We start from the raw sequence: 56,613 nt of genomic DNA, 5'->3' as shown, positions 1-56,613 counted from the left end.
CACCGTCATCGGCTTGCCGTCGGGACGCTTGAAGATCGCCAATGTCGGAATGGTGCCGACATCGTCGGCGACGAGGTCCGCGCCGGTATAGATCGCCTGCACGCCGGCGATCTCGCGGGCGGCGGCGGTGTCGATCGACACGATCTTCGCATGGGCATGCGGCGAGCGCAGCACGTAGAGCCAGAGCGCGCCGTCCTCCGCCTTGTCGTCGATGAACTGTCCCTTCCCGGTCAGCAGCCGCTGATCCTCCAGACGCTTGACGGGCTGCCCCGCACCAAACCGCATATTGTTGGGAAGAATGTTCATTCGTCAGTCCTTGGTCAGTTCAAATGCAATTGCATGCGTTTTAGCGGATCGCAGTTCCGCTGGCCAAGCCGTGATTGTGCTGGTGCGGCATACCACACTGTCATGCCCGGGCTGGGCCCGGGCATCCACGACTTCGTTTCCGCTCGGCATGGATGGCCGGGTCGGCACGGCCATGACGGCAGTAAGGATCTTGGCATTACCCCAGGCTGCTGAGGACCTCTTCGACGACCTTGCGCTGCTCGAGCGTGAGCGGGGCCTGGGGCGGCACGGGATCGCCGACGTCGTAGCCCTGGATCGACAGGCCGGCCTTGATGCAGGCCGCGAGGTTGAAGCGGGCGAAGGCCTCGTTGACGCGCCACAGCTTCTTCTGCAGCAGCATCGCATCGTCCCAGCGGGACGCCTTGCAGAGATTGTAGAGTTCGACGCTCTGGCGCGGGATGATGCAGGCCGGCCCGGCCATCCAGCCCTTGCCGCCGATCAGCATCACCGCCGCCGGAATGTGCGAGGACGCAGCGAACACCTTGATGGCGTCGCCGCAGCGAGTGATGATCGACAACAGCCGGCCGGTGTTGGTGGACGCGTCCTTGATGTAGTTGATGCGCGGATGCTCGGCGAGGCGCGCGATGACATCGAGCGACAGGTCCGAGCGCTGGAACTGGGGATTGGTGTAGATGACGATGGGAACGTCGACCGCATCGGCAATCGCCCGGAAATACGCCTCGATGCCGGCGTCGTTGACCGGGAAGTAGGCTTCGAGCACCGCCAGGATGCCGGTTGCGCCGCGCTTCTGGTAAGCCTTGGCCTGCGCCACCGCGTCAGCGATCGCGGTCGAGGCCACGCCTGCGATCACGGGAACGCGGCCCTGCGCCGCATCGATGGTCGTCTCCACGACGGCCATGCGCTGGGCACGATCGAGATAGGCGAACTCACCGGTGGAGCCGAGCGGCGTCAGGCCGTGCACACCGGCATGGATCAGGTCGTCGCACAGACGCCCCAGCACCTCCGTACGGATCGTGCCATCCGCGCCGATCGGCGAGGCCAGGTAGGGAAAGACACCATGAAATTCAGTCATGCGGCCGGTATAGCGGCCGCGCCGCTGGTTCCGCAAGCAGGCGCCTGATCGCGGGCGGCTTCCGCTGCACGGAGCGTTTCCAAAAACGGCGTCCGCCCTGACGGAACCTGGCTCGCGCGGGCGGGTGAGCGGCGGTGCCACACTGCTGCGGCAATCGCATGTTGTCGCAAATAACTGACCTGCCAATCAGCTCCCGTTAAATCCGGCTTCAAACTTTCTCTTCACCATAGAGGAAGGTCCGGCGGCGGAGGCGACTAGAGAGCAGCGATTCAATCTGAGATTGCGCGCACCATGACGAGGAAGGACGAGCGCGATGGCTCAAACACGGCAAAAATGGCTACGAACTTCGCCATTTTCAGTCATTTTTCCGCCGGATTGACCAACCATCATGCCAAGCGGAAACAGTTAGTACGAGTGCTCCAGCGTAAATTCGCCGTAGGAATTTCGATCGGAGACGAGGGAAGCCTGCAGCGAGAACGACGATGAAGACGCTTTACGATTTACTCGGAGCTCTTCCGGACGATGACGCTGACGATATCCGGGTGGCCTTCCGCAAAGCGGTCAAAGAGAGCCACCCCGACGTCAATCCCGGCGATCCGGACGCCGCGCTGCGGTTTCGACAGATCATCCGCGCCAACGACATTCTTGGCGACAAGGAGCAGCGCACGGCCTATGACCGGCTGCTCGGCGCCGCGCAGGACGAGCATCGGCAGGATTCCAAGCTCGCCGTCGTCGCCAAGGTGCACAAAGTCGCGTCCGGCGTGATGGCGCTGGCCGGCGCGTCCGCCTTGGCGCTGACGGGCTACCTCCTATTCACCCACATGTCCTCGGCATCCGTCGCGCCGCTCGAGCCGATCGTGGTTGCGACCAACAAGGTAAAGCCGAACCAGGTTCCCGCCAGGCCGATCGATAGCCTCACTGACGCGGCGACGGCCAGCGACGCGGCCGCGAATCCCGGCAGCGACCCGGCTGCCGGCACGACGGTCGGCAACGGCAATGCGTCGAGCAGCAATGCCTCCGCTCCCGCCGAGCCGCTGCCGTTGCGGGTCAGCAAGGTGGACGTGGTCTATTCGGCCGAGCAGGAGCGTGCGCCCTGCGCGGCGGGCGCGACCGCGCCATGCACGGCAGATGCAATGCTCGCCGGCGGCACGGCGTCGAGCGAGGCCCAGGCCCGTCACGATCGCGGCATGGCCGCGTTCCAGAAGGGCGATTTCGCGGCGGCGCTGGCCGATCTCGACGCCGCGATCCAGCTCGACCCCCGTTACCACGAGGCCTATATCGACCGCGGCATCGTGTTCTATCGCATGCGCAAGTTCGACCGCGCCTTTGCCGACGTCGCGGCCGCAAAGCGCATCGAGAAGACCAACCGCGCCGTGCTCGACGCGATGGCGAAGCGTCAGCCGCTGCGGCCGCTGAAGCTCGAGCCGCCCAAATCCGACATCAAGGCGGAAACGCCGAAGGCCGAGGCGCCGAAAGTGGCGGCGGCGGCGCCGATGCCCTCGCGAATGTCGACGGCGACGCCGATCTATCCGACCACCGATCCCAGCCGCGCGCCTTGAGCGATTGACGGATTGACGAAGATTTAAGGTAACTTCGAACCTTCGTCGCGCGAATCGTTCAAGCCCATCAACTGTTAGGAAAGGTGTCGCATGGTGTCCCCATGGGACACGGGCTGCTTTCCAGATTCATCCATCCGAACCCGGCGATCCGGCGCGAGCTCGTCGATCTCCTGTACACCTCTCTGCCGCAGGTCATGTCGATCAATGCGGCCGCCATCACCGGCTCTGTCACGCTTGCGGTCCTGCACGACGATCCCGGCTACATTGCGATCTCGTTCGCGATCATCGTCAACGCCATCGGTCGCGTCGTCAGCCTGCTGCGCTACAAGCAATATGCGGGGCGCCTGTCCGATCGCGACGTGATCCTCTGGGAGAAGGTCTACGCCGCGGGCGCCGCCGCCTTCGGCCTTGCGCTTGGGGCCCTCACCTTTCGCGCGTTCCAGCTCAACGATGCTCCGGGCGCATGGATCGCCTTCGGCCTGTCGATGTCCTATTGCGTCGGCATGGTGTCCCGCGCGGCGATCCGCCCGTGGGTCGTGCTGACGACCACCGCCGTGCTGCTCGCCCCGACGCTGATCGCCGGATTGATGCGCCCCGAGCTGCCCTATCAGCTCGGCGCCGTTCTGCTGGTGCTGTTCTGGTTTTCGATCCGCGAGGCATCGCGTCATCTCAGCACCGCTTTCATCGAACGGCTCGAGGCCAAGCACGCACTGGCCCGCCAGGCCAACCATGATTTCCTGACCGGCCTGCCGAACCGCGCCGCCTTCCTGGCCGCGCTTGAACGCGCGGTCGGGACCATCGCGATCATTGCCATCGACCTCGACGGTTTCAAACCTGTCAACGACCGCCACGGGCACCACGCGGGCGACGAGCTGTTGCGGCAAGTCGCGACCCGGCTGTCGAGCTGTGTCGGCCCGGGCGGCCTCGCCGCGCGCTTCGGCGGTGACGAGTTCATGCTGCTGAGGCCGGTCGCGCGCGGCGCGAACGGACGCGACGAGGCGCTGGGGCTCGCGCGCGAGGCGGTCCGCTCGCTATCGATGCCGTTCCTGCTGTCCGACATACCCGTGGTGATCGGCGCCAGCGCCGGCCTGCTGGTGAACGACCGGCCGCTCACGGACGAGGCCATGGACGAGGTGCTGCGCGAAGTCGACAGCGCGCTCTACGCCGCCAAGCGCGCCGGGGGCGGCTGCTGCACCTGGGCCGAAGCCGCCGACGGCGCATTGCGGCAGGCGAGCTGACGCGCGCCCTTCGATCTCAAATGACGACCATCTCGCGCAGCAGTGCGTCGATCTCGGCGGCGTCGAGCTCACCTTCACGTCCGATCAGCACGAGCTGGGCCGTGAGGCCGTCCGCGGGCGGCACCGGCGATGGCGCCAACGTGCCGCGCGTCGCCACCGACTGAAACAGGATCGGCTGTCCCGGATGGTCGGTGAACAGCAGGATGCCCTTGATGCGCAGCGTGCGCGGCGCGAGCTTTCCGATCACCTGCTGAAAGCGGGCCAGCGACAGCGGGGCCTGGGAGGTCCAGGTCAGGGTTGCGAAAGGTTGCGACATCGTCGGCACCTGCTTGGGCAGCTCTCGCGGCGCTCGAATGTCGCGGCTGAACAGCAGGTCCGGCGCGACGATGCCATGGGCGATCTCGAAGATCGCCGATTGCGGCTTGGTGCGGCCCACGACGGCGCGGACCTCGTCGAGGGCGGCGCGGTCGAGCAGGTCGGCCTTGCTCAGCAGCACGAAATCGGCGGCGCGCAGCTGCGAGCGCCACAGCGCGTCGTGCTCGATCTCAGGATCGTCGCGCAGCCGCTGCGGATCGACCAGCGTGACGACGGTCTCCAGCGGCGCGACCTTGAAGATCACGGGATCCATCAGGTTGCGAATGATCTCGGCCGGATCGGAAATGCCCGAGGTCTCGATCGCAATCGCATCCGGGGCCGGATCGCGCTTGATGACCGACGACAGCGTGCGCAGCAGGTCGCCCTGCAGCGAGCAGCAGATGCAGCCGTTCTTCAGGCTGATCACCTCCTCCGTCACCGTGCCGAGCAGTTGCGCGTCGATGTCGACCGTGCCGAAGTCGTTGACGATGGCGGCGATGCGCCGCCCGTCCGGATTGGCGAGCAGATGATTGAGCAGGGTCGTCTTGCCGGCGCCGAGCGATCCGGCAACCAGCAGGACCGGGACGATCATGACAGGATCGGACGGCGCACCGCCTGTCCCGGCCTGACATCGCGAACAAGATCACCATTTGCGATGACGGCGCGGCCATGGACGAGCAGATGCCGCACGCCCTCGGACGGCCGGTTCATGTTGAGGAAGTCGGCGCGGTCGCGCAGGCTGGCGAGATCGAGCACCGCGATGTCGGCGTCGCAGCCGGCCTGCAGCCGTCCCTTCTTTCGCATCGCGGGCGTCGATGGTTCCAGAATCCGGGCCGGGATCAGCGTGCACTTGGCGAGGCCCTCCATCAGCGGCACCGCCTTGCGGTCCAGCACCCATTCGCGCAGGAATTTTGTAAACGTCGCCGACGAGCGCGGATGCGACACTGCGTCGTCCGGCAACGGCCAGGCGTCGCCGGTGTAGTCCGTGCCGTTGGACAGGATCCACGGCATCGCGTCCGACGCGATGGCGCCCCCTGGAAACAGCACGGAGACGTCGAGCAGGTCGCGGTGGCGCTGGTTGACGGCGACATCGAGGAAATGGATCAGCACCAATGCGCCGGGATCGTCCTGCTGCCGCGCGAGCAATTCGTCGCGGCTGCCGAGACGATGGCGCTCGGCGACCATCTCGATCGCGTCATAGCCGGTGCCCATGCGCTGGCAGAAGGCAGGGTCGGCGAAGAAGCCGGCGCCGACGACGGTCGAGCCGGTGCCGTAGGGATAGGCTTCCGTCGTGACCTTCAGCCCCTGCGCTTGCGCGGTCTGCACCAGCTCGGCGCAGCGCTCGACATCCTGCAGGCTGGTGCTGTTGAAATGGCAGATGTGCATGTGGGCGCCAGTCGAGCCGGCCAGCCCGATCAGCCGCGTATAGGCGTCGACCGAGCTGCGCGGATCGACATTCGACATGTAGGCAATGTGCGTATAGGTCGGCACGTTCTGCTTGGCAGCCAGGCTGCACAGCTCCGACAGCTCCTTCATGCCGGTGCCGGGCGCATACGCATTCGGGAAGGCGATGCCAAGGCCGCCCTGCTCCAGCCCCTGCCGGGTGCGCTCGACGATCTCCGCGGTCTCGGCCGCAGTCGCGACCTCCTCGACCCAGCGCTTGTCGCGCATCGCCTCGCCCATGCCGGCGATGCTGGATGCGGTCTGCTGCGTCGTCATCGTCGCGATGCGCGCGAACACCCAGCCAGAAGCGGCGCCATAGTTGAGAAGGCGGCCGATCGCCGCCTGCTCGTCATACCATCGTGCCACCGGCATGACGCCGATCTCGAGCTCGAGCGTCGTGGTGACGCCGTCGAACGCCTGCATGCGGTCCGCCGGGAGCGACTGGCCGTGCGCGTGCAGATCGATGAAGCCGGGCACGACGGCAAGGCCGGCCGCATCGATGACCTGATCCGCCGCTCCGGTGACGTCGCCGACGGCGGCAATCGCGCCATCCTTGATCGCGACGTCGGCGGTGACGTCGAGTTGCGTTTCGGGGTCGAGCACGCGGCCGCCGCGAATGATCAGATCGTAGTGAGGCATGAATCAGCTGGGCTCGCAAAGTGGAACTGCGCGCAGGCCTAACACAGATGCGCGGCGATGAGAACGCGGCGGGAGAGATCGATGCTCTCCGAGCCATGCGTGACGCACTTATCAGTTCGTCGAACTGGGGCGCCGCTCTTCCCCTTGCGCAAGGGATCGGTCAGGATTGCGAAAGACGACCTCTCGGCATCCGCCGTTCGACAGAGGAGACCCGAATGGCTTCGCCCACACGGCGCATCGCCGACTTCACCTGCGAGAAGCAGCCGGCGACCGGCTCGCGCGGGATGGTCGTCACCAACCATCCGCTCGCCTCCAGCGCCGGCGCCGAGATGCTGATACGCGACGGCAATGCGATCGATGCCGCGGTCGCTTCCCTGTTTGCGCTCACCGTGGTCGAGCCGATGATGGTCGGAATTCTCGGTGGCGGCCTATCGCACATCCGCCTCGCCGACGGCCGCCACGTCGTGCTCGACGGCCTGAGCACCGCGCCGTCGCGCGCTGACCCCGGCATGTACGATCCGGTCTCCGACGAGATCGCGCTGGCGCGCGAGACCCGTGACCGTCGCAACGTCGTCGGCGCACGCGCCGTGGCCGTCCCCGGCGCATTGAAGGGATGGTGCGAGGCGCTGGAACGCTACGGCCGGCTGCCGCTGGTCGAGGTCATGGCACCGGCAATCCGGCTCGCCGAGCATGGCTTCATCGCGAGCCCCTATCTCAACGACTGCGTGCGACTGGTCGCGAGCGATCTCGCGCGCGATCCGCGTCTCGCCGCGCTGTTCCTGCCCGGCGGCGCGCCGGTGAAGGCCGGCACGCGCGTCATCCAGAGCGACTACGCGGCATCGCTGCATCTGATCGCGGACCAGGGACCCGGGGCGCTCTACGGCGGAACGCTCGGTGCCGCGTTGGCCAGCTACATGGCGGAGAACGGCGGCTTGATCGATGCAGCGGATCTCGCCGCGTACCGCGTGACCGAGCGCGCGCCGATCCGCGGCTTCTATCGCGGCCATGAGATCATCGGCCCGCCGCCGCCGTCTTCCAGCGGCGTGCATATCGTGCAGATGCTGAACATCCTCGAAGGCTTCGACGTCGGCGGGCTCGGCTTCGGTTCGGCCGATGGCGTGCATCTGCTCGCCGAAGCGCTGAAGATCGCCTTCGCCGACCGCGCGGTCGCCACCGCCGATCCCGCTTTCGTCGACGTGCCGGTCGAGCGGCTGACGTCGAAGGTCTATGCCGCGGAGCGGCGGGCGCAGATCGACATGAGCCGGGCCCGAAGTTTCGGCCCGGGCCTTGCGCCGACGGAGTCCGCCAACACCACCCATGTCACGGTCGCCGATGCCGAGGGCAACGTCGTCGCGGCGACCCAGACCATCAACGGCCTGTTCGGCGCCTGCGTGCAGATCCCGGGCACCGGCATGACCGCCAACAACTACATGTACAATTTCGATCCGCATCCGGGCCGCGCGCTGTCGATCCAGCCGGGCAAGCGCGTCTTCACCTCGATGGCGCCGATGATGGCGCTGCGCGACGGCCGCTTGCGCTATGCGCTCGGCCTGCCCGGCGGCTTGCGCATCTTTCCCTCGGCCTTCCAGGCGCTGGTCAACCTGATCGACCACGGCATGTCGCTGCAGGAGGCGGTGGAGGCGCCGCGGCTCTGGACGCAGGGCGGCGTGCTCGAGCTGGAGCCGGCGTTTCCCGAAGCCGTCGCGGCGGAGCTTGCCGCACGCGGGCACGAGATCCGGCGCGAGCCGGTCGTGGCCGGCGGCATGAACGCGATCGCGTTCGGCGACGACGGCACGCTGACGGGAGCCGCGTGCTGGCGCGCCGACGGCACGCCGATCGCGATCTCCGGCGGGCGCGCCCGCGCCGGGCTTCGCTTCGCCATCGCGTGAGCTCTACAGGCGCTCTCGCATCATCCGCGCGATCGCCTCGCCGATCACGACGGTGGTGAAATGCGTGTTGGCGCGGCAATCGGACGGCATGATCGAGGCGTCGGCGACCCGCAGCCCGGCGATGCCCTTCACGGTACCATCCGGATTGACCACGCCATCGTCATCGTTGACGCCGCTCATGCGGCAGCTCCCCGCCGCATGCTGGATGTCGCCGGTGACCTGCCGCAGCAGCGCATCGAGCTCGACATCAGGCAGCGCAGCCGCCTGCGGCAGCGTGAGCTCCGTATCGCCGAGGCGAATCCAGTCGGCGATGTCGCGCAGCGCCGGCTGCACCGTGATCAGCGCCAGCCGCTTCACCGCGTCGCGCATCCGCGCGATGTCGCGCGGATCAGCCAGCATGTTCTCCTCGACGATCGGATCCACGCTCGGATCAGTCGAGGCGAGCTTGAGCGTGCCCCGTGAGAAGGCGTTGAACAGGCCGGCGCCGATCGCGCCGGGCACGCCGACGCCGCGATGGTTGAACGCGATCAGGATCATGTCGCGCTTGCCGCCATCGGCAATGCCGGAGGAATAAGTGACGCAGCAATTGGTGTGGCGCGTATCATGATCGGTCGGACGCAGCGCCTCACGCAACTGAACGGTGGTGCGGAACAGCGGATGATCGAAGAAGTGCCGGCCGACGGGAAGATCGCGCACGACGGCAAGCCCCATCGCCTGCAGATCCGCCGCGGGGCCGATCCCGGAGCGCAGCAGGATTGCGGGGCTGTGGATGGCGCCGGCGCACAGCACGACCTCGCGCGCCGCGACGTTTTTCACGCCTTCACCTTCGATGTGGACGCGCACGCCGGTCGCCCTGCCGTCGCTGATCAGCAGCCGATCGACCAGCGCCCGTCCGCGAATCTCGAGGTTCGAACGGCCGCGGGCCGGCTCGAGATAACCCTCATTGGTGGAAATACGGCGGCCGTTGCGGCTGTTGATCGGATAGCAGGCGACGCCTTCGCCGTCGGGCCCGTTGAGATCGTCGCACCAGGGATAGCCGCTCGCCAGCGCGGCGTCGCGCAAGCCGCGGTCGATCGGGCCCCACTTGTCAGGCGGTGCGCGGTAGACCGGAAGCGGGCCGCCGCGACCGTGCCCCTCGCGATCGCCGAATGCGAGATCGTCCTCGATCACCGCGAACAGCGGCATGATGTCCTTGGCCGACCATCCCGTGCAGCCATTGGCCGCCCATTCGTCGAACGCATCGGCCACACCGCGGATCGCGATCTGGCCGTTCATCATCGAGCTGCCGCCCAGCCCTTTGCCACGCCAGTAGAAGCGCATGTCCTGCCCGGCGACGCGGCGGGACATCAGCTGCGGCCACTGCCATTTCTCCTGGAAGGCGCGATCATGGATGATCGGAATCGGATTGGGCGTCACGATCTCCCACGGCGCGTCGTCCGCGCGCCAGTCGGCGCCGGCTTCCAGCAGCAGGACCCGCGTCTGGGAGTCTTCCGACAGGCGCGCAGCGACGGCCGCTCCCGCCGAGCCGCCGCCGACGACAATGACGTCATACATGGACTGAATTCTCGCTGTTCTCAGGCATCGCAACCATGACCACCAGCTTGCGCTGCCGGGAGCGATCCGTGAAGCCCTCGAAAGCTCAAGCCACCAGCATGCCGACGCAGAGCTGCGGCACGTCCTCGGGAACGAGACAGGAAACGACGGCGATCACCTCGCGCGCCGATTTCCAGGCGCCGCCGCCGCCGGCCGGGCCATTGGTGTAGAGCGTCTCGACCTCGTTGCCGATGCGGACCGCCTCCGCCATCGTCTCGGTCCGCCCGGCGACGCGAACGCGCACCTCGTAGGGCTCGGCGACTTGTCCGCGATCGTCGCCATGCAGCGCATTCATCCCGATCAGGTCGCAGCGCAGCTCGCTCGTCGCCACGCCGATGAGTGCGAGGCGCTCACGGACGATATCGAGCGCGAGGCGGCCACGCGCGACTGCGCCAGGGCCGGCATAGGAGATCTGCCCCTCGCCGACATAGCTATCGAGATAGCCGACCGAGGTCTTCAACAGTCCCGTCTTCGGCCGGCCGCGGCCGCCGACCACCCTGACCCGGTCCGGACCAAGCTCCTCGACGGTCACCTGCGAGAAATCCGCCACGACGTCGGGTTGGAAATATTGCTGGGGATCATGGATCTCGTACAGCAGCTGCTCCTTCACGGTCGCCGGCGTGACGCAGCCGCCGGAGCCCGCGACCTTGGTCACGATCAATTCGCCATCCTCGCGCACCTCGCCGATCGGGAATCCGAGCCGGGCGAGATCGGGAACGTCCTTGAGTCCGGGATCAGCAAAATAGCCGCCGGTGATCTGGCCGGCACATTCGAGCAGATGACCGACGACGGTGCCCTGCCCGAGCCGGTCCCAATCATCCAGGGCCCAGCCGAACTCGTGGATCAGAGGTCCGAGAAAGAGCGCCGGGTCGGCGGCGCGCCCGGTGATCACGACATCCGCGCCGGCCGCGAGCGCCTCCGCGATCGCGCCCGCCCCGACATAGGCGTTGGCCGAGACGACCCGATTGCCGAGGGCCCGGATCGTGTCGCCGGTGTCGAGCACGACATCCGCTGTCTTCAACGGCTCAAGAACATCGTCGCCGGTCACGGCCGCGATCTTCAGCCCCGCCAGTCCAAGCCGGCGCGCGATGGTGCGGGTGGCTTCGGCCGCGGCGACCGGATTGGCCGCACCCATGTTGGTGACGATACGGACGTTGTTGGCGCGGCAGATCGGCAGCACGGCCTGCATGCGCGCCGCCAGCAGCGGATCATAGCCGGCAGCCGGATCCTTCATGCGCACCTGCTGCGCCAGCGCGATCGTGCGCTCCGCCAGGCACTCGAACACGAGATAGTCCAGGCCGCCCTTCGCCGCGAGCTCCACGGCCGGCTCGATCCGGTCACCGGAATAGCCCGCTCCGGCGCCGATCCTGATGCTCCGCATCGGCCGCTCCTCCTGACATCATGCCGTTCGTCGGCTTCTGCCGACCACACTAGCGGCCGCGGTCCGAGCTTGCCAGCGTCCGCATGGAACGGTCAGGCATGCTGCTAGTCCGCGAGCGCCAGCGTCGGCGCCTCGCTGCTCGCCGTGCATGTGACGGCAACGGCGATGTGCTCGTCAGCCCAGCACCATCGCTGGCCGCCGGCGCGCTTGGCCGCATAGAGCGCGCGATCGGCCTGGTCGAGCAGAGACTCCGTGTCGGCCTGCCGATCATCGGTAACCAGAATGCCGGCGCTGGCACTGATCTGAACGCGCATTCCGGTCAAGACAAACGGTTGCGACAGCGCCGTCACCGCGGCTTGCGCCAGCACGAGCGCGGCGTCGCGTCCCACCGCAGGCAGCAGCAGCATGAATTCGTCACCGCCGAACCGCGCCGCCAGGCCGGCTTCGCCGAGGCAATCCTGCAGGCGTGCACCGACCTGGCACAGCAGCTCGTCACCGGCCTGATGGCCGAACTGGTCGTTGACGAGCTTGAAACCGTCGAGATCGACCGCGATGATGGCGACGGGGCGATCGCAACGGCCGAGTGCGGCGATGAACGCGGCGCGATTCGGCAGGCCGGTGAGGAAATCGCACAGCGCCTGCCGCGCCAAGGCCTGCTGCGCCGTGATCCGCTCGGTGAAGGCAGCCGTGAGGCGATAGGACGTGCCGCGCAGCGTGATCCAGAACAGCACCACCATGCCGGCGCCCATCCGGTACACCGGCTCGGGCTGCATCAGGCAGGCCACCACGGTCGGAATCAGCAGCACCGCCGAGGAGGTCATGACGATCCATGGGCTGACACGCGACACGATGCCGACGCAGAAGGCCATCGACAGGCCGAAGCACATCCAAATGCCGGGCCCGTCGCCGATCTGAAACGCGCGTGCCGACAACGCACCGACGGCCAGACCGAAGGCGGCAGCGCCGAGGCCGTAGAGGCGTTCCCAGCGAATGATGCCATCGTGATCGAGCCGATCGAAGCGCGCCGCGAACATCCGCAGCTTGATCACACGAAGGGCACCGATCACCAGCAGCACCACCGTGATCGCGGCGTAGCCCGGATCGCGCGCAACCCAGGCCATCACGCTGCCGATCACGACGGCGGCGGCCGAGATCGTCCCGACCAGCGGCATAGAGCTGTACAGCAGATGCGCGAGATCGCGACGAATGTCCGGGTCCAATCGATGCATCGCAATTCCAGTTCGCCAGGCGCGCGCACTCTCGTACCCACGCCTTAACGAAATCTCGCTGCACCCGCGAAGGGCTGCCATGCGCGGCGGATGCTTAAGAGAACCTCACCACGACGACGACAATGCGAATGATGGCAAGCGCACGGCGCGCAAGACCGATGCTGGCGCCGGATCAGCTCGCCCAGTTGTCTCGGAATTCGCCGAACAGCGTAATGCCGCCGCACGCATAGATCGTCTGCCCCGTGATGTAGCTCGCCTCGGCCGAGGCGAGAAAGGCGAACACGCCGGCGATCTCTTCCGGGCTCGCCACCCGCCCCATCGGAATATGAGACTCGACCGCGGCGCGCTTCACCGGGTCCCCGGTCCAGGCCGCGTTGATCGGCGTGTCGACCGCACCGGGCCCGACCGAATTGACGCGGATGCCGCGCCCGGCGAATTCGAGCGCCAAGGTCCGCGTGAGGCCCGCCATCGCGCTCTTGCTGATCGAATAAGCGAGATAGCCGGGCTTCGGAATGATCTGGTGCACGCTCGAGGTGTTGATGATGTTGCCGCCGCCGCGCGCGACGAAATACGCCAGCGCGTGACGCGCGCAGAGCACGGCGCCGTTGAGGTTGACCTCGAGAATCTTGCGATACGTGTCGACGTCGAGCGCCTCGCTGGGCGATTCCCGCTGGAAGCCGGCATTGTTGACCAGGCAGTCGAGCCTGGGCCAGCGCTTGAGCACCGTCTCGAACATCTCGGCGATCTCGGCCTCGACGCCGATGTCGGCCTTCACGGCGACATGATCGCGCGACCCGTGACCGCGCGCGGCGGAGGCCGCCTGCACCAGCGCCAGGGTTTCGTCGCCGGACGGCGACGGACCGCCGAAATTGATCGCAACATGCGCGCCCTCCTCGGCGAACCGCACCGCGATCGCGCGGCCGATGCCTTGCGTTGCGCCCGTCACCAGCGCGTAATGTCCGACGAGACGCGACGCCCGTTCGGCTGGTTGGTCAGATGGCTCCATGTCTCGACTCCTTGAAAATGATCTCGCCTCGGAACGCTGCGATGACTCGCGTTCGGATGACAAGGCTATCAGGAGTCTGGTATCGCTCCACTCCGTATCCGTCATGCGCACGCAGGCGTGAGGCGTCATGTATCTCGGCATCGATCTTGGAACATCCGCGGTCAAGACGATCATCGTCGATGCTGCGCAGCGCGTCGTTACGAGCCGCAGCCACGCCTTGACGATGAACGTGCCGCGACCGGGCTGGGCCGAGCAGGACCCCGCCGCGTGGATCGCCGCGGTGTTCGCCACGCTCGATGCGCTCAAGGTCGATCATCCCGGCGCGGTGGCGGCGGTGGAAGCCATCGGCCTGTCGGGCCAGATGCATGGCCCGGTGCTGCTCGATACCGCCATGAATCCGTTGCGGCCGTGCATTCTCTGGAACGATGGCCGGTCGGAGCGCGAATGCGTCGCGCTGGAGCAGCGCTGGCCCGCTTTGCGCAAGATCACCGGCAACAAGGCGATGCCCGGCTTCGCCGCGCCGAAGCTCATGTGGATCGAGGCGCACGAGCCGGAGATTTTCGCGGCCACACGGCTGGTTCTGCTGCCGAAGGCCTATGTCCGGCTGGTGCTGTCGGGCGAGGCGATCGAGGACATGTCCGATGCGTCCGGCTCGCTCTGGCTCGATGTCACCAGGCGCGACTGGTCGGACGAGGGCCTTGCCGCCACGCCCCTCACGCGTGCGCAGATGCCGCGCCTCGTCGAAGGCTGCGCGCCGGCAGGCCGGTTGCGCAGCGACCTCGCGGAACGCTGGGGCATGACGAAGCGCCCAACCATCGCGGGCGGCGCCGGCGACAACCCGGCCGGCGCCGTCGGCATCGGTGCTGTCAGACCGGGCGCCACGTTCATCACGCTCGGCACGTCCGGCGCCGTGATCACGGCGGTCGACACCGTCACGGCCAATCCCGAGCGGGTCGTTCACACCTTCTGTCATGCGATCCCAGCGATGTGGCTGCAGGCCGGCGCGATGCTGTCGGCGGCCTCATGCCTCGCCTGGGTCGCGCGGCTGCTCGGCGCAAGCGAGACCGAGCTGCTTGCGCCGCTGGGCAAGCGGCCCACCATGCCATCGCCGGTCAGCTTCCTGCCCTATCTTGCGGGCGAGCGGACGCCGCATGACGATCCCCATGTCCGCGGCCTGCTCGACGGCCTGAGCCATGCCACCGACCGCAACGCCATCGTTCAGGCGGTGCTCGAGGGCGTTGCCTTCGCCCTGGCCGACTGCCGCGACGCGTTGACGGAAACCGGCCTTGTGATTGCCGAGGCGGATGCGATCGGCGGCGGATCGCGCTCCGACCTTTGGCTCGCGATCCTGGCGAATGTCCTCGACATTCCCGTTCATCGGCTGGCCGAGGGCGAGACCGGCGCCGCCTTCGGCGCGGCGCGGCTGGCACGTCTTGCCGTCACCGGCGAGGACATCGGCGCGGTCTGCACGCCGCCGGCGCGCGTGCGGACCTTCGCTCCGGACGTCGCGCTGTCGGCAGCCTATGCCGAGCGGCGGCCGCGCTGGCGACAGCTCTATCGTCGGCCGAGCTGAACGCATCTCCGAAAGGCCACCGTCGCGGCGACATGTTGCAGCGGCGTCTCTTTCATATTGTATTCGGCAACAGCCTCTAGTTTAATGGCTTCCCGCGCCAGCGATCAACGAGCCGCGGACGACTAGACGACGTGCATTGGGAGGCACGATGAGCGGTCCGATCCTCGAGATGCGCGGGGTGTCGAAGTCATTCTTCACCATCAAGGCCCTGCACAAGGTCGACCTCACCGTCTACGCCGGCGAAGTCCATGCGCTGATGGGCGAAAACGGTGCCGGCAAATCCACGCTGATGAAGATTCTCTCCGGCGCCTATCGCCCGGATCCCGGCGGTGAGATCCGCATCGAGGGCCGGCCGGTGCGCATCGAAGGGCCGATGGGCGGCCGCAACGCCGGCATTTCGATCATCTACCAGGAGTTGTCGCTGGCGCCGAACCTGACGGTCGCCGAGAACATCTATCTCGGGCGCGAGCTGTCGCAGAGCGGCCTGCTCGCGCGCAGCACCATGCGCGAGGGCGCCGGGCCGATCCTGGACCGGCTCGGCGCCGATTTCACAGCCTCCACCCTGGTGGCCGAGTTGTCGATGGGCCAGCGCCAGCTGGTCGAGATCGCCCGCGCGCTGCATGCACGATCCAAGATCCTGATCATGGACGAGCCGACCACCTCGCTGTCGGCCGGCGAAAGCGAGAAGCTGTTCGCGCTGATCCGCCAGCTCCGCGCCGAAGGGCTCGCCATCATCTACATCTCGCATCGCATGGACGAGGTCTATGCGCTCGGCGACCGCGTCACCGTGCTGCGCGATGGCCGGCTGGTCGGGTCGCTGGACAAGCCGGAGATCCGCGCCGACAGCATCGTCCGCATGATGGTCGGCCGCGACGTGTCATCATTCTACAAGAAAGACCACGACCCGCACGCCAAGCGTGATCGCGCGGTGCTCAGCGCCGTCGATCTCGGCGACGGCCGTCGCGTCAAGAACTGCTCGCTGACCGTTCACGCCGGCGAGGTCGTCGGCCTCGCCGGGCTGATCGGCGCCGGGCGCACCGAGCTCGCGCATCTCATCATCGGGTCTGCGCCGAAGACGACGGGACACATCGAGCTCGACGGCGAGGAGGTCAGCATCGCCACGCCGCGCGATGCGCTCGATACCGGCATCGCCTATCTGACCGAAGACAGGAAGGCGCTCGGGCTGTTCCTCGACATGTCCTGCGCCGACAACATCAACCTTGCCGTGATCGGGCGTGACGCGAAGCTCGGCGGCCTTCTCGACCGCGACAAGGCGCGCGCACGCGCCGACGAGGCGTTCAGCGCGCTGGGCATTCGCGCCCCCAATCCGGGCGTCACCGTCGGCGGCCTGTCGGGCGGCAATCAGCAGAAGGTGCTGCTGTCACGCCTGCTCGCGACCGCGCCGAAGGTCCTGATCCTCGACGAGCCGACCCGCGGCGTCGATGTCGGCGCCAAGTCCGAGATCTACTCGATCATCGACAATCTCGCCAAGTCCGGCACCGCAATCCTGGTGATCTCGTCCGACCTGCCGGAGATTCTCGGCATCTGCGACCGCGTGCTGGTGATGCGCGAGGGACATCTGGTCGGCGACCTGCAGCAGAGCACGACATCACCCATCACCCAGGAAGACATCATGGCGCTGGCCACCGGGACGGAGCACGTCGATGCCTGACAACAGCCAAGCTCAAGCCAAGCCCGCGCCAGCGCAGATGAAGGCCGCGCCGGCACCGAGCCTCGCGGCATCGGACAACAAGCAGCAGCGGCTGCGGCTGATGATCCGCGCCGCCGGCATGCTGCCGGTGCTGCTCATCCTTTGCGTCGGCTTCCATATGCTGTCCGAAGGACGCTTCTTCACCGGACAGAATCTCGGAATCGTGCTGCAGCAGGCCGCGGTGAATACCGTGCTCGCCGCCGGCATGACCTTCGTCATCCTGACCGGCGGCATCGATTTGTCGGTCGGCTCGATCCTCGCCGCGGCTGCAATGGCCGGCCTGACACTGTCGAAGATGCCCGATCTCGGCGCGCTGTGGCTGCCGGCCGCGGTGCTGACGGGCCTCGCCTTCGGCGTCGTCAATGGCGCGCTGATCGCGCTGTTGCGGCTGCCGCCCTTCATCGTGACACTCGGCTCGCTCACGGCGGTGCGCGGTCTCGCCCGCCTGATGGGTGGCGACACCACCGTGTTCAACCCATCGATTCCCTACGCCTTCATCGGCAACGCCTCGCTGACGATCATCCCCGGCGTCGTCTCGATCCCCTGGCTGTCGGTGATTGCGCTGCTGGTGATCCTGGGCTCCTGGCTGATCCTGCGCCGGACCGTGCTCGGCGTGCACATCTATGCCGTCGGCGGCAATGAAAGCGCGGCGCGGCTCGCCGGCATCAAGGTCTGGGCCGTCCTGATCTTCGTCTACGGCATGTCCGGCCTGCTCGCGGGCCTCGGCGGCGGCATGCAGGCGGCGCGGCTCTATGCGGCGAACGGCCTGCAACTCGGCCAGTCCTATGAGCTCGACGCCATCACCGCGGTCATTCTCGGCGGCACGTCCTTCGTCGGCGGCATCGGTTCGATCTGGGGCACCTTGGTCGGCGCTCTCATCATCGCCGTGTTGTCGAACGGGCTCATCCTGGTCGGCGTGTCCGACATCTGGCAATACGTCATCAAGGGCCTCGTGATCATCGGCGCCGTCGCGCTCGACCGCTACCGGCTGCAGGGCTCGGCCCGCACCTGAGACAATATGGCGGGCATCACCAGAGCCCGCCGCAACGGATTCTTCCACGGCCACTGGTCCGCCGTGCGTAGACGAACAGGAAGGACCAGGGAGGAAACACATGGTCAAGTCGATGTTATCAGCCGGTGCCGCGCTGGCGCTCGTGATGAGCTCCGCGCCGTCATCGGCCAAGGAGCTGAAATCGGTCGGCGTGTCGCTGGGCTCGCTCGGCAACCCGTTCTTCGTCGCGTTGTCGAAGGGCGCCGAGTTCGAGGCCAAGAAGACCAATCCCAACGTCAAGATCACCGCGGTCGGCTTCGAATATGATCTCGGCAAGCAGGTCACCCAGATCGACAATTTCATCGCCGCCGGCGTCGACATGATCCTGCTCAACCCGGGAGATCCCAAGGCGATCGGCCCCGCGATCAAGAAGGCGCAGGCGGCCGGCATCCTCGTCGTCGCGGTCGACACGGCGGCCGAGGGCGCCGATGCCACCGTGACGACCAACAACGTGCAGGCCGGCGAGATCTCGTGCCAGTACATCGTCGACAAGCTCGGCGGCAAAGGCGACGTCATCATCGAGAACGGGCCGCAGGTGTCGGCAGTGATCGACCGCGTCAACGGCTGCAAGAGCGTGTTCGCCAAGGCTCCCGGCATCAAGGTTCTCTCCAGCGACCAGGACGGCAAGGGCTCGCGCGAGGGCGGCCTCACGGTGACGCAGGGCTATCTCACCCGCTTCCCGAAGATCGACGCCATCTTCGCCATCAACGATCCCCAGGCGATCGGCACTGATCTCGCCGCGCGTCAGCAGCAGCGCACCGGCATCATCATCACCGCGGTCGACGGCGCCCCGGACATCGAAGCCGCGCTGAAGGATCCGGCCTCGCAGCAGATCCAGGCCTCGGCCTCGCAGGACCCGTTCTTCATGGCGCGCCGGGCCGTGCAGATCGGCGTCAACATCCTCAACGGCCAGAAGCCGGCCTCGACCGTCGAACTGCTGCCGTCCAAGCTGATCACGCGCGACAATGTCGGCGAGTACAAGGGCTGGACCTCCGAGCGCAAGGAGTAGAAATCGGCCGCTTCGCTTCTACCAAGCCCCCCCGGCAACGCCGCCCTCACGGGCGGCGTTCTTCTTGGAACGAACCGCTGGACGCGCTCTATCAAGTTCTGAACGGCGCAGGCCGTCGTCAAACTCGGCGACGACATCAAGGCCGGAACGACGAACCTGCCCTTGAAAGTCCGTCTCAAGGTCGCCAATGCGGTGAATGCTCGACGAGCCCGGCGCCGAGCGCCTGCTCGGCAAGGGCGACCTGCTGTGCGATCTCGGCCGCGGCCTGGTGCGCGCCCAGGGCCTGTTCATTCCCCAAGCGGAATTCCTCGCCGCGCTCGGCCGCAAATAGGTCCGCGCCATCCACCGGCGTGTCGCGTTTGCGACAACGACCCGCTGTTTGTTGCTGCTTTTCGCTGGTCCGGAATTTGCGTGAGCCTGCCTGACGGCACCAATCAGCAGGCGATCCGATGGCTTTCACCGCAGTCTGTCCGACAAGCGCCATGACCGAAGGCGGCATGGGCCTGTACCAGGTCGGCAAGAAGAGCGTGCTGCTGCTCTGGCCTCACGGCGGCGAGCTGAAGGCCTATCGCGGCCGCTGCCCGCATGCCGACGTGCCGCTGACCGAGGCGACGTTCGACGGCAAGACCATCACCTGCCCGCACCATCAATGGGGCTTCGACGGCGTGAACGGCAAGTGCGTCACGCATCTCGTCCGCAACGCGCTGCACGGCTACCCGCTGCAGGTCGAAGGCGGCGAGATTCAGGTCGACGTCGGTCCGGTCAAGCAGGCCCGGTCGCCGGCCTGATCGGCCCATCGAAGATGGGAACAAACGCCGGGCACTCCCCTGTCCGCGCTGCGGAGGGAGGCCGTATCGACGAGTTCAGCAGCATGACGAGCGCCGCCGAATGGGTGATCTGGAATGGGTCGATAGGGATCGTCGACACGGTCCGGCTCGGCTCCATCACCGACGGCGCAACGGGACGGCTCGCACGGCTCGCGCCACCCTATGACGTCGTCGGGCCGTTCAGCCTCGACGAATTGGAGACCCACGGCCGCATCGTCTTCGGCTCCTGCCTCGTCATGTCGCAACGACGCTGGCGCGAGGATCAGGATGCGTTGCGGATCGAGGCGCGGGCCGCGCGTCGCGCCCTGTGGGATCGGCTCGCGCGCGACCAGAACGACGACGCCTTTCGCGCAATCCTCGAACTACCCCTGCAGGGTATGCTGACGGCTACACACATCAAAGCTGCGTTCCGCCGGCTGGCCAAGTCCGCGCATCCCGACGCCGGCGGCAGCAATGAACTTTATCGACGCATTTCCGAGGCACGCGATGCGCTGCTGGCGCGGTTGGAGTGACGATCGCGAGCGATGACGTGACCGACAGCCACGAAATGACCAAGCGGAGCGAACCAGGAGCGGGATCCGAGCCGGCGCCCGAGCCAGCCGGACGCTCTCGTGCGACCGGCTGACATGCAGTCAAAAAGAGCAAGCCGGTCGGGGCGCTCATGCCCGACCGGCCCGGCTCCCAGCCTTTAGAAGAAGCCGAGCTTCTTCGGGCTGTAGCTGACCAGCATGTTCTTGGTCTGCTGATAGTGGTCGAGCATGACCTTGTGGGTCTCGCGACCGACGCCGGACTGCTTGTAGCCGCCGAACGCCGCATGCGCCGGATAGGCGTGATAGCAATTGGTCCAGACACGCCCCGCCTGGATATTGCGGCCGAAGCGGTAGCAGGTGTTGGCGTCGCGGCTCCACACGCCGGCGCCGAGGCCGTAGAGCGTGTCGTTGGCGATCGCCAGCGCCTCGTCCTCGGTCTTGAAGGTCGTGACCGAGACCACGGGGCCGAAGATCTCCTCCTGGAACACGCGCATCTTGTTGTGCCCCTTGAACACCGTCGGCTTGACGTAGTAGCCGCCGGCGAGATCGCCGCCGAGCACGTTGCGCTCGCCACCGATCAGGAGCTGCGCGCCCTCGTTCTTGCCGATGTCGATGTAGGACAGGATCTTGGACATCTGCTCGGCGGAGGCCTGCGCGCCGATCATGGTCGCCGGATCGAGCGGGCTGCCCTGCACGATCGCGCCGACACGCTGCAGCGCGCGCTCCATGAAGCGCTCATAGATCGATTCGTGGATCAGCGCGCGGCTCGGGCAGGTGCAGACCTCGCCCTGGTTGAGCGCGAACATCACGAAGCCCTCGATCGCCTTGTCGAGGAAGTCGTCGTCCTCGGCGCAGACGTCCTTGAAGAAGATGTTGGGCGACTTGCCGCCGAGCTCGAGCGTGACCGGGATCAGGTTCTGCGAGGCGTATTGCATGATCAGCCGCCCCGTCGAGGTCTCACCGGTGAAGGCGATCTTGGCGATGCGGTTGGAGGAGGCCAGCGGCTTGCCCGCCTCTAAGCCGAACCCGTTGACGACGTTGAGCACGCCCGGCGGCAGCAGGTCGCCGACGATCTCCATCAGCACGAGGATCGAGGCCGGGGTCTGCTCGGCCGGCTTGAGCACGACGCAGTTGCCCGCGGCGAGCGCGGGCGCGAGCTTCCACGCCGCCATCAGGATCGGGAAATTCCACGGAATGATCTGGCCGACGACGCCGAGCGGCTCGTGGAAGTGATAAGCGATGGTGTCGTGGTCGATCTCGGCGATCGAGCCTTCCTGGGCCCGGATCACGCCGGCGAAATAGCGGAAGTGATCGATGGCGAGCGGGATGTCGGCGGCGGTGGTCTCGCGGATCGGCTTGCCGTTGTCCCAGGTCTCGGCGAGCGCCAGCTTGTCGAGATTGGCCTCCATGCGGTCGGCGATCCGGTTGAGGACCATCGCGCGCTCGGTGACGCTGGTGCGCGCCCAGCCGTCCTTGGCGGCATGTGCGGCGTCGAGCGCTGCCTCGATGTCGGAGGCATCGGAGCGCGCGATCTCGCACACCGGCTGGCCGGTGATCGGCGAGATGTTGTCGAAATATTTGCCGGCGTTGGGGGCCTTCCAGGCACCGCCGATGAAGTTGTCGTAACGCGCAGCGAAAGGCGGCTTGAACGCCGCATTGACGTCAACCTTGGTCATCTCTCTCTCCCATTCACGCCGATGCACACGGCGTTGGAGAGAGGCTCGATCAAACCGGCGCGACAGACCAGAGGCCGGAACGAGCGCGTCCGAGGAAGTGTCGCAGTTCTGCGACATGTTGGCTGCGATTCGACAGCCGCGGCGCGTTCACCGCTCGAGCCCGAGCCGCTTCATCTTCCGGTGCAGGGTGGCGCGCGACATGTCGAGCTCCTTCGCCGCCTTCGAGACGTTGCCGCCGGCGCGCGCCAGCGCGCGCTTCAGAACGGCACGCTCGGCGGCGTCAATGTCGTCGCCCCCGGTGGTTGCATCCTCGATCAGGTCGCCGGCCGGCACCGGACGCGCCAGCGCGGACGGAGAGAGGTTGAGCGCACGGCGCGCCGCCCGTGTGGCACCGACGACGAGGTCGTTGCGATCGACCGCCAGCAATGAGTTGATCTCGCGCTCGCTGTCCGGCGTGAGCACGATGCGGGCGTGCGGAAAGGCCTGGCGGAAATTCTCCGCCTCGATCAGGCGCGCGGCATCCGCGACGGTGGTCGCGATCAGCCGACTGAAGCCTTCGGTCAGATCGGCGCGACAGGAGGAGACGTCGAGCGCGGCCTTGAGCTGGCCGTGCTCGTCGAAGATCGGCGCCGTGGTGCAGAACAGCCGCGCGTTGCGTGACAGGTAGTGCTGATCGCGGTCGATGGTCAGCGGCCGCTTCTCGACCAGGCAGGTGCCGATAGCATTGGTGCCCTCGTGCCGCTCGCTCCACACCGCGCCGGTCCACAGGCCCCAGGATTCGAAGGTGGCGTCGTCCCCGCGGGCGCCGCGGCGCTCGAGCACCGTGCCCTCGGCATCGGCGAGCAGCACCGAGCAGCCGACGCCCCCAACCGCCAGGAACAGCCGGTCGAGGCTCGCCTGCGCGATCGCGAGCAGCCGCCCGAGCCGGGCGCGCGCGTCCGCGATCTCGGCCGCCGTCAGGCGGGCCGGCAGCTTCGGCGTGGCGGGATCGAGCGCATGGAGATGGCCGGAGCGCCGCCATGATGCCGCCAGCGCCGAGACCGCCGGTGCGCCTCTGTCGGCTCGGCTATCGGCTCTGCCGTCAGCGTCAGCCTTGGCAGCCCCCTTGGCCAAGGCCTCCAGGACGCGATCCGAATGGGCATTCCCGGGCGAACGCCCCATGTCCCTCCTCCCGGCTTTCCCCGCGTTGGCACGGCTTATTGCTAGACTAGCGCAACTACAGCACCGCGGTTTGACCGGCGTCAAGGAACGCTGACCAAGCTGTCATCGGTCACCCACCTGTCGCGTGACAGTAGCCGCCTGAGGGAGGACGTCGGCAAGTTCCTCAGCTCGGTGCGCGCGAGCTGAGCACCAGCCCACAAAACCGAAAAGGCCGCCTGGACGAACCAGGCGGCCTTGCCGTGTTGCGTGACCGGCGGCGTGGCGTCCGCCGCGGGCCTCAGCGGGCGCCGCGCGACAGCATCTCGAAGCGGTAGTTGACACCGATCATCGCCGTGTGGAGCTGGGTCTTCTGGCTGACGACGTTCGGTCCTCCTGTGATCGCGGCGGCGCCCGGCAGCGTGCCGGTCGCGGTGCCGAAATCGGCGTAGTCATATTCGGCGAAGGCCGACCAGTTGCGGGCGAACATCCACTCGACGCCGGCGCCGACCGTCCAGCCGCTACGGTTGAACGCCACGCTGGCGGACTGTCCGGTGGCGGTGTTGACGACCGAAACGTTGGTCCGCGTCCACGCCGCGCCACCGCGCACATAGGCCAGGATCTCAGGCGTCACCAGATAGCCTGCGCGCACCGTGGCGGTGTAGAGGTTGCTGGTCCGCGTGTTCATCGTCAGCGCCGGCCCCAGCGGACTCGACGCGTTGATGATGCCGAGATCGGCCATCGCCTGGATGCCGACGACGAAGCGGTCCATCTGGTAATCGCAACCGAGCTGCAGGCCGCCGACGACGTCGCTGCCATTGCTGGAGACGGCGGTCGGAATCTGCACGGCCGCGACGGGCAGCGGCGCCACGTTGCCGCCGCCGGTCACCGGCGGCGGGTTCTGCGCCGGCGGATTGCCATTGTTGCCCTGCGGCGGCGGGTTCGGCTGGCCGCCGCCATTGTTCGGGGGTGGATTTTTCGGCGGCCAGCCGGGCTTGTCCGGATGATGCGGCCATCCGCCATGATTGTAGTTGCCGCCGTGCTGCTGCTGCCAGTGGTCCTTGTCGGGCTGCTTGTCGCCATAGCCGCCCTTGCCGTCATCATTGTCGTGCGGCTTGCCGCCCCAGCCGTAGCCGCCATGCTTGTCGTCGTTCCGGTCATCCGGCTTCAGCCAGGCGTAGCTGTCACGTTCGCTCTTCAGCGGCTGCTTCGACCACCCGAAGCCAAGCGGCTTGTCGTAGCCGTCGTCCTTCTTCGCGCCCCAGCCGGTGGCCGGCTTGTCATGATCGTTCTGCTGGTCATGTCGCAGCCAAGTATATTTGTCGGAGTAACCGTTCGAATGGAGCTGCGACCAGCCGCTCGACTTGCCATGGTCATCGTCGTGAGGCTTGTCGAACCAGCCGCTGCCATATTTGACGTCGTTGTAGTTGTCGTCCTTGGTCTTGGATGGCGCCGACGGCCAGGAAGACTTGTTGTCGCCGCCTTTCGATCCAACCTGTGGCCAATGATGACCGCCGTCGTGATCGGGCTTGTAGGACGGCTTGTCGTGCGGCCAGCCGTGATCCTTGTCGCCATGATACTGCTTGCCGGGCTGCCACCAGCCCTTGTCGTTGCGCTCACAGATCGGGGGCTTGCCCGGCGGCTTATGCGGCGGCGGCTTCCATCCGCCGTTGTTCCCGCCGGGGTTGTTCGGCGGCGGCGGGTTTGGCGCTGGATTTGCGACCACGGGCGGCTTGACCACAGGCGGGTTGTTTGCATTGCCGACCGGCTGCTGCACAGGCTGAACGGGCGCGGCGGCGGCATTGGCGACCTGGGTCCACGTCTGCTGCTGGCGTGACCAAGCCATCCCGGCGTTCGCGCCGGCATGGCAGCCACTCCACCTGTAGGCGAAGACGTCAGGCGGCGGGAGCGGGGGAGGCAGGGCGAGATCAGTCGCCCAGACCGATGTCGTACTTCCTGCGAAAGTAGATAGGCAAAGGCATACGCCAAATACGCGACGCATCGAACTCACAACTCCTGAACACGTGCCGCAACAAACGGCGGCCGCATCAGGAGGGTGAGATTGTGTCGCGAACTGAATTGAAAAATGTCATTCGGAAGGAATGCAGATCGCGACGCCGACGCGATCGAAGTTCAGCTTTGACTGTTGCACGCAAGATGCAGGATTCCGGCGAAAAGAAGCAGCGCGACACGATTGCGACAAACAGCGCAATGCGCGATGCCGCCGCGGCTCATGAGTTCATTAGTAGACGAATGTGCGCACCGAACTCACTGGATGCGCTGCGCGTCGGCGCCGCGCTCGACGGCATGCTTCCTGATCGCGCGCACCTCGCGATCGTCGGCCTTCGCGTCGACAACACGCCCTGATTGCATCACGTCGAACATGGCGGCACATCGGCTGCACGGCCGCCACCGCCTTCGACGCGCCGACGCTCGGCTGTCCACGCGTGTCGACAACCCCTGCTCTTGGTTTCGCCGTTATCGCGCGGCTTGTGCGACGTCATCGATCGGGAGAGAAAGCGGCGAATGCCGTCGCAATCGCGCTGAATGAGGCAGGGCCTCGTCAACGTTGCGGCAACTCATCGGGATCGCGCGCCGCGAAGCATCCACAATTGCGGCCGGTTGTGTCGTGCTCGCTCGCCGGGCTCGAAGGCCCGACCGTATCCATCGATCCGATCCTGCACTCCGCACAGATGCACCCCATTCCCGCTCGTTCTGGATCGCGATCAGGATGGAACGAAGCTAGGTCACGGCCGATCGCGACCGGAAATACGGATTTGAGCTCGCCGCCAAATCGTCCGGTCATCGGCACAAGCGCCGCCCGCAGCGCGCAGCATCATAGCTGGGCTCGCCTCAGCCACGACGACAGACTGAGGCCCGTCGGGCGGATCAGCGCAGCCTGATCCGCCGCACCGCGCGTCGCGCGTCACGTCATCATCACGGATTGCGCCGGGAGAACGAGATGGCGTAGGCGCCGTTGCGGATGTCGATCATCGGATCATCCGACGCCTCGACGCCGTCGGTGAGCTGGCCGGGCAGGAACAGCAGCTTCTTCTGCACCCCGTCGCTGTCTTCGACCGCCTTGTCGATCGTCAGCACGCCGAGCTCGACCAGCTTGCGATCGTCAGGCCACGGCTTGGCCGGATCCTTGGTGTCGTCGCCGGCCGCAGCGAGCTGCGCCTTGAAGCGGAACGTCACCGGCCCCTGCTTCAGCCGCGCCGGCAGCTCGGCCATCAGGAAGTCCGGCGCGCGTTTCGCCGCGTCCTCCTTGTCGATATGCACGACCTTCTCCGGCAGCATCTGCCAGCGCACCGCCTGCTTTTCGCCGGCCTTGTTGACGAGCACGAAGGCGTTGACGCCGAAATAGGCCTCGTCGGCAAGACTGTCCGGCGTCGCGATGGTACCGAGCGCCGCCGGCACCGAGGGATGGCTGGCGATGAACTGCTCGAGCCTGGTCGGCTTGGCCGCGTTCGGTCCGGAGTCCGCGATCGCCAGGAACAAATCGCGCAGCTCCGCAGCGGTCGAGACGGGGAAGAATTTCAGCGAGTTGATCACGAGGTCCATGTCGCTGCCGTCGGCGAGATGAAACTTCACCGCCATGCCGTGCGGATTGGCGTCGCCGGAGCCGTCCGGCAGGTTCGGCACGCCGGTGGAGTCCGAGAACCGCACCGTCACCGGAATCTCGCCACCGCTGAACAGCGAAGCCTTGCTCAAGGTCGCCGCCTCGGTCGACGGCTTGAACTTGCCCTCGACCACGACGCCCTTGGCGTGATTGGCGCGAAAGCCGGCGTGCACGCCGAACACCTTGTTCATTGCATTGACGAGCTGCTCCTCGACCGGCGGTTCCTGCGCGAGGGCAGCGGCGGGCAACGCGAGGGCAATCCCGGCCAGCGCGGCAACGAGCGTGCGTGTCGTCATGAGCGGTGTCCTCCTGTATGAGCGATGCAGCATAGCAGCATGAATTGACGCGCGAGCGACTTTCGTGCGCGACCGATGGGGCGCCCATCACAGTCGCATGATTCACCTTGCCGTCTGACAGGAGACATCGCGCCCCGTCACCCGCTCCTTGCGGCGAGATGGCGAATGTCTCTATTGTAGCCGCGCGTGCCCGGTCTGCCTCCGCTCCGCGCTGCCGTGCGGATCGGGAGATCGTGCCCCTCCGACCCTGGCGCCGGACGGCGCGCGCCCACGACGGAGTTTCGACTGTGTCCGCACCGGAAAGCTTCCCCATCGACAAGATCCACGTCCCCGACAAGAAGCGCAAGGCGCTGAAGCAGGACGCGGTCGACGCGCTGGCCGAAAGCATTTTGGAGGTCGGCCAGCGCGAGCCGATCCTCGTCCGCCGCGACAAGGACCATTTTGTCCTGATCGAAGGTCTGCACCGCCTCGAAGCCTGCAAGGCCCTCGGCGAAAGCGCCATCATGGGTCTGCTGATCTCCGCCGAGGAAGCCCGCCAACGCGAGCTGCCACCGCCGCCCGTCGATCCGGAGCGCGAGAAGATGGAGCGGCTGCGCAAGCTGCGGCTGGAGAAGGAGGAAGCGGAGAAGCTCGCCACGGCGCCGAGAGGCGTCTCGGGCGCCCATGCCGCGACGCGTCCGCGCGGGCCGACGGAGACGACGAACCGGAGCAACAGGGCTGCCACCGCGAAACCATCGCGCCCCGGACAGGGATCGACGCCCCGAACCCTGTCGGATTGGATCAAGCAACAAGAGCGCAGCGGCGGGCGATACTGACGGCTTCGACGCGCGATTGCCCCCGGCCAAGGTTTGATGGAACGGCAGTCCGTAGGGCGGATCAGCGCAGCGTGATCCGCCGCCACGCGCCGCATCCGCTGCGCAAATGGCGTGACCGACTGGACGGCGGCGAGGTGGCGATCGCTGGCGGGCACATCTTCATCCCTCCACTCGTCCGGCCGTCAGCACCAGTTTAGGCGAGGTCCGCCTTCATCAGGTCGCGCAGCGCTCTCGGTATCGGCTGCGCCCTGCCGCCGCTGATGAACGCGACTCTCACGTCGGCCTTGACGAGCACCTCCTCGCCGCGCCTGACCTCCTGCGCCAGCGTGATCGACGCCCCCTTCACCGCCACGGGCCAAGTGACGACGTCGAGCACGTCGTCCATGCGCGCCGGCCGCAGGAAATCGAGCGTCATCGAGCGCACGACGAAAGCGAAGCCCGGCATCTCGCTTTCTGCCTCTGCGAACAGCGCGTGCTGCTCGGCGCCCATCAGCCGCAGATGATTGGTGCGGCCGCGCTCCATGAAGCGGAGGTAGTTGGCGTGATAGACGATTCCGGAGAAATCCGTGTCCTCGTAGTAGACCCGCACCTGCATGTGGTGGCGGCCGTCGCGGATCTCGCCGTCGAGATGTTGGTGGGTCAAGGGAAGCCCTCGATCGTCGGAAATGGCGATCGTTTCGCCCAGTTCAACGGCCAGCGCAAGAGCAGGCTAGCAAGAGCGGGCTACGACGTCACCTCCACAGGTTCCCTGCCGACGGTGACCAGCACGATCTCCGGCGGCATGCCGATCCGGACCGGCATGATGCTGCAGCCGAGGCCGCCGGAAACGATCACGTCGCATTGGGTGCGGATGTGGCCGTAGGCCAGATTGACGCCATTGCGCGCGGGAACGGCCGGCGACCAGCCGAGCACACGAACCTGCCCGCCATGCGTATGCCCGGAGAGCTGCAGCGCCACCCGCGACGGCACCCGGAGCGCAACGTCGGGCTCATGCGCCAGCAGGATCACCGGCGCGCTGTCCGTCACCTTGCGCAGTGTGCTCGCGAGATCATCGATGCCGATCCGCGGCACGGACCGGAAGCGCCTGGCCGGCATGTAGGCCAGCTGATCGCCGAGGCCGGCGAGCCAGAAGGCATGACCATTCTTGCTGAGCCGCACCACATCGTTCTCATAGACGGGAATGCCGGCGGCCTCGAGCGCCTTCTGGGCATACGGCGCGCCGCGGCCATCGCGCTGCACGGTTCGATCATCCCAGTAATCATGATTGCCCAGGATGGCGTGCACGCCCAGCGGCGCCTTGAGGCCGCCGAGCACCGGCGCCCACTCCGAAGCGTCGATGCGTCCGATGTGATGCCGATGACCAGCGACATAGTCGCCGAGCAGAACGATCAAATCCGGCTGCAGCGCGTTGGTCCGCTGGACGATCCCGTCGATATGCGCCAGCGACATCCAGGGATCGCAAGCGTGGATGTCGGCGATCGCAGCGATCTTCAGTCTTAGCCCAGCCGGCCAGTTGCGTGGATGGATGTGATAGTCGGTGACGCCCAGGCGGAGCGGCTCGACGCCGACGCCATAGGTCGCAGTCGAAAAACCGGTCGCGGCAAGACCGCCTGAGAATGACAGAAAGCGACGGCGTGACAGCATGGACGAACTCCTCGCACGCAATCCTTCTTCGATCATTGCAACCGATTTCGGGTGCGTCCGTGCAGATTGTCAGCAGATTCGTTAAGCATCGTCCTCACTGCCGAACAGGCCGAACTGGCTGGGATCGCGGTTCGGCTCGGACATGCCGAGATGCCGGAACGCATGCGAGGTCAACAGCCGGCCGCGCGGCGTGCGCTGCAGATAGCCGCACTGGATCAGATAGGGCTCGATGATGTCCTCGATCGCGTCGCGCGGCTCCGACAGCGCCGCCGCCATGGTCTCGACGCCGACCGGCCCGCCGCCGTAGTTCAGGGCGATGGTCGAGAGATAGCGCCGGTCCATTGCATCGAGCCCGGCGGCATCGACCTCCAGCGCGCTCAAGGCATGATCAGCGATGGCGCGATCGATCGCGCTGGCATTCGCCGCCGAGGCGAAGTCACGCACCCGGCGCAAGAGCCGGCCGGCGATCCGCGGGGTGCCGCGGGCGCGGCGCGCGATCTCGTTGGCGCCGTCGGCGGTCATGCCAACGCCGAGCACGCGGGCACCGCGCGTCACGATGCCCTCCAGCTCCTCGACCGTGTAGAAGTTCAGCCGGATCGGGATGCCGAAACGATCACGCAGCGGATTTGTCAGCAGGCCTGCGCGCGTCGTCGCGCCGACCAGCGTGAACTTCGACAAGTCGATCTTCACCGAGCGGGCCGCCGGTCCCTCGCCGATGATGAGGTCGAGCTGAAAATCCTCCATCGCAGGATAGAGCACCTCCTCGACCGCCGGGCTGAGACGATGGATCTCGTCGATGAACAACACGTCGCGCTCTTCGAGGTTCGTCAACAGCGCCGCCAGATCGCCGGCCTTGGCGATGACCGGGCCCGATGTGGCGCGGAAGCCGACGCCGAGCTCGCGCGCGACGATCTGGGCCAAGGTGGTTTTGCCAAGACCAGGAGGACCGACGAACAGCACATGGTCGAGCGCCTCGCCGCGCTTGCGCGCCGCCTCGATGAAGATCGACAGATTGGCACGCGCCTGCTGCTGGCCGACGAACTCGGAGAGCTGCTGCGGACGCAGCGCGGTGTCACCGACATCGTCGGAGCGCCGCTCCGGACTGACCATGCGCGCAGGCGGCTTCATTCGTTGCCGCGCCTGTATTTGTTCGGCAGCAGCTCGCCGATCGTCACCGCCGCAGGCCCCTTACCGTTCGACGGCACGATGACGCGCGCCTTCGCATCGTAGTCATGGATCAGCTCGCGGCAGGTGCCGCAGGGCGAGACCACGGCGACCTCGCCCGGCTCACCCGGCTTGGGATGACGCACCGCGACGATGGTCTCGATGCCGTGATCGCCGTGCTCGGTGATGGCGCGGCCGATCGCGATCGCCTCGGCGCAGACGGCGTTGCGGCCGAGATAGGCGTCGATGTTGACGCCGGTGATGATGCGGCCGTCGCGGGTGCGCACGGCCGCGCCGACCTCCTGCCAGTCGTTGCGGTAGCGGCTCTTCACCGCTGACGCCGCCGCCTCGATCAGCTCCTTGTCCTTCTTGCTCACCATGGGGGAAACGATTGTCCTTCTGCTCGCCCGGCCGGGCGACGATAGCCTATTTCGCCAGCTCCTTGAGACCGAGGCGAATGAGTTGCGCGGTCTCGGCCTTGTCGCCGGCCGCGCGAGATGCGGCCGCGATCGCGGCGGCCGCCTGCGGCTGGCCATAGCCGAGATTGATGAGCGCGGAGATGGCATCCGCGATGGGCCGCGGCGCGCGCTGCTCCTCGATCGCACCGGACAGCCTGACCACGCCGGGATCGACATCGGCGAAGGCCGGCGCCTTGTCCTTCAGCTCGGTCACGATGCGCTCGGCGACCTTGGGGCCGACGCCCGGCGTGCGCGCCACCGCCGCCTTGTCGCGCAGCGCGATGGCGTTGGCGAGATCGGCCGGCGGCAACGTGCCGAGCACGGCGAGGGCGACCTTGGCGCCGACGCCCTGCACCGTCTGCAAAAGGCGAAACCATTCCCGTTCGACATCCGAGCGAAAACCGAACAGCTTGATCTGGTCCTCGCGCACATAGGTCTCGATCGACAATGTGGCGGCTTCACCCGGCGACGGCAAGGCCTGCAACGTCCGCGCCGAGCAGTGCACCTGATAGCCGACGCCGCCGACGTCGAGGATGACGAAATCCTCAGCGTAGGAATCGATCAGCCCCTTGAGCTTGCCGATCATAGCCCCGCCACCTTCATGCGCAGCGCCTGGCCCTGGCGGTGATGGGCGTGGGTGATGGCGATGGCGAGCGCGTCCGCCGCGTCGGCCGACGGCGGCTCGGCCTTGGGCAGCAGGATCTTCAGCATCACCGCGATCTGGCCCTTGTCGGCATGGCCGGCGCCGACCACGGTCTTCTTGACCTGGTTGGGGGCGTATTCGGCGACCGAAATCCCGAACATGGCCGGCGCCAGCATGGCGATGCCGCGGGCCTGGCCGAGCTTCAGGGTCGCAACACCATCCTTGTTGACGAAGGTCTGCTCGACCGCAGCTTCCATCGGGGTGTAGCGGCCAAGCACCGCGGAAAGCCCCTCGTGGATCGCCAGCAGCCGGCTCGCCAGCGGCAGGTCGTCGGGCGGCTCCACCGAGCCGCAACCGACATAGATCAGCCGGTTGCCCTCGCTCTCGATCACCCCCCAGCCGGTGCGGCGGAGGCCGGGATCGATCCCAATGATACGGACGGCTGCGCGAATCGGCTGGGCTTTCATGGGATAGAGATAGCCTTGCGCCACACCGATGGAAACATAAACGGAACGGACGAACGACGTGGTTAAGCGTCCGTCAACCGCCCATCTTCGCCATCAGCGCGTCCGAGATCTCGAAATTGGCATAGACGTTCTGGACGTCGTCGTGCTCGTTCAGCAGATCCATCAGCTTCAGCAGCTTCTCGGCGGTCTCGTCGTCGACCGCCACGGTGTTCTGCGGCTTCCAGGTCAGCGCCGCCTTGCGCGGCTCGCCGAACTTGGCCTCGAGATTCTTGGCGACCTCGCGCAGGCTCTCCGGCGAGGCATAGATCTCGTGCCCCCCCTCGCCCGAGATCACGTCGTCGGCGCCAGCCTCGATGGCGGCGTCCAGCACCGCGTCATCCGAGGCGACGCTGCGGTCGTATTCGATGATGCCGACGCGGTCGAACATGAACGACACCGAGCCGGTCTCGCCGAGATTGCCGCCGGATTTGGTGAAGTAGGAGCGGATGTCGGAGGCGGCGCGGTTGCGGTTGTCGGTCAGCGCCTCGACGATGACGGCGACGCCGCCCGGGCCATAGCCCTCGTAGCGGATCTCGTCGTAATTGTCGCCTTCGCCGCCGAGCGCCTTCTTGATGGCGCGCTCGATGTTGTCCTTGGGCATGTTCTCGGCCCGGGCGGCGACCACGGCGGCCCGCAGCCGCGGGTTCATCGCCGGGTCCGGCGTGCCGAGCTTGGCGGCGACGGTGATTTCGCGCGCCAGCTTGCCGAACAGCTTGGACTTCATCGCATCCTGCCGGCCCTTGCGATGCATGATGTTCTTGAATTGGGAATGGCCGGCCATGCGAGGTCTCTTGAAATCGTAGGGATCAGGTGGGGGAAGCGCGGCCTTATAGGCCGGGAATCGTCAAAATCAAAGATTTGAGGTGGATTCAGGGTGGCCGCCCCCTTCGAAGAGCCGGTTGGCTGCCCTGCACCATAAGCCAAATGTTAACCACGGCTTCACAGTCAAGTGCAACGATGCCGCCCCTCTGCACCTTTTCACCGCACCGGGGCCGCCCCATGGCGTTTGGTTTCCTTGCAAGACGACCCTCTGCGCCCGATCCGGTGGCTGAACCGAAACCGGTGGCCGCGCCGGAGCCGCCGGCGTCGTCGGATGCCGATTCGGCCAAGGCCATCCTCGACCTGCTGGAGCTGGAACTCGGCGGCATGATTCGCCAGCTCGAGCGCGCCGCCGATGCGGTCGCCAGCGGCGCCGAGGCGACGGCGGGCACGCTGACGGACATTCGCCAGCGCGCCGATTCGCTGAGCGGCCGCAGCAGCGCCGCGCAAGGAACGGCGGCGACGTTCGCCCACGCCGCAGAGAAGGTGACCCAGTCCGCCCACGGTATCCGTGCCCAGGTCCAGGACGGCGGCCAGCTCGCCGACCAGGCCAGCGCCGCCGCCACGGAAGCCCGGGCCAACGTCGACCGCCTGCGCGAGTCCTCGGCGGCGATCGGCAACGTCGTCAACCTGATCTCCCAGATCGCGCGCCAGACAACCCTGCTCGCGCTCAACTCGACCATCGAGGCCGCTCGCGCCGGCGACGCCGGCCGCGGCTTCGCGGTGGTGGCGACCGAGGTCAAGGCGCTTGCCGTCCAGACCCAGAACGCGACCGAGGAGATCACCCGCAAGATCGAGGCACTGCAGAAGGACGCCGCCGGCTCGGCCGACGCCGTCCACCGCATCGCCCAGGCGATCGAGGCGATCCGCCCGGTCTTCACCAACGTCAACGGCGCCGTCGCCGAGCAGAACCAGACCACCGGCGAGATGTCGAACAATGCGGCGCAGGCCTCGCAGTTCATATCCTCGGTGGTCGACAGCGCCGCTGACATCAGCAGCGCCACCCAGCAGGCCGAGAGCTATGGCGAGCGCGTCACGAACGCCGGGCGCGCCGTAACCATGTACGCCCAGAAGCTGAAGGCGCGCTGTGCCGTGCTGCTGCGCCAGGGCGATCGGCCCGTGCGCAGCGGCAGCGAGCGCCTGCCTTGCCATCTCAAGCTCGAGATCAAATCCGGCGCCCGCACGATCACGGCCGCGGTCTACGAGATTGCCAACGACGGCGTGCTGATCACCGGCCCCGACGCGAGCCGTCTCGCCGTGAACGAGGGGTTCGACGCCGTGCTGGAGGACGTCGGCCCGTGCCGCCTGCGCGTCACCGAGCAGGTGAAGGCCGGCGCCCAGGCGCGGTTCGATGCGCCCAATGCCGAGCTGCGCGAGAAGATCGAGGACAAGCTCTGGGCGCTGCACGAGGAGAACAATGAGTTCGTCACCCGCGCCATGGAAGCCGGCACCGAGCTGAACCGGATGTTCGAAAGCGCCGTCGCGCGCGGCGAGATCACGCTCGAGGACATGTTCGATACCAACTATGTCGAGATCCCCGGCACCAATCCGCAGCAGCACCGCAGCCGGATTCTCGACTGGGCCGAGCGCGTGCTGCCTTCGTTCCAGGAGGCCTTCCTCGTCAAGGACCAGCGCATGGCGTTCTGCGTCGCGATCGATCGCAACGGCTATCTGCCGGTGCACAACCGGATCTATTCGCATCCGCAGCGGCCGGGCGACGCAGCCTTCAACACCGCCAACAGCCGCAACCGCCGCATCTTCAACGATCCGGCCGGGCTCGCCGCCGGCCGCAACCAGCGGCCCTATCTGATCCAGAGCTACGCGCGCGACATGGGCAATGGCAATACCGTCATGATGCGCGAAATCGACGTACCGATCCGGGTCCGCGGCCGGCACTGGGGCGGCTTCCGCACCGCCTACAAATTGTGAGTCGAGCGGTGATTTTCTGATCCTTTCAAGCCCTGGAGCCTGGACATGTCGGTCGCGCAACGCGCCATTCTGGAAAGTCACGACGCGCGCACCGGCGCCGAGCGGCTGATCGACGAGATCGCCGACCGCATCGGCGGCCTTGGCGTCGAGCTTGCCGACGTCGCCGGCAACGTCCAGGAGGTCGCCGCTCGCGTCAGCTACCAGTCGCAGCGGTTCGGGCATCTGCAGGCCACCGCCAAGACCATGGTCGCGGCCAATCACGACATCGCCACCGCCTCGCAGGCGGTGCAATCGGCCACGACCGCCGCAGTGGGCGACATCGCCCAGTCGCGCAACGTGGTCGACACCGCGGTGCGGCACATCGCCGAATTGGTCGACTCCGTGGAGCGGATCGAGCAGCGGCTCGGCTCGGTCGGCGATGCGCTGTCGCAGGTCGCCAAGGTCTCGGTCGCGATCGAGGCGATCGCCAAGCAGACCAACCTGCTGGCGCTGAACGCCACCATCGAGGCGGCCCGTGCCGGCAGCGCCGGCCGGGGCTTCGCTGTCGTCGCCAGCGAGGTGAAGTCGCTCGCCGAGGCGACTCGCCAGGCCACGCAGCAGATCGGCGACACCCTGCGCGGGCTCGACTCGCAGGTGAAGAGCCTGCTCGGCGAGAGCGGCCAAGCCTCGTCGCGCGCCAAGACGGCGGGTGAAGGCGCCCAGCAGATCGGCGGCATCATCGTCCGCGTCCAGGACGGCTTCACCAGCGTCGGCCAGGAGATCGACGGCGTGGCGAAGGCCGCGACCTCCAACCTCGCGCATTGCGACGCCGTGATCAGCGAGCTCAACGAGCTCGCCAAGGGCGTCGACCAGTCCTCGGTCGAGCTCAAACAGGCCGACAGCCGGATCGCCAAGCTGCTCGATCATTCCGAGGCGCTGATCGGGCTGATCGCCGAGAGCGGCGTACAGACCACGGACGCGCCGCTGATCAGGACCGTCGTCGACACCGCCCGGCAGATCTCGGCGACCTTCGAGGGGGCGATCGACCGCGGCGAGATCACGCTCGCCGACCTGATGGACGAGAGCTATCGCGAGATCCCCGGCACCAATCCCAAGCAGTACATGACGCGCTACGTCGAGTTCACCGACCGCGTCCTGCCGGCAATCCAGGACCCGATCCAGGGCAGCGACCCGCGCATCGTGTTCTGCGTCGCCTGGGCGCGCGGCGGCTATCTGCCGACGCACAATCCGAACTACCGCAAGCCGCAGGGGCCCGATCCGGTCTGGAACAACGCCAACTGCCGCAACCGCCGGCTGTTCGACGACCGCGCGGTGAAGAAGGTGGCCGCCGCCAGCAACAAGCCGTTTCTGCTCCAGACCTACCGCCGCGACATGGGCGGCGGGCAGTTCGTGCTGATGAAGGACCTGTCCGCGCCGATTGTCATCAAGGGCCGGCATTGGGGCGCGTTCCGGATGGGTTTTCGCCTCAAGGCCTGACGCAGGCTCTCATCCTCCCCAGAACGCCGGCCTCGTCGGCGACAGCCGGCCGCCGATGCGCACCGGCGCGACCTTGATCGCAAGCCCGGTGCCGTTGTCGGTCTCGACCGCCACGCCGCTCAACGTCGCCTCGCCGGAGGCCGGCTCGAAGCGCGCCGACGGGATGCCCGACTGGAAGCGGCGCAGCGGCTCGTCCTTCTGCATGCCGATGATGGAGTCGTAATCGCCGGTCATGCCGGCATCGGTCATGTAGGCGGTGCCGCCGGGCAGGATCCGGTGATCGGCCGTCGGCACATGCGTATGGGTGCCGACGACGAGGCTGGCGCGGCCGTCGCAAAAATAGCCCAGGCCCTGCTTCTCGCTGGAGGCCTCGCAATGCACGTCGACCACGATCGCATCCGCCGCCTCTCGCAGCGGACAGGCGCCGAGCTCGCGGCCGACCGCCGCGAACGGATCGTCGAACGGCGTCATGAACACGCGCCCGAGCACGTTGACCACCAGCGCGCGGGCGCCGTTCTTGGCGTCGATCAGCGCGGCGCCACGGCCGGGCGTGCCTGCCGGATAGTTCGCAGGGCGCACCAGGCGCGGCGCGCGCTCGATGAACACCAGTGCCTCGCGCTGATCCCAGGAGTGGTTGCCGAGCGTGACCGCGTCGGCGCCGGCATCGACGAGCTCCTGATAGATCGCCTCGGTGATGCCGAATCCGCCGGCCGCGTTCTCGCCATTGACGATGACGAGATCGAGCGCCCAATCGCGGATCAAGCCTGGAAGGTGGTCCGAGACGGCGCTGCGGCCGGCCCGGCCGACGACGTCGCCGACGAAGAGAATTCGCAACTCAATTGCTCCGGAAATCCAAGGTCTCGCGCTCGGTTAGCACATAATCCAGCGCCGCGTCGTGGGCCAAGGCCGGGATGGCCTCGGTTTCCTGAATGGCGAAGCCGAGGCCGACGCCGATGACGTGATGCATCTTCCGCAGGTGCGAAAAGGTGTAGTCGTAGTAGCCCCCGCCGTAACCGATGCGGTGGCCGGTGCGGTCGAAGGCGGCGAGCGGCACCAGCATCACATCGGGCACCAGCTCGGCGGCTGCCGGCGACGGCTCGGGGATGCCGAGCGACCCGAGCGTCAGCCGGTCGCCCGGCGCGAAGGCGCGGAACGAGAGCGAATGGCCGCGCGCCAGCACGACCGGCAGCGCCAGCCGCGCCCCCTGCCCCGCCAGCTCACGCAGCAACGGCATCGGATCGAGCTCGTTGCGGACCGGCGCATAGCCGGAGACGACCGTGCCGGGCTCGAATGCGAAGGGGAGCCCGCGCGCGGCGATCGCCTGCGCGGCCGCGCTCCGCGTCTCGTCGCTCAACGCGTCGCGCGCGACAAGGGCTGCGGCTCGGAGCTGCTGCTTGGTGTGCTGAGCGGCCTTCATCGGCATGCGACGTGACCTCCGTGACGGGCGGGCGGACGCGGGCACGCAAACGTTGCAGAAACGCAGCAGGTCGGCAACCGAAGGGGAGAGGAGAGACGGAAAACAAGCGCGAAGCCGCAATCGCCGTTGAAACGCTCGATCCCGGAGTTCCCTACGAAAGTAGGTGGGCACCATATGTCCAGGTCCACAGACCTGGCCAGGGACAGTTCCCTAAAGGATCGATAAGGCCCCGGGGATATGTTGGTTCCGGACGCGCGTCGCAGCCTCGCAGTTGCAATGTAACCATCACGGGATGATTTTGCCAGCGGTGGAAGCGGGTCGAGGCGCGACACGGTTGCCAACATTCGGCGTCGTCGCCCGGCCCGACCGGGCGCGCAGTACGCCGTGACGGCGATGGCGAAATCGAGGGACCGCGGCGCACACTGCGCCGGCGATGACAGCGATGGGGCGGCGGCAACACAACAGAACATGGCATGGGCTCGCGTCCTCGCGACGCGTTGCGTCCGAGCTGTTGATCTCGATCGCCCCCCTCAAGACAGAGGGCACAGGGAAGGCCGGGCGTCGGCTGACGCCCGTGGCCCGCCTGCTCAAAAAAATGCAGGCGGCAGGTACCACAGGTGCAGCCGGAAACACCCGGCCTTCCCTGCGCGACGGTTTGAACGGCTGCTTCGCGATCTCCTTGGTGCGCCGGGCTTGTTGGCCACCATGCGCGACAACGCGCTTGCGCGCATTGCGCGGGACACCAGCATCGGGGTGTCAGGACCACGCGACTTGACCGTACGTGCATCGCCGTTCGTCCGCGTGAAGTAGCTCACGCTGCGGCAATTCACGCCCATCGCATCCCACTGCCAACGGTCCGTGACGGTCGCGAAACGCCCCTCATGCGGCAGCAGGACGGGCGGAAAGATCGACCTGATTTGCCCGACGTGACAAGCCGCGCAGCCTGCGACATCGTAACGCGACGGGCAGTTTGCGCATGATGGATATGTGCGGATTGCCCGTCATGCAGTTTACGACGTGCATCTGCTCGCGTGCCGCCAGCCCAGCATTCCGCCGTCGTCCCGGACTAGCGCGCCCTTGCGCCGAAGCAATCCAGGATCTCTCCGCAGATGCAGTCTTGATTGCTTCGCTGCGCTCGCAATGACGCCGTGGCGATGACGGCGCTCCCGCGGCAGCGCCGTGTCGGCAGCGCATAGTGTCGCCACGATTGGGGCTCATCGGTCGAGGCTGAGGTTGTGGCAGATCATGCCCACATCCCAATGCCGTGTATCGTACATTGGAGTCCTGGCATGCGCTTCGATCTCAAAACTGTCACGGCCGCCTGCGCGCTGCTGATCGCGTCGGCTGCCGCGAGCCTCGCCGCCGACGTCAAGATTCATCGCGTCTCGATCCAGGTCGATCAGAACGATCCGGCGATCATGAATCTGGCGCTGAACAACGTCACCAACATCATGGAGACGTTCAAGGAGAAGGGCGAGGAGGTCGAGATCGAGCTCGTCACCTATGGACCCGGGCTGAACATGCTGCGCGAGGATACCTCGCCGGTGAAGGACCGGCTCAAGCAGATCGCAGAGCTCAGCTTTACCGCCAAGATCAGGTTCTCCGCCTGCAACATCACCAAACGCGGCATGGAGAAACGCGAAGGACATCCGATTGCGATCGTCGCCGAAGCGAGCCTGGTGCCCTCGGGCGCAGTGAGGCTGATGGAATTGCAGGAGAGCGGCTGGAGCTACCTGAAACCTTAGGTAGTTTTTGCCCCAAAACTGCCAGGTTTAGGGCTCATTGAGATACGATCTTGGATTGATCTGTGTCATCAGTCTGCTCGGGGGAATGGCGAGCAGACGCGATCGGGGACTAGTCACATGCACTGAGTACTCGCCCGGCCAGCGCTGCTGGTGCTGGCAACGCTTTCGGCTGCCTTGCTCACCCCCGTCGGCGCGGTGCGGGCGCAAGAGCAGTCCGCCGCTCCGCTCTCGATCAAGCCTGCGCGCGCGTCCGAACGGCGGGCCGTCCAGCGTCGGGTCTCCGAGACCCGCGCGCCCGAGCCACGGAGCACCTCGGATGAAGCCGCCATCAAGACGCGTATGAACCAATGGACCGTCGGCCTGGCCGCGGGCCTGCCCGACGGCGGCTTCGTCCGCCTCGCCAGCGAGATGGCGCGGACGATGGACGATGGCGACAACATGCGCCTGATCCCGATGGTGACGCGCGGCACCACCTCGAACATCGCCGATCTCCTGTATCTGCGCGGCGTCGACGTCGCCGTCACCTACGCCGATGCGTTCGACTTCTACGCCAAGCAGGCCGGCCTTTCCAACATCAACGACCGCATCCGCTACGTGCTGCGCTTCTTCATCTCCGACGTGCACATCTATGCGCGCGAGGAGTTCAAGTCGCTGCAGGATCTGAAGGGCCAGAAGATCGCGGTTGGAACGGCCGGCGTTGCCGCCGCGCATACGGGGCCGCTGATCTTCCGGCGCCTCGGCATCGACATCGAGCCTGTCGCCATCGGTGGTCCTGTTGCGCTGGAGAAGCTGCACAAGGGCGAGATCGCCGCGATGGTCTATGTCGCCTCCAAGCCCGGCGAGCTGTTCAGCGGCAAGAAGGCGGATCCTGGATTCCACTTCGTGCCGGTGCCGTACACGCAGCAATTCTCGGATTTCTACTATCCGACCAGCATCAAGGCCGACACCTATCCGGGGCTGGTCGCACCTGACACCGCCGTGGAAACCATCGCCGTGCCGTCGGTGCTGGCCGTCTACAACTGGAAGCCGGGCAGCGACCGCGCCGACCGCGTCAATCGCTTCGTCGATGCGCTGTTCACCAACCTCGCGCGGCTGCAGCAGCCGCCGTTCCATCCGGGCTGGAAGGATCTCAATCTCGAGGCCCAGGTGCCGGGCTGGCAGCGCTATCCCTATGTCGACGCCGTGCTGGAGCGGATGAAGAACGAGGCCAATGTCGGCCTGCCGCCCGCCGCGACCGGCAGTCTGTCGCAGCAGGAGCGCTTCGAGGCCTTTCTCGAATCGCAGGCCAAGGCGCCGACGTCGAAGGCGGAGAAGGAGGAGCTGTATCGCTCGTTCTTGGACTGGAGCCGCAAGCGGCAGGGGAAGTGAGGCGATCGGACTCACAGCGATCGCCTCTACGCCGGATGACGTCATTGCGTGGTGGCACGCAGGCTGAGCGGGATCAGCTCAACAACAACGCCATGCCCGGGTCCCCCTTGGCCATGGCGCGCTGATAGGCCGGGCGGGCGCCGATGCGCGCGAGGTAGGCGCGGATGTTCGGGAACGGCGCGAGGTCGTAGGGCAGGAAGTAGCGCATGGTGGTGAGTGAAAACACCGTCATGATGTCGGCGGCGGTAAGCGCGCCGCCTGCCAGATAGTCCGCCTCGCCGCAGCGCGTCTCGACGGCTGCAAAGGCGCGGTCGAGCCGCCCCCTGATAGCGCCGAGCACGGGATTCTCGTCCGGCAGATTGAGCCGGTTGAGGATCATGAGCCGGCCCATCGCGGCCTGCAGGGTGCCGTTGGCGAAATGAAGCCAATAGAGGAACGGCGCGAAGCTCGGATCGTCCGGCCCGGGCCGCAACCGACCGTGGCCGTATTTGGCGATGATGTACTCGACGACCGCGCCGGACTCGGCGAGCACCAGCTCGCCGTCGGTGATCACGGGCGCCGCGCCGATCGGATGCAGCGCCTTGTACTCGGGCGGCGCCAGCATCGTCCGGGCGTCGCGCGTGTAGCATTTCAGTTCGTACGAAATTTCCAGCTCCTCGCAGAGCCAGACGATACGTTCGGACTGCGACTTGCCGAGGTGATGAACCGTGAGCATGCGCTATTTCACCATCGCGCCATAGACGATGTCCTGCACCTGCTCCCGATAATATTTGCGCAAGTCCCCAGGCGCCGCCGTGCCGACCACGACGACGAGACGCTCCCTGGGATCGCAGAAGAACTGCGTGCCATAGGCGCCGTTCCAGCTGAACTCGCCGGGATTGCCGGGCACCGCCGACAGGCCCTCGCTGACGCGCACGGCGACGCCGAGCCCGAAGCTGAATCCGGCGCGATGCGGCTCCACATTGGCGACGGTGTTCTTGATCTCGGGCCCGAGATGGTTGGAGGTCATGTGGTGCACCGTCTTCGGACTCAGGATCCGCGCGCCGTCGAGCTCGCCGCCATCGAGCAGCATCTGGCCGAAGCGGACGTAGTCGCCGATGGTGGCAAACGAGCAGGCGCCGCCGCAGTCCGACTTCGTCGGCGTGTCCAGGAGCTTGATCGCCTGCGGCTTGCCGGTCAGCGGATTGTTCGGAAACGGATGCGCCAGCCGCGGGCGCTGTGCGTCGGTCGGCGCGAACGTCGCATCGGCCATGCCGAGCGGCTTCCAGACATTGGTTGAAAGATATTCCCCGAGCCGCTGCTCGCTGACCTTCTCGATCACGGCGCCGAGCACGTCGATGGAGAAGCCGTATTCGAACTGCGTGCCGGGCTGATGCGCCAGCGGCAGCTTGGTGATGCGCTCGATGAACGCCTGGGTGTCGCCTTCGATCGCGGGCGCGGTGCCGTCGGGATAGAGCCGCGCCACCGCGCTCGAGCTGTCGGGGCGTCCGCCATACATCAGGCCCGAGGTGTGGCGGTAGAGATCATGGATCAGGATGGGGCGGGCCTGCGGCACCAGCAGCAGCGCGCCGTTCTCCTGGGTGACGCCGACCTTCATGTCGGCGAAGGCCGGATAGTAGTCGGCGAGCCTGGCCTGCAGCGGCAGCCTCCCCTGCTCCATCAGCATCAGTCCGCCGACCGCAGTCATTGGCTTGGTCATCGAGGCCAGGGCGAATATCGCGTCGAGCGGCATCGGCGTGCCCTTGACCGGATCGAGCTGGCCGTAGGCCTTGTAATGCACGAGCTTGCCGTCACGCGCGATCGCCACGACCGCGCCGGGCACGCGCTTGGCGGCGATCTCGCGGGCGAAGAAATCGTCCACGCGCGCGAGACCCGCCGGCGAGAAGCCGACCTCGTCGGGCTTGGCTTCCGGCAGGGGCGCGGCAGCGACCGGCGCAATGATCGTTGTGAGCGCGACGGCCGCCGCCGCAAGGATCAGCTTGTTCAAGTGCACCTCCCTGATGTGCGGACGATCCCGCTTATGGCTTGCGAGATTCGATAGCTCCGCGCGTCGAGGCTAGGTCAGCCAGCGGAGAACGACAAGCGCTCGCAAAGCGATCGCATCGCGATGAATTGATCGGCTTCGCTGCTGCACAATGGGCAGTGGTGAGACGTATGAAGAAGGGGACGGGCGAGATCGTGGAGGCTGCGAGGCCACTCATGCTGAGCAAGATCAAGCTCGTCATCCAGATCCTGTGGACCAGCAGCATGCTGATCCTGGGCACCGCAATCGGCGCCAGCTACGGCTTCAGCCAGCACGGCATCAGCGGCGCCATCGCGCTCGGCTTCGTCGGCCTGTGCATCGGCGCGCTGGCAGCGGCAGCGCCGGACGTCGCGCTGGAGATCTTGGTTTCGGGGATCTGGTAGTCCGGTCGTGGAGAGTGGGCAAAGGTGCGCTGGCACGCTGGCTCGGCTTGCACCATTGCTCGGCGCGCCGTGCCCACCATTGCCACCGCGCGTGATAGCGGTGGGCACAGCGCGCGGGAATCTGCGTATGACGCAGCAGCATTGCACGCGCGCCTTTGCCCACCCTACTACTACCGCACCTTATGAAGGAGAATGCGATTTGATCAAGATCTCACGATCTGGCGCAAATCGATCGCCGGTGGTCATAGTTGGACCATGGGCCTTCAAGTTCGCGCGCAACAAATACGGGCGATGCTGCAATCAGTTCGAAGCGGACTTGTATGCGAGCTGCACCGAACAACAGCGAAGATCGCTGTGCCCCGCAGTCTGGGTATCGTCAGGCGGGCTGCTGTTAGTCATGGCTGCAGCCAAACCACTAACTTCGCCACTGTCGCTCTCACAACTCAACGAGCTTTATCGCGATTGGGCTGAATGTCCGTTCGAACCAGGCGCACGGAATTGGGGCATCTACAAGGGTCGACACGTTGCTATCGACTATTCGGCAACCGTCCCCGAAGAGTGAATCAATAAATGCTAAAAAACTCCCACGGCGCTGGTTGAGCACCTCATGGAGTACGCCCTCACCCGATCGCCACACCACCGCCGATGGTGCGGTTGAGCACCTGCGTGGTGCGCTCGATGCGCTCGGCGGCAGCGTTCAGCGCTTTCGCCACCGCGACCTGAGTCGCACGAGCGCGGTCGGCGGACTGGTTGCGCACGTTGCGCAGGCCTTCGAGCTCCTGCTCCAGCACCTGCACGCGCTGATTGGCATCGATCAGCTCATCGCACACGGTGAGCGCGGCCATCACCGTGAGCCGGGCGTCGCCGATCTCGCCGAACTTGCCGCGCAGATTGGTGATGCGCTGCTCGAGACTCTCGGCGAGCTTGAGCAGCCTGAGCTCCTGGCCTTCCTCGCAGGCCATGCGATATTGGCGGCCGTTGATGGTGACGTTGATGTGGCTCATTCCTCGTCCTCATCGTCTTCAGCGGCGTTCTGCCCGTCGCCGCCAGCGAGCACGGTGCGGATGGTGCCGATCGCGGTGTCCAGACGTTCGGCGATCTCGCGATTGGTGCGCTCGAGCCGGCGCGTTTTCATCAACGAGCCGTCGAGCTCGTCGGCGAGACGCGAGCGGTCGGCGCCGAGCGCCTGGATGCGCGTGGCGAGCTCGTCCTCGTCACGATCCGCCTCGCGCCGCCGCTCGACCGCGCTCTCCAGCGCGTCGAGGGCCGTCATCAGTCGCCGCGTCGCCGCCTCGAGATCGGCGGCGCCGGGTTCCACCTGGCCGGTAAGATTGGCAGGGTGATCGTTCATGGCACGGATGCGAGGCCCTCGGAGCCAGCGGGATGCGACAAAAGCGCTGTCCGGCAAGCGGTTACGGGCAAAATCTTACGTGCTGGGCGAGCCAAGCGCAACGCTCGGCCGAAACTATGCACTACTAAGCAACTTTTGGGAGGTTCCCGGCGTTGCAGAACCTTTGATTCCCGGAACCGAGGTGCTAATCAGCCCGCAAAATCCCGGCCCGCCAGCAATACCGGCGGCGCTCCTGTCATCAGCATTTCACGTTTGGACGGATTCCAGCATGACGCAGGTCGATCATTCCCGCATGGCCAACGCCATCCGCGGGCTCGCAATGGACGCCGTCGAGAAGGCCAAATCGGGCCATCCGGGCCTGCCGATGGGCGCGGCGGACGTCGCCACCGTGCTGTTCACCCGCGTGCTGAAATACGATGCCGCAGCGCCCGCCTGGCCGGACCGCGACCGCTTCGTGCTCTCCGCCGGCCACGGCTCGATGCTGCTCTATGCGCTGTTGTATCTCACCGGCAACGAGGAGATGACGCTCGACCAGATCAAGCGCTTCCGCCAAGTCGATTCGCTGACGCCGGGCCACCCGGAGAATTTCCGCACCAAGGGGATCGAGACCACCACCGGCCCGCTCGGCCAGGGCATCTCCACGGCGGTCGGCATGGCGCTGGCCGAGAAGATGCTGCAGGCCGAATACGGCAAGAAGATCGTCGACCACCACACCTATGTGCTGGCGTCCGACGGCGACCTGATGGAGGGCATCTCCCAGGAAGCGATCGCGATGGCCGGGCACTGGAAGCTCAACAAGCTGATCGTGCTGTGGGACGACAACGGCATCTCGATCGACGGCCCGCTGTCGATTGCCGACTCGGTCGACCAGGTGAAGCGCTTCAAGGCGTGCGGCTGGGCCGCCGAGCTGATCGACGGCCATGACCCGGAGGCGATTGCCGCCGCGATCGCACGGGCCCAGAAATCGTCGAAGCCGTCGCTGATCGCCTGCAAGACCACGATCGGCTACGGCGCGCCGACCAAGGCCGGGACCTCCAAGGTGCATGGCGAGGCGCTCGGGGCAGAGGAGCTGAAGGGCGCCAAGGAGAAGCTCGGCATTTCGCAGGAGCCGTTCTCGGTGCCCGACGACGTGCTCGCCGCCTGGCGCGAGGCCGGCCGCCGCGGCGCGGCTGCGCGCGGCGAATGGGAGACCCGGCTTGGCGAGATGGGCCCGCGCAAGCGCGCCGAGTTCGAGCGCCGGCTGCGCCACGAGCGGCCCGCCGCGCTGGCGAAGGCGCTGAAGGACCACAAGAAGGCGCTGCTGGAGACCCCGCTCAACGTCGCCACCCGCAAATCGTCGGAGGCCGCGATCGAGGTGATCGCAGCCGCAATGCCGTTCGAGTTCGTGGCCGGCTCCGCCGACCTCACCGGCTCCAACAACAACAAGGCGAAGTCGGCTGTCTCGTTCTCGGCCAAGACGCCGAAGGGGCGCTTCATCCATTACGGCATCCGTGAGCACGGCATGGCCGCCTGCATGAACGGCATCTTCCTGCATGGCGGCTTCGCGCCCAACGGCGCCACCTTCCTGGTGTTCTCGGACTATGCGCGTGGCGCTATCAGGCTGTCGGCGCTGATGGGCGCCGGCGTCGTCTACGTGCTGACGCATGATTCGATCGGCCTCGGCGAGGACGGCCCGACGCACCAGCCGGTCGAGCATCTGGCCGCGCTGCGCGCGATCCCCAACATGCGGGTGTTCCGGCCGTGCGATGCGGTCGAGACCGCCGAATGCTGGGAGCTGGCGCTGAACCGCACCAACGGTCCGACCGTGCTGGCGCTGACGCGGCAGAACCTGCCGCAGCTGCGCACCAACGCACCATCCGACAGTCCGTGCAGCCGCGGCGGCTATGAGCTGGTCGCCGCCCAGGGCGAGGCCAAGGTGTCGCTGTTCGCGACCGGCTCCGAGGTCGAGATCGCGGTGGCGGCGCAGAAGCAGCTCGCCGAGCGTGGCATCCCAGCCCGCGTCGTCTCGGTGCCGTCTCTGGAGCTGCTGCTGGAGCAGCCGGCCGAGACCAGGGCCAAGATCATCGGCAACGCGCCGGTCAAGATCGCCGTCGAAGCCGCGGTGCGCTGGGGCTGGGACGCGGTCATCGGCCAGGACGGCATCTTCATCGGCATGCATTCGTTCGGCGAAAGCGGCCCGGCCAAGGAGCTCTACAAGCATTTCGGCATCACCGCCGAGGCGGCTGTCGCGGCGGCCGTACAGCGGCTGGCGTAAAGGCCCGCTCGCCCCTGCGCGGCGGTTCACCAAATCAGGAGCGCCGCACGAACGTGCTTCGCGACGGTTGAGCGATCGCAAAAAAAGGACTACGAAAGGACCATATCGTCCGCTCCCGCCCGGCAGAACCGGGCGGCAACAGTTCCAAAACCCTCGTGGGGCCCGTGAGAAGGCTGCCGACGGGGATGAGAAACGTCATTGAAGGAGACGAAAATGGCAGTCCGGGTCGGGATCAACGGGTTTGGCCGCATCGGCCGCAACGTTCTGCGTGCCATCGCGGAATCGGACCGCAAGGACATCGTGGTGGTCGGCATCAACGATCTCGGCCCGGTCGAGACCAATGCCCATTTGCTGCGCTTCGACAGCGTGCACGGCCGCTTTCCCCACACCGTGACCGTCGACGGTGACAGCATCGACATCGGCAACGGCAAGATCAAGGTGACGGCCGAGCGTGATCCGTCGAAGCTGCCCTGGAAGGATCTCGGCGTCGACATCGCGCTGGAATGCACCGGCATCTTCACCTCAAAGGACAAGGCCTCAGCGCACCTGACCGCCGGCGCCAAGCGCGTGCTGGTCTCCGCGCCGGCCGACGGCGCCGACGCCACCATCGTCTACGGCGTCAACCACACCGCGCTGACCAAGGAGCACCTCGTCGTCTCCAACGGCTCCTGCACCACCAACTGCCTGGCCCCGATCGCCAAGGTCTTGAACGACACGGTCGGCATCGAGACCGGCTTCATGACCACGATCCACGCCTACACCGGCGACCAGCCGACGCTGGACACCATGCACAAGGATCTCTATCGCGGCCGCGCGGCGGCGATGTCGATGATCCCGACCTCGACCGGTGCGGCCAAGGCGATCGGCCTGGTGCTGCCCGAGCTCAAGGGCAAGCTCGACGGCGTCGCGATCCGGGTGCCGACGCCGAACGTGTCGGTGGTGGATCTCAAGATCGTCGCCAAGCGTAACACCGATCCGAAGGAGATCAACGAGGCGATGAAGCGCGCCAGCGAGCAGGAGCTCAAGGGCATCCTCGGCTACACCACGGCGCCGAACGTCTCGATCGACTTCAACCACGATCCGCACTCCTCGACGTTCCACATGGACCAGACCAAGGTCATGAACGGCAACCTCGTGCGCGTGATGTCCTGGTACGACAACGAGTGGGGCTTCTCCAACCGCATGGCCGACACCGCCGTGGCGATCGGCAAGCTGCTGTAACTCTCTCCCAGTCATTCCGGGGCGCCTCGCAGAGAAGCCCCCGGAATCTCGAGTTCCGGGTTCGGTCCGGCGGACCGCCCCGGAATGACGACTGAGGAAGCGTCATGACCCTTCCCAACTGGCTCGGTATCCCCGGTGCGATGTTGCTGATCGGCCTGATCGCTTATGGCTTCCGCCAAGGCATGCGGGTGACGGCGAAGCAGGAAGGCAATCCGCCGGAAAACACCGACGGATATAATCACCACTGATTAGTCCCTCGTTTTACGGTGGCTTCAATGAAACAATTCCGCACCCTCGACGACGTCGACGTCAAAGGCAAGCGCGTGCTGCTGCGCGTCGACCTCAACGTCCCCATGGAAAATGGCCACGTCACCGACGCCACGCGCCTGGAGCGCGTCGCGCCGACCATCAATGAGATCGCGACCAAGGGCGGCAAGGTCATCCTGCTCGCGCATTTCGGCCGGCCGAAGGGGCGCGATGCCAAGGACTCGCTGAAGCCGGTCGCCACTGCGCTGTCGCAGGTGATCAAGCGTCCCGTCGCCTTCGCCGATGACTGCATCGGCGAGCCGGCGTCGACCGCGATCGCCGCGATGAAGGACGGCGACGTGCTGTGCCTGGAGAACACGCGCTTCCACAAGGAGGAAGAGAAGAACGATCCGGCCTTCGTCGCCGAGCTCGCCAAGCTCGGCGACATCTGGGTCAACGACGCCTTCTCTGCCGCGCACCGCGCCCACGCCTCGACCGAAGGCCTCGGCCACAAGCTGCCGGCCTATGCCGGCCGCACCATGCAGGCTGAGCTCGACGCGCTCGACAAGGCGCTGGGCCGGCCGGCCAAGCCGGTCATCGCGATCGTCGGCGGCGCCAAGGTCTCGACCAAGATCGACCTGTTGGAAAACCTCGTCACCAAGGTCGATGCGCTGGTGATCGGCGGCGGCATGGCCAACACCTTCCTGCATGCGCAGGGCGTGCAGATCGGCAAGTCCCTGGCTGAAAAGGATCTGGCGGCCACGGCTCTCAGGATCATGGAGAAGGCGGAAGCCGCCAACTGCGCCATCATCCTGCCGGTGGATGCCACCGTCTCCTATCACTTCGCGGCGAACTCGCCGTCCTTCGCCTATGGGCTCGACGCCATTCCGCCGGACAGCATGATCCTCGACGTCGGCCCGCAATCGACCGCGCGCATCCACGCCGCGATCGATGATGCCGCAACCCTGGTCTGGAACGGCCCGCTCGGCGCCTTCGAGCTGAACCCGTTCGACCGCGGCACGATGGTCGCCGCCAAGCACGCGGCCGAGCGCACCAAGGCCAAGAAGCTGGTCTCGGTGGCCGGCGGCGGCGATACCGTCGCGGCGCTCAACCAGGCCGGAGTTGCCTCGGACTTCACCTATGTCTCGACCGCCGGCGGCGCCTTCCTGGAGTGGATGGAAGGCAAGCCGCTGCCGGGCGTCGAGGTGCTGAAGGCCTGATCTGCCGGCCCTTGTCGGCCATGGATGTTTCTGTTATGTTCCATCCATGGTCGAGACTCCGACAGAAGCTGTCCATTCGATCCTGATCAAGATCCAGGAGAGCATTGCTGCGCTCCGGACAGAGGTCGGACAGTTCAGGCTGGATAATCGAACCGAGCACGAGCGCATGGAAGCCTTGATCCGCAAGCAGCGTCGGGACTCTGCCGGCATGCTGGTGATGATGCGCGCGGCCGCCAGTGACTTCGACGAGCGTGTCACCGAGGTCGAGGAGCGCATCGCTGCTCTTGAAGCCAGGAAGACCTGATCTCCCATCGTTGAGCTACCGGCAAGGCGCCAGCCCTACGCGCTAACCCTAGACATATCCTGATCGCCTCCTCCTCCGGGCTGCGTCGCCACTGCCCTTGGAATCCGCCCACCACCGCGTTATGCACGGTGCAGCAGTTTCGACGCGTGCGTCAGCCGCCGCACGGTCCAATCCTTAATCTCAGGGAGTTCCAGCCATGGCTCGTATCACGTTGCGTCAATTGCTCGACCACGCGGCGGAAAATGACTACGGCGTCCCGGCCTTCAACATCAACAACATGGAGCAGGCGCTGGCGATCATGGAGGCGGCCAATGCGGTCGACGCGCCCGTCATCATCCAGGCCTCGCGCGGCGCCCGCTCCTACGCTAACGACGTGATGCTCAAGCACATGATGGACGCGGTCACCGAGATCTATCCGCACATTCCGGTCTGCGTGCATCTCGACCATGGCAACGAGCCCGCGACCTGCATGACCGCGATCCAGGCCGGCTTCACCTCCGTCATGATGGACGGCTCGCTGAAGGCCGACGGCAAGACCCCCGGCGACTGGGACTACAATGTCGGGGTGACCAAGGCCGTCACCAACATGGCGCATCTCGGCGGCATCTCGGTCGAGGGCGAGCTCGGCGTGCTCGGCTCGCTCGAGACCGGCATGGGCGACAAGGAGGATGGCCACGGCGCCGAGGGCAAGCTGTCGCACGATCAGCTGCTGACCAATCCCGACGAGGCGGTGAAGTTCGTGCGTGAGACCAAGGTCGACGCGCTCGCGATCGCGATGGGCACCTCGCATGGCGCCTACAAGTTCACGCGCAAGCCGGACGGCGACATCCTCGCCATGAACGTGATCGAGGAGATCCACCGCAAGCTGCCGAACACGCATCTGGTGATGCACGGCTCATCGTCGGTGCCGCAGGACCTTCAGGAGATCATCAATTCCTTCGGCGGTAAGATGAAGCCGACCTGGGGCGTGCCGGTCAGCGAAATCCAGCGCGGCATCAAGAACGGCGTGCGCAAGATCAACATCGACACCGACAACCGCATGGCGATGACCGGCCAGATCCGCAAGGTGCTCTCGGAGCACCCGGAAGAGTTCGATCCGCGCAAGTACCTGAAGCCGGCGATGGAGGCGATGGCCAAGCTGTGCAAGCAGCGCCTGCAGGAGTTCAACACCGCCGGTCAGGCTTCCAAGATCAAGCGCGTGCTGACGACCGCCGAGATGGCCAAGCGCTACGCCAAGGGCGAGCTCGATCCGAAGGTGGCGTGAGCCGGCGTTTACAGCCCACTCAGCCCGCTGAGCTTGCTAGACCTCGGTGGTCACCGCGACGGCAGTGAGCTCCCCTCCCCCTTGCGGGGAGGGGTCGGGGTGGGGGTCTCCGAGTGATCCTATCAGTGATGGGCTCGATAGCACGTGTCGGCGATCTTGCAGTTATGAGTTATGAGCGACACAGCGAAGGCCTGACCGCGCGCACCCCCATAGCGATTGACGAGGGACGATTGTAGACGCAACTCACTGAATTCAGCGCGCGTGGACCCCCACCCCCAACCCCTCCCCGCAAGGGGGAGGGGAGTCGGCTGCCTTTGACGCGACAGGTCGTCTGATCAGCAATCTCTCCTTCACCTCTGCGAGAGCCTGCCTTGGCTGCGGCCAATGTTTGCTCGGCATCCGCCCGAGAACCGTCTATTTTGATGGGCAGGGCAGGTGCGTCTGGAGCCAAGCATGAATCTCTCCGCACTGAACAGCACGGCCCTTGCCATGGTCACGCCGGGCAAGGGCATCCTCGCCGCCGATGAATCGACCGGGACGATCAAGAAGCGCTTCGATGCCATCAAGGTGGAATCGACCGAACAGAACCGCCGCGACTATCGCGAGATGCTGTTTCGCAGCGCAGGCATGTCGTTCATCTCCGGCGTCATCCTCTATGACGAAACCATCCGCCAGAACGCCGCCGACGGCACCCCGCTGGTGAAGCTGATCGAGGCGGCCGGCGGCATTCCGGGCATCAAGGTCGATGAGGGAACGCAGCCGCTACCCGGCTGCCCCGGCGAGCGGGTCACGGTCGGCGTCGACAGGCTTGCGGATCGGCTGGCGACGTACTACGCGCTGGGTGCGCGCTTCGCCAAATGGCGGGCCGTGATCGATATCGACAAGGACAATATCCCTTCGATGACAGCGATCCATGTCAACGCGCATGCGCTCGGCCGCTATGCCGCCCTGTGCCAGGCCGCGAACATCGTGCCGATCGTCGAACCGGAGGTGCTGATGGACGGCGATCATGACATCGGTCGCTGCTTCGACGTCACGCGCCGCGTCCTGAACGAGGTGTTTCGTGAATTGCGCATCCAGCGCGTCGCGTTGGAGGGCATGATCCTGAAGCCCAACATGGCGGTGCCCGGCAAGCAGTCGCCGGACCAGGCCGGGGTGCAGGAGGTCGCCGAAAGGACCGTCCAACTGCTGAAGGAATGCGTGCCCGCGGCGGTGCCCGGCATCGCCTTCCTGTCCGGCGGACAATCGGACGAGAGTGCCACCGCGCATCTCGACGCGATGAACCGGCTCGGGCCGCTGCCCTGGAGGCTGACCTTCTCCTATGGCCGCGCGCTGCAGGCGGCGCCGCAACAGGCATGGGCCGGCAAGGCGGCGAACGTCCCCGCCGGCCAGCGGGCCTTCACCCACCGCGCTCGCATGAATGCGCTTGCAAGCCGCGGCCAGTGGACCGCAGCGCTCGAGAAAGAGGCCGCATAGTGTCCGGCAAGACGACTTCCGCGCGGCCCGCACCGCGCCTCTATCTGGCAACGCCGGTCGTGACCGATGCGGCGGCGCTGGCCGCCGGCCTGCCGGCGATCCTCGCCAACGCCGATGTCGCGGCGGTGCTGGTGCGGCTGAAGGAGAGCGATCCGCGCAGCATGATCACGGCGGTCAAGACGCTGGCGCCGGCGATCCAGGGCGCCGGTGCGGCGCTGCTGATCGACGGACATCCCGACATCGTCGCCCGCGCCGGCGCCGATGGCGCGCATCTGACCGGCGTCGCTGCGCTGGAGGAGGCGCTGCCGGGGCTGAAGCCGGATCGCATCGCCGGCGGCGGCGGCCTGTCGACACGCCATGATTCGATGCGTGCCGGCGAACTCGGCGCCGACTATGTGCTGTTCGGCGAGCGCGACGCGCAGGGACGGCGGCCGTCGCCGGATGCCGTCAACGAGCGCCTCGCCTGGTGGGCGGAGCTGTTCGAGCCGCCCTGCGTCGGCTATGCGATCTCGCTCAAGGAAGCCACCGACTTCGTCGCGGCCGGAGCCGATTTCGTGCTGGTCGACGACCTCGTCTGGAACGACGCCCGCGGTCCGGCCGCGGCGCTTGCAGAGATCGGCACCGCGATCCGGAGCGCATATGCGGCCGCGCCGGCCGACGCGCCGGGACAGAGCTGAACGCGGCCGATGACGATCCTGCGCCTGACATGTGTTGTTGCTGCGTTCGCCATGGCGATGACGGGCGCGGCCGCGCAGATCTCGCTGACGCCACCGGCTCTGCAGCCGGCGCCAGCCGAAAAGCCCAAGCCGATCGAGCGGCCGGCGGAGAAGGCGGCTGAGAAGCCCAGGCCGCCGGCACCGCCCGCGGCAAAGAAGCCGGCCCCTTCCCCCTCCGGCAAGCCGGCCGCTCCGGCACCGGCCACGACGCCGCAGCCCGCCGCCAATGATCCCAATGTCGACCTGGTCTACGGCGCCTATCAGCGCGGCCAGTACAAGACCGCCTTCGACCTGGCGTCGCCGCGCGCCCAGGCCGGCGATCCCAAGGCCATGGCGATGCTCGGCCAGCTCTACGAAAACGCCATGGGCATCCGCCGCGACTACGACAAGGCGGCGACCTGGTACAAGCGCGCCGCCGAGGCCGGCGACCGCGAGGCGATGTTCGCGCTGGCGATGATGCGGCTGGCGGGGCGCGGCGGCCCGATCGACAAGCCGGACGCGGTGAAGCTGCTCGCTTCCGCCGCCAAGCTCGGCGAGCCCAAGGCTGCCTACAATCTCGCTTTGCTCTATCTCGACGGCCAGACCCTGCCGCAGGACCTCAAGCGCTCGGCCGAGCTGCTGCGCATGGCGGCCGACGCCGGCAGTCCCGAGGCGCAATATGCGCTGGCGACGTTCTACAAGTCGGGCACCGGCGTCCCGCAGGACCCGGAGAAGGCCGCCCGCCTGCTGCAGGCCGCCGCGATCGCCGACAATGTCGACGCCGAGGTCGAATACGCCATCGCGCTGTTCAACGGCACCGGCGTGCCGAAGGACCAGCCCGCGGCCATCGCGCTGCTGCGCCGGGCCGCGCGGCAGAACAGCCCGCTCGCCCAGAACCGGCTGGCATGGGTGCTGCTGTATGGAATCGCCACCCAGATGGACAAGGTCGAGGCCTACAAATGGCACCTGGTGGCCAAGACGGCCGGCAAGGGCGATCCCAAGCTCGACGAGAAATTCGCCGACATGCCCCCAGAGGACCGTGCCAAGGGCGAGCAGGCCGCCAAGCGCTGGCTGGGCACCATCAAGTGATCGGCCGCTGATCCGGCCTTGACGCGGCGGCCCCGGCAGGGCACCCACAGCCAGCCATTTCACCCGCCTTCGTCCGCTTCCGGGGAAGGCGCGCACCGCAAGGTGCGGTCAGCCCAGCGCATCGAGCTCATGATCCATTCCGCCCTCATCAACGTCATGGTCAAGGCCGCGCGCCGCGCCGGCCGCAACCTCAAGCGCGATCTCGGCGAGATCGAGCACCTGCAGGTGTCGCTGAAGGGGCCAGCGAACTTCGTCTCGCGCGCCGACAAGAAGGCCGAGGAGATGCTGTACGAGGATCTCTCCAAGGCCCGTCCCGGCTACGGCTTCATCGGCGAGGAAGGCGGCAAGCGGGAAGGCAGCGACAAGTCGCACACCTGGATCGTCGACCCGCTCGACGGCACCACCAATTTCCTGCACGGCATCCCGCAATTCGCGATCTCGATCGCGCTCCAGCGCGAGGACACCGTGATCGCCGGTGTGATCTACAATCCCGCCAATGACGAGCTCTACATCGCCGAGCGTGGCAAGGGCGCGTTCCTCAACGACCAGCGGCTGCGCGTCGCCGCACGGCGCCAGCTCCACGAATGCGTCATCGCCTGCGGCCTGCCGCATATCGGCCGCGGCGACCACCAGCTGTTCCTGCGCGAGATGACCTCGCTGCAGGTCAAGGTCGCAGGGCTCCGCCGCTTCGGCGCCGCCTCGCTCGACCTCGCCTTCGTCGCGGCGGGCCGCTTCGACGCCTATTGGGAGCGCGACCTGCAACCCTGGGACATCGCCGCCGGCTTGATCATGGTGCGTGAGGCCGGTGGCACCGTTTCCGGCATCGACGGCAAGGAGGACGCGCTGGCCACCGGGCACGTCGTGTGCGGCAACGAGGTCATTCACCGCGAGCTGGTGAAGGTGCTGAAGGCGGCGGCGTAGTTCGAGCCTCCGATCGGGTCTTCAGTCTGCACTCTGCGGGCCTCTGGCCTCACACATGGTGTCCGTCCCGGCCTTGAGCCGGGACCCAGCCACCGGCTCTCGTGCCTGAGCAAGACTGGTCGACCAGTGTGCCTCAAACCTCTCCCTGGGGGTATGGGTCCCGGATCGGCGCGCGCGTGCCGCGCGCTTGTCCGGGACGACACCGAGGGTGTCGTTTGGTTGCCGGGCTCTACCGCCGCCCGCTGGTGAACGCCTGGGGCGTAGCACCTGGCAGCGCCGGCGAGTTGATGTCGCTGTCGATGCGGTCGGACGACTGGCCGGCATAGCTGAAGCCGAGCGACAAACTGACGTTGCTCGTCGGCCTGAACTCGACACCGCCGTTGATCGCATAAGCGGGCGTCGAGGTGGAGCGCGAATCGAACGTGGCGAACGGGCCGCCGAGGCCGGGATTGTATTTCAGCGTATCGAAGCCGCCGTAGACACTGACGCCGCTCTTGAAGGTGTAGCCGTATTGCGCGCCTTCGGTCGTGTACGAGCCGAGCGAGCCGTAGCGATTGACGATGTTCGAGCTCAGGCCGACGCCAGTGAGCGCCGACCAGTTGTTCGCCACGCTGTAGCGCCGCGCGAAGAAGCCGCTGTCGCTGCCGTTCGCCGTGAAGCTCGGAAAATTGCCGTAGGAGTCGAGGCTGCCGGAGTCGCTGAAGCCGACCGGCCAGCCCGGCAGCCAGTATTTCACGGGGCCCGACTGGGCGTGAGCCCCGGGAGCGCCGAGGCAGAGGCCAGCCAGCAGAAACGCGAAAGCCAATTTGCGTGGGAACATCGACATGCCGTTACCGCTTCACGTCGCGGATCATACACGCGGAGAGTGGCGAACTCCAGACAGAGAGGGGATTTCGAGCGCGGCCGCGAAGCCGGTGCGCTCCCCTCCCCCTTGCGGGGAGGGGTCGGGGGTGGGGGTCCACGAGGGTATGAACCGGGCTGAGTCCTGACAATTCAGACCGGGTTGATTCCTGACAGGCAAGCTTCGTCCGATTCGAAGGA

53 protein-coding genes and 1 other RNA gene (1 of these 54 only partly in view) are annotated in these 56,613 nt (G+C 66.7%); 27 read left to right on the top strand and 27 right to left on the bottom strand.

Annotation, left to right across the window (positions count from 1 at the left end):
- On the bottom strand, positions 1-306 hold the start of the coding sequence (locus QX039_RS31155) for a xanthine dehydrogenase family protein molybdopterin-binding subunit (RefSeq protein WP_315734318.1). Its footprint begins 2,034 nt before the window's first position; 306 of the gene's 2,340 nt are visible here — the first part of the coding sequence; its start codon is at positions 304-306; the stop codon falls past the left edge of the window.
- Positions 307-502: 196 nt separating this feature from the next.
- A complete protein-coding gene (locus tag QX039_RS31150; RefSeq protein ID WP_315734320.1) occupies positions 503-1,378 on the bottom strand; it encodes a dihydrodipicolinate synthase family protein in 876 nt (291 codons plus the stop codon).
- 482 nt (positions 1,379-1,860) lie between these two features.
- On the opposite strand from QX039_RS31150, the gene QX039_RS31145 reads away from it, so the two are divergent.
- Positions 1,861-2,937, top strand: coding sequence for a J domain-containing protein (locus tag QX039_RS31145; protein ID WP_315734322.1), 1,077 nt, complete (start codon positions 1,861-1,863; stop codon positions 2,935-2,937).
- Between the two features lie 101 nt (positions 2,938-3,038).
- Positions 3,039-4,175, top strand: coding sequence for a GGDEF domain-containing protein (locus QX039_RS31140; protein ID WP_315734324.1), 1,137 nt, complete (start codon positions 3,039-3,041; stop codon positions 4,173-4,175).
- 16 nt (positions 4,176-4,191) lie between these two features.
- Here QX039_RS31140 and QX039_RS31135 read toward each other — a convergent pair whose 3' ends face one another.
- Together QX039_RS31135 and QX039_RS31130 are read right to left on the bottom strand one after the other, a co-directional pair.
- Entirely contained in the window at positions 4,192-5,121 is a 930-nt protein-coding gene (locus tag QX039_RS31135; protein WP_315771772.1) for a GTP-binding protein, read from the bottom strand.
- Positions 5,118-6,611, bottom strand: coding sequence for an amidohydrolase family protein (locus tag QX039_RS31130; RefSeq protein WP_315771769.1), 1,494 nt, complete (start codon positions 6,609-6,611; stop codon positions 5,118-5,120). Before QX039_RS31130 ends, QX039_RS31135 begins: the two co-directional genes overlap by 4 nt.
- Before the next feature lie 215 nt (positions 6,612-6,826).
- Between QX039_RS31130 and ggt the strand changes: the two genes are divergently transcribed.
- Positions 6,827-8,500 (top strand): gamma-glutamyltransferase, encoded by a 1,674-nt coding sequence (gene ggt / locus QX039_RS31125; RefSeq protein WP_315771767.1) that lies wholly within the window; start codon positions 6,827-6,829, stop codon positions 8,498-8,500.
- Between the two features lie 3 nt (positions 8,501-8,503).
- On the opposite strand, the gene QX039_RS31120 is transcribed toward ggt, so the two are convergent.
- The 4 genes from QX039_RS31120 to QX039_RS31105 form a co-directional block, all read right to left on the bottom strand.
- On the bottom strand, positions 8,504-10,054 hold the full coding sequence (locus QX039_RS31120) for a GMC family oxidoreductase (RefSeq protein ID WP_315771766.1): 1,551 nt from the start codon (positions 10,052-10,054) through the stop codon (positions 8,504-8,506).
- Between the two features lie 85 nt (positions 10,055-10,139).
- Complete coding sequence (locus QX039_RS31115; RefSeq protein WP_315771765.1) at positions 10,140-11,474, bottom strand: acyclic terpene utilization AtuA family protein; 1,335 nt, start codon at positions 11,472-11,474, stop codon at positions 10,140-10,142.
- 104 nt (positions 11,475-11,578) lie between these two features.
- Positions 11,579-12,703, bottom strand: a complete 1,125-nt coding sequence (locus tag QX039_RS31110) for a GGDEF domain-containing protein (protein WP_315771763.1) — start codon at positions 12,701-12,703, stop codon at positions 11,579-11,581.
- Positions 12,704-12,875: 172 nt separating this feature from the next.
- Positions 12,876-13,709: an SDR family oxidoreductase gene (locus QX039_RS31105; protein WP_315771762.1), complete on the bottom strand. Its 834-nt coding sequence runs from the start codon at positions 13,707-13,709 to the stop codon at positions 12,876-12,878.
- A 127-nt stretch (positions 13,710-13,836) separates the two neighbouring features.
- On the opposite strand from QX039_RS31105, the gene xylB reads away from it, so the two are divergent.
- The 7 genes from xylB to QX039_RS31070 all read left to right on the top strand — a co-directional run bounded on the left by xylB (position 13,837) and on the right by QX039_RS31070 (position 20,392).
- Positions 13,837-15,282, top strand: coding sequence for a xylulokinase (gene xylB / locus QX039_RS31100; RefSeq protein WP_315771760.1), 1,446 nt, complete (start codon positions 13,837-13,839; stop codon positions 15,280-15,282).
- Between the two features lie 148 nt (positions 15,283-15,430).
- Entirely contained in the window at positions 15,431-16,954 is a 1,524-nt protein-coding gene (locus tag QX039_RS31095) for a sugar ABC transporter ATP-binding protein (protein ID WP_315771758.1), read from the top strand.
- Entirely contained in the window at positions 16,947-18,005 is a 1,059-nt protein-coding gene (locus tag QX039_RS31090; RefSeq protein ID WP_315734347.1) for an ABC transporter permease subunit, read from the top strand. Before QX039_RS31095 ends, QX039_RS31090 begins: the two co-directional genes overlap by 8 nt.
- A gap of 100 nt (positions 18,006-18,105) precedes the next feature.
- Positions 18,106-19,053: an ABC transporter substrate-binding protein gene (locus QX039_RS31085; protein ID WP_315771756.1), complete on the top strand. Its 948-nt coding sequence runs from the start codon at positions 18,106-18,108 to the stop codon at positions 19,051-19,053.
- A gap of 196 nt (positions 19,054-19,249) precedes the next feature.
- Positions 19,250-19,384 (top strand): hypothetical protein, encoded by a 135-nt coding sequence (locus QX039_RS31080; RefSeq protein WP_315771755.1) that lies wholly within the window; start codon positions 19,250-19,252, stop codon positions 19,382-19,384.
- Between the two features lie 118 nt (positions 19,385-19,502).
- The gene (locus QX039_RS31075; RefSeq protein ID WP_315734353.1) at positions 19,503-19,841 is read left to right on the top strand and encodes a Rieske 2Fe-2S domain-containing protein; all 339 of its coding nucleotides are present in this window, start codon (positions 19,503-19,505) and stop codon (positions 19,839-19,841) included.
- A gap of 83 nt (positions 19,842-19,924) precedes the next feature.
- Positions 19,925-20,392, top strand: coding sequence for a J domain-containing protein (locus tag QX039_RS31070; protein WP_315771754.1), 468 nt, complete (start codon positions 19,925-19,927; stop codon positions 20,390-20,392).
- Between the two features lie 176 nt (positions 20,393-20,568).
- Here QX039_RS31070 and adh read toward each other — a convergent pair whose 3' ends face one another.
- From adh to QX039_RS31055, 3 genes are all read right to left on the bottom strand, one after another.
- Positions 20,569-22,086, bottom strand: coding sequence for an aldehyde dehydrogenase (gene adh, locus QX039_RS31065; protein WP_315771753.1), 1,518 nt, complete (start codon positions 22,084-22,086; stop codon positions 20,569-20,571).
- A gap of 147 nt (positions 22,087-22,233) precedes the next feature.
- Entirely contained in the window at positions 22,234-23,247 is a 1,014-nt protein-coding gene (locus tag QX039_RS31060) for a helix-turn-helix domain-containing protein (RefSeq protein WP_315771751.1), read from the bottom strand.
- A gap of 277 nt (positions 23,248-23,524) precedes the next feature.
- A complete protein-coding gene (locus QX039_RS31055) occupies positions 23,525-25,069 on the bottom strand; it encodes an outer membrane protein (RefSeq protein WP_315734361.1) in 1,545 nt (514 codons plus the stop codon).
- A 311-nt stretch (positions 25,070-25,380) separates the two neighbouring features.
- Between QX039_RS31055 and QX039_RS31050 the strand changes: the two genes are divergently transcribed.
- Positions 25,381-25,590, top strand: coding sequence for a hypothetical protein (locus tag QX039_RS31050; RefSeq protein WP_315734363.1), 210 nt, complete (start codon positions 25,381-25,383; stop codon positions 25,588-25,590).
- A 570-nt stretch (positions 25,591-26,160) separates the two neighbouring features.
- On the opposite strand, the gene QX039_RS31045 is transcribed toward QX039_RS31050, so the two are convergent.
- A complete protein-coding gene (locus QX039_RS31045) occupies positions 26,161-27,141 on the bottom strand; it encodes a catalase family peroxidase (protein ID WP_315734365.1) in 981 nt (326 codons plus the stop codon).
- A 287-nt stretch (positions 27,142-27,428) separates the two neighbouring features.
- Here QX039_RS31045 and QX039_RS31040 point away from each other — a divergent pair, with 287 nt between their 5' ends.
- A complete protein-coding gene (locus QX039_RS31040; RefSeq protein ID WP_315734367.1) occupies positions 27,429-27,956 on the top strand; it encodes a ParB N-terminal domain-containing protein in 528 nt (175 codons plus the stop codon).
- Positions 27,957-28,149: 193 nt separating this feature from the next.
- Here QX039_RS31040 and ybgC read toward each other — a convergent pair whose 3' ends face one another.
- The 7 genes from ybgC to QX039_RS31005 form a co-directional block, all read right to left on the bottom strand.
- Positions 28,150-28,599, bottom strand: coding sequence for a tol-pal system-associated acyl-CoA thioesterase (gene ybgC / locus QX039_RS31035; protein WP_315734369.1), 450 nt, complete (start codon positions 28,597-28,599; stop codon positions 28,150-28,152).
- Positions 28,600-28,679: 80 nt separating this feature from the next.
- Positions 28,680-29,600: a metallophosphoesterase gene (locus QX039_RS31030; protein ID WP_315734371.1), complete on the bottom strand. Its 921-nt coding sequence runs from the start codon at positions 29,598-29,600 to the stop codon at positions 28,680-28,682.
- An 81-nt stretch (positions 29,601-29,681) separates the two neighbouring features.
- A complete protein-coding gene (ruvB, locus tag QX039_RS31025; protein WP_315734373.1) occupies positions 29,682-30,728 on the bottom strand; it encodes a Holliday junction branch migration DNA helicase RuvB in 1,047 nt (348 codons plus the stop codon).
- A complete protein-coding gene (locus tag QX039_RS31020; protein WP_315734375.1) occupies positions 30,725-31,144 on the bottom strand; it encodes a cytidine deaminase in 420 nt (139 codons plus the stop codon). Before QX039_RS31020 ends, ruvB begins: the two co-directional genes overlap by 4 nt.
- Before the next feature lie 46 nt (positions 31,145-31,190).
- Complete coding sequence (ruvA, locus tag QX039_RS31015; protein WP_315734377.1) at positions 31,191-31,808, bottom strand: Holliday junction branch migration protein RuvA; 618 nt, start codon at positions 31,806-31,808, stop codon at positions 31,191-31,193.
- Positions 31,805-32,332, bottom strand: coding sequence for a crossover junction endodeoxyribonuclease RuvC (ruvC, locus tag QX039_RS31010; RefSeq protein ID WP_315734379.1), 528 nt, complete (start codon positions 32,330-32,332; stop codon positions 31,805-31,807). The genes ruvA and ruvC overlap by 4 nt, the downstream gene beginning before the upstream one ends.
- A 73-nt stretch (positions 32,333-32,405) precedes the next feature.
- Entirely contained in the window at positions 32,406-33,152 is a 747-nt protein-coding gene (locus tag QX039_RS31005; RefSeq protein WP_315734381.1) for a YebC/PmpR family DNA-binding transcriptional regulator, read from the bottom strand.
- Between the two features lie 218 nt (positions 33,153-33,370).
- On the opposite strand from QX039_RS31005, the gene QX039_RS31000 reads away from it, so the two are divergent.
- Both QX039_RS31000 and QX039_RS30995 read left to right on the top strand, forming a co-directional pair.
- Entirely contained in the window at positions 33,371-35,119 is a 1,749-nt protein-coding gene (locus QX039_RS31000; protein WP_315734383.1) for a methyl-accepting chemotaxis protein, read from the top strand.
- Positions 35,120-35,164: 45 nt separating this feature from the next.
- Positions 35,165-36,595, top strand: coding sequence for a methyl-accepting chemotaxis protein (locus tag QX039_RS30995; protein WP_315734386.1), 1,431 nt, complete (start codon positions 35,165-35,167; stop codon positions 36,593-36,595).
- A 9-nt stretch (positions 36,596-36,604) separates the two neighbouring features.
- Here QX039_RS30995 and QX039_RS30990 read toward each other — a convergent pair whose 3' ends face one another.
- The 3 genes from QX039_RS30990 to ssrS form a co-directional block, all read right to left on the bottom strand.
- Entirely contained in the window at positions 36,605-37,429 is an 825-nt protein-coding gene (locus QX039_RS30990; RefSeq protein ID WP_315734388.1) for a TIGR00282 family metallophosphoesterase, read from the bottom strand.
- Position 37,430: 1 nt separating this feature from the next.
- Positions 37,431-38,012, bottom strand: coding sequence for a 5-formyltetrahydrofolate cyclo-ligase (locus tag QX039_RS30985; protein WP_315735678.1), 582 nt, complete (start codon positions 38,010-38,012; stop codon positions 37,431-37,433).
- A gap of 107 nt (positions 38,013-38,119) precedes the next feature.
- A non-coding RNA gene (gene ssrS, locus QX039_RS30980) (6S RNA) lies at positions 38,120-38,281 on the bottom strand.
- A gap of 1,020 nt (positions 38,282-39,301) precedes the next feature.
- On the opposite strand from ssrS, the gene QX039_RS30975 reads away from it, so the two are divergent.
- Positions 39,302-39,757, top strand: coding sequence for a DsrE family protein (locus QX039_RS30975; protein ID WP_315734390.1), 456 nt, complete (start codon positions 39,302-39,304; stop codon positions 39,755-39,757).
- A gap of 339 nt (positions 39,758-40,096) precedes the next feature.
- A complete protein-coding gene (locus tag QX039_RS30970; protein WP_315771749.1) occupies positions 40,097-41,125 on the top strand; it encodes a TAXI family TRAP transporter solute-binding subunit in 1,029 nt (342 codons plus the stop codon).
- Between the two features lie 73 nt (positions 41,126-41,198).
- Here QX039_RS30970 and QX039_RS30965 read toward each other — a convergent pair whose 3' ends face one another.
- Together QX039_RS30965 and QX039_RS30960 are read right to left on the bottom strand one after the other, a co-directional pair.
- The gene (locus QX039_RS30965; RefSeq protein ID WP_315734394.1) at positions 41,199-41,840 is read right to left on the bottom strand and encodes a glutathione S-transferase family protein; all 642 of its coding nucleotides are present in this window, start codon (positions 41,838-41,840) and stop codon (positions 41,199-41,201) included.
- Positions 41,841-41,843: 3 nt separating this feature from the next.
- Positions 41,844-43,112 (bottom strand): serine hydrolase domain-containing protein, encoded by a 1,269-nt coding sequence (locus tag QX039_RS30960; RefSeq protein WP_409998858.1) that lies wholly within the window; start codon positions 43,110-43,112, stop codon positions 41,844-41,846.
- A gap of 212 nt (positions 43,113-43,324) precedes the next feature.
- Between QX039_RS30960 and QX039_RS30955 the strand changes: the two genes are divergently transcribed.
- A complete protein-coding gene (locus QX039_RS30955) occupies positions 43,325-43,531 on the top strand; it encodes a hypothetical protein (RefSeq protein ID WP_315771747.1) in 207 nt (68 codons plus the stop codon).
- A 620-nt stretch (positions 43,532-44,151) separates the two neighbouring features.
- Here QX039_RS30955 and QX039_RS30950 read toward each other — a convergent pair.
- Together QX039_RS30950 and QX039_RS30945 are read right to left on the bottom strand one after the other, a co-directional pair.
- Positions 44,152-44,535: a cell division protein ZapA gene (locus QX039_RS30950; protein ID WP_315734404.1), complete on the bottom strand. Its 384-nt coding sequence runs from the start codon at positions 44,533-44,535 to the stop codon at positions 44,152-44,154.
- On the bottom strand, positions 44,532-44,882 hold the full coding sequence (locus tag QX039_RS30945) for a DUF4164 domain-containing protein (RefSeq protein ID WP_315771745.1): 351 nt from the start codon (positions 44,880-44,882) through the stop codon (positions 44,532-44,534). The genes QX039_RS30950 and QX039_RS30945 overlap by 4 nt, the downstream gene beginning before the upstream one ends.
- Before the next feature lie 268 nt (positions 44,883-45,150).
- Between QX039_RS30945 and tkt the strand changes: the two genes are divergently transcribed.
- The 10 genes from tkt to QX039_RS30895 all read left to right on the top strand — a co-directional run bounded on the left by tkt (position 45,151) and on the right by QX039_RS30895 (position 55,572).
- Positions 45,151-47,136, top strand: a complete 1,986-nt coding sequence (gene tkt, locus QX039_RS30940) for a transketolase (RefSeq protein WP_315771743.1) — start codon at positions 45,151-45,153, stop codon at positions 47,134-47,136.
- Positions 47,137-47,349: 213 nt separating this feature from the next.
- Entirely contained in the window at positions 47,350-48,357 is a 1,008-nt protein-coding gene (gene gap, locus QX039_RS30935; RefSeq protein WP_315771741.1) for a type I glyceraldehyde-3-phosphate dehydrogenase, read from the top strand.
- 104 nt (positions 48,358-48,461) lie between these two features.
- Entirely contained in the window at positions 48,462-48,605 is a 144-nt protein-coding gene (locus tag QX039_RS30930; RefSeq protein ID WP_315734412.1) for a hypothetical protein, read from the top strand.
- A 27-nt stretch (positions 48,606-48,632) separates the two neighbouring features.
- Positions 48,633-49,823, top strand: coding sequence for a phosphoglycerate kinase (locus QX039_RS30925; RefSeq protein WP_315771740.1), 1,191 nt, complete (start codon positions 48,633-48,635; stop codon positions 49,821-49,823).
- A 46-nt stretch (positions 49,824-49,869) separates the two neighbouring features.
- A complete protein-coding gene (locus tag QX039_RS30920; RefSeq protein WP_315771739.1) occupies positions 49,870-50,127 on the top strand; it encodes a hypothetical protein in 258 nt (85 codons plus the stop codon).
- Between the two features lie 196 nt (positions 50,128-50,323).
- Positions 50,324-51,391 carry a class II fructose-bisphosphate aldolase gene (gene fba, locus QX039_RS30915; RefSeq protein ID WP_315771738.1) on the top strand — a complete coding sequence of 356 codons (1,068 nt, stop codon included), beginning with the start codon at positions 50,324-50,326 and terminating at the stop codon, positions 51,389-51,391.
- Between the two features lie 453 nt (positions 51,392-51,844).
- Positions 51,845-52,867: a class I fructose-bisphosphate aldolase gene (locus QX039_RS30910; RefSeq protein ID WP_315771736.1), complete on the top strand. Its 1,023-nt coding sequence runs from the start codon at positions 51,845-51,847 to the stop codon at positions 52,865-52,867.
- Complete coding sequence (locus QX039_RS30905) at positions 52,867-53,544, top strand: thiamine phosphate synthase (protein ID WP_315771734.1); 678 nt, start codon at positions 52,867-52,869, stop codon at positions 53,542-53,544. The genes QX039_RS30910 and QX039_RS30905 overlap by 1 nt, the downstream gene beginning before the upstream one ends.
- A gap of 9 nt (positions 53,545-53,553) precedes the next feature.
- The gene (locus tag QX039_RS30900) at positions 53,554-54,651 is read left to right on the top strand and encodes a tetratricopeptide repeat protein (RefSeq protein WP_315771732.1); all 1,098 of its coding nucleotides are present in this window, start codon (positions 53,554-53,556) and stop codon (positions 54,649-54,651) included.
- Positions 54,652-54,780: 129 nt separating this feature from the next.
- Positions 54,781-55,572: an inositol monophosphatase family protein gene (locus QX039_RS30895; RefSeq protein ID WP_315734428.1), complete on the top strand. Its 792-nt coding sequence runs from the start codon at positions 54,781-54,783 to the stop codon at positions 55,570-55,572.
- Between the two features lie 229 nt (positions 55,573-55,801).
- Here the strand turns inward: QX039_RS30895 and QX039_RS30890 are convergent, their stop codons facing one another.
- On the bottom strand, positions 55,802-56,398 hold the full coding sequence (locus QX039_RS30890) for a hypothetical protein (RefSeq protein WP_315771730.1): 597 nt from the start codon (positions 56,396-56,398) through the stop codon (positions 55,802-55,804).
- Positions 56,399-56,613 lie beyond the last annotated feature (215 nt).

This window comes from Bradyrhizobium sp. SZCCHNR1043 (assembly GCF_032489675.1).
Classification (GTDB): Bacteria; Pseudomonadota; Alphaproteobacteria; order Rhizobiales; family Xanthobacteraceae; genus Bradyrhizobium.
Note: the sequence above shows the minus strand (reverse complement) of the source record. Positions and strands in the feature narration are given on the sequence as shown.

What these genes read in the sequence shown, in the direction of transcription:
- QX039_RS31120 (WP_315771766.1), bottom strand. Translation starts at nt 10,054, where the DNA reads ATGTATGACGTCATTGTCGTCGGCGGCGGCTCGGCGGGAGCGGCCGTC.
- QX039_RS30995 (WP_315734386.1), top strand. Translation starts at nt 35,165, where the DNA reads ATGTCGGTCGCGCAACGCGCCATTCTGGAAAGTCACGACGCGCGCACC.
- QX039_RS31000 (WP_315734383.1), top strand. Translation starts at nt 33,371, where the DNA reads ATGGCGTTTGGTTTCCTTGCAAGACGACCCTCTGCGCCCGATCCGGTG.
- QX039_RS31020 (WP_315734375.1), bottom strand. Translation starts at nt 31,144, where the DNA reads ATGGTGAGCAAGAAGGACAAGGAGCTGATCGAGGCGGCGGCGTCAGCG.
- QX039_RS31105 (WP_315771762.1), bottom strand. Translation starts at nt 13,709, where the DNA reads ATGGAGCCATCTGACCAACCAGCCGAACGGGCGTCGCGTCTCGTCGGA.
- QX039_RS30900 (WP_315771732.1), top strand. Translation starts at nt 53,554, where the DNA reads ATGACGATCCTGCGCCTGACATGTGTTGTTGCTGCGTTCGCCATGGCG.
- QX039_RS30975 (WP_315734390.1), top strand. Translation starts at nt 39,302, where the DNA reads ATGCGCTTCGATCTCAAAACTGTCACGGCCGCCTGCGCGCTGCTGATC.
- QX039_RS30910 (WP_315771736.1), top strand. Translation starts at nt 51,845, where the DNA reads ATGAATCTCTCCGCACTGAACAGCACGGCCCTTGCCATGGTCACGCCG.
- QX039_RS30965 (WP_315734394.1), bottom strand. Translation starts at nt 41,840, where the DNA reads ATGCTCACGGTTCATCACCTCGGCAAGTCGCAGTCCGAACGTATCGTC.
- QX039_RS31150 (WP_315734320.1), bottom strand. Translation starts at nt 1,378, where the DNA reads ATGACTGAATTTCATGGTGTCTTTCCCTACCTGGCCTCGCCGATCGGC.
- xylB (WP_315771760.1), top strand. Translation starts at nt 13,837, where the DNA reads ATGTATCTCGGCATCGATCTTGGAACATCCGCGGTCAAGACGATCATC.
- gap (WP_315771741.1), top strand. Translation starts at nt 47,350, where the DNA reads ATGGCAGTCCGGGTCGGGATCAACGGGTTTGGCCGCATCGGCCGCAAC.
- QX039_RS31135 (WP_315771772.1), bottom strand. Translation starts at nt 5,121, where the DNA reads ATGATCGTCCCGGTCCTGCTGGTTGCCGGATCGCTCGGCGCCGGCAAG.
- QX039_RS31130 (WP_315771769.1), bottom strand. Translation starts at nt 6,611, where the DNA reads ATGCCTCACTACGATCTGATCATTCGCGGCGGCCGCGTGCTCGACCCC.
- QX039_RS31060 (WP_315771751.1), bottom strand. Translation starts at nt 23,247, where the DNA reads ATGGGGCGTTCGCCCGGGAATGCCCATTCGGATCGCGTCCTGGAGGCC.
- QX039_RS30895 (WP_315734428.1), top strand. Translation starts at nt 54,781, where the DNA reads ATGATCCATTCCGCCCTCATCAACGTCATGGTCAAGGCCGCGCGCCGC.
- ruvC (WP_315734379.1), bottom strand. Translation starts at nt 32,332, where the DNA reads ATGAAAGCCCAGCCGATTCGCGCAGCCGTCCGTATCATTGGGATCGAT.
- adh (WP_315771753.1), bottom strand. Translation starts at nt 22,086, where the DNA reads ATGACCAAGGTTGACGTCAATGCGGCGTTCAAGCCGCCTTTCGCTGCG.
- QX039_RS30970 (WP_315771749.1), top strand. Translation starts at nt 40,097, where the DNA reads ATGAACCAATGGACCGTCGGCCTGGCCGCGGGCCTGCCCGACGGCGGC.
- ggt (WP_315771767.1), top strand. Translation starts at nt 6,827, where the DNA reads ATGGCTTCGCCCACACGGCGCATCGCCGACTTCACCTGCGAGAAGCAG.
- QX039_RS31115 (WP_315771765.1), bottom strand. Translation starts at nt 11,474, where the DNA reads ATGCGGAGCATCAGGATCGGCGCCGGAGCGGGCTATTCCGGTGACCGG.
- QX039_RS31070 (WP_315771754.1), top strand. Translation starts at nt 19,925, where the DNA reads ATGACGAGCGCCGCCGAATGGGTGATCTGGAATGGGTCGATAGGGATC.
- QX039_RS31075 (WP_315734353.1), top strand. Translation starts at nt 19,503, where the DNA reads ATGGCTTTCACCGCAGTCTGTCCGACAAGCGCCATGACCGAAGGCGGC.
- QX039_RS30890 (WP_315771730.1), bottom strand. Translation starts at nt 56,398, where the DNA reads ATGTCGATGTTCCCACGCAAATTGGCTTTCGCGTTTCTGCTGGCTGGC.
- QX039_RS30920 (WP_315771739.1), top strand. Translation starts at nt 49,870, where the DNA reads ATGGTCGAGACTCCGACAGAAGCTGTCCATTCGATCCTGATCAAGATC.
- QX039_RS31045 (WP_315734365.1), bottom strand. Translation starts at nt 27,141, where the DNA reads ATGACGACACGCACGCTCGTTGCCGCGCTGGCCGGGATTGCCCTCGCG.
- QX039_RS31085 (WP_315771756.1), top strand. Translation starts at nt 18,106, where the DNA reads ATGGTCAAGTCGATGTTATCAGCCGGTGCCGCGCTGGCGCTCGTGATG.
- QX039_RS31050 (WP_315734363.1), top strand. Translation starts at nt 25,381, where the DNA reads ATGCAGGATTCCGGCGAAAAGAAGCAGCGCGACACGATTGCGACAAAC.
- ruvB (WP_315734373.1), bottom strand. Translation starts at nt 30,728, where the DNA reads ATGAAGCCGCCTGCGCGCATGGTCAGTCCGGAGCGGCGCTCCGACGAT.
- QX039_RS31095 (WP_315771758.1), top strand. Translation starts at nt 15,431, where the DNA reads ATGAGCGGTCCGATCCTCGAGATGCGCGGGGTGTCGAAGTCATTCTTC.
- QX039_RS31090 (WP_315734347.1), top strand. Translation starts at nt 16,947, where the DNA reads ATGCCTGACAACAGCCAAGCTCAAGCCAAGCCCGCGCCAGCGCAGATG.
- QX039_RS31110 (WP_315771763.1), bottom strand. Translation starts at nt 12,703, where the DNA reads ATGCATCGATTGGACCCGGACATTCGTCGCGATCTCGCGCATCTGCTG.
- fba (WP_315771738.1), top strand. Translation starts at nt 50,324, where the DNA reads ATGGCTCGTATCACGTTGCGTCAATTGCTCGACCACGCGGCGGAAAAT.
- QX039_RS30945 (WP_315771745.1), bottom strand. Translation starts at nt 44,882, where the DNA reads ATGAACGATCACCCTGCCAATCTTACCGGCCAGGTGGAACCCGGCGCC.
- tkt (WP_315771743.1), top strand. Translation starts at nt 45,151, where the DNA reads ATGACGCAGGTCGATCATTCCCGCATGGCCAACGCCATCCGCGGGCTC.
- QX039_RS30925 (WP_315771740.1), top strand. Translation starts at nt 48,633, where the DNA reads ATGAAACAATTCCGCACCCTCGACGACGTCGACGTCAAAGGCAAGCGC.
- QX039_RS31055 (WP_315734361.1), bottom strand. Translation starts at nt 25,069, where the DNA reads ATGGCTTGGTCACGCCAGCAGCAGACGTGGACCCAGGTCGCCAATGCC.
- QX039_RS31030 (WP_315734371.1), bottom strand. Translation starts at nt 29,600, where the DNA reads ATGCTGTCACGCCGTCGCTTTCTGTCATTCTCAGGCGGTCTTGCCGCG.
- ruvA (WP_315734377.1), bottom strand. Translation starts at nt 31,808, where the DNA reads ATGATCGGCAAGCTCAAGGGGCTGATCGATTCCTACGCTGAGGATTTC.
- QX039_RS31145 (WP_315734322.1), top strand. Translation starts at nt 1,861, where the DNA reads ATGAAGACGCTTTACGATTTACTCGGAGCTCTTCCGGACGATGACGCT.
- QX039_RS30950 (WP_315734404.1), bottom strand. Translation starts at nt 44,535, where the DNA reads ATGAGCCACATCAACGTCACCATCAACGGCCGCCAATATCGCATGGCC.
- QX039_RS31080 (WP_315771755.1), top strand. Translation starts at nt 19,250, where the DNA reads ATGCTCGACGAGCCCGGCGCCGAGCGCCTGCTCGGCAAGGGCGACCTG.
- QX039_RS31005 (WP_315734381.1), bottom strand. Translation starts at nt 33,152, where the DNA reads ATGGCCGGCCATTCCCAATTCAAGAACATCATGCATCGCAAGGGCCGG.
- QX039_RS31140 (WP_315734324.1), top strand. Translation starts at nt 3,039, where the DNA reads ATGGGACACGGGCTGCTTTCCAGATTCATCCATCCGAACCCGGCGATC.
- QX039_RS30985 (WP_315735678.1), bottom strand. Translation starts at nt 38,012, where the DNA reads ATGAAGGCCGCTCAGCACACCAAGCAGCAGCTCCGAGCCGCAGCCCTT.
- QX039_RS30930 (WP_315734412.1), top strand. Translation starts at nt 48,462, where the DNA reads ATGACCCTTCCCAACTGGCTCGGTATCCCCGGTGCGATGTTGCTGATC.
- QX039_RS30955 (WP_315771747.1), top strand. Translation starts at nt 43,325, where the DNA reads ATGCTGAGCAAGATCAAGCTCGTCATCCAGATCCTGTGGACCAGCAGC.